At 47.5% G+C, this 45,399-nt stretch carries 41 protein-coding genes (1 of these 41 only partly in view); 32 read left to right on the top strand and 9 right to left on the bottom strand.

Features of this window, described 5'->3' with window-relative positions:
• The 4 genes from OCV96_RS06995 to murC form a co-directional block, all read right to left on the bottom strand.
• On the bottom strand, positions 1–1,167 hold a 1,167-nt coding region (locus tag OCV96_RS06995), incomplete at its 3' end, for a ribose-phosphate pyrophosphokinase (protein ID WP_262594008.1).
• Between the two features lie 53 nt (positions 1,168–1,220).
• A complete protein-coding gene (locus tag OCV96_RS06990) occupies positions 1,221–2,213 on the bottom strand; it encodes an ATP-binding protein (protein WP_117467500.1) in 993 nt (330 codons plus the stop codon).
• A gap of 48 nt (positions 2,214–2,261) precedes the next feature.
• Complete coding sequence (locus OCV96_RS06985) at positions 2,262–3,377, bottom strand: DnaD domain protein (protein ID WP_119623994.1); 1,116 nt, start codon at positions 3,375–3,377, stop codon at positions 2,262–2,264.
• 306 nt (positions 3,378–3,683) lie between these two features.
• On the bottom strand, positions 3,684–5,081 hold the full coding sequence (gene murC / locus OCV96_RS06980) for a UDP-N-acetylmuramate--L-alanine ligase (protein WP_022312398.1): 1,398 nt from the start codon (positions 5,079–5,081) through the stop codon (positions 3,684–3,686).
• 414 nt (positions 5,082–5,495) lie between these two features.
• On the opposite strand from murC, the gene OCV96_RS06975 reads away from it, so the two are divergent.
• From OCV96_RS06975 to spoVG, 3 genes are all read left to right on the top strand, one after another.
• Entirely contained in the window at positions 5,496–6,764 is a 1,269-nt protein-coding gene (locus OCV96_RS06975) for a glucose-1-phosphate adenylyltransferase (RefSeq protein WP_262594007.1), read from the top strand.
• 2 nt (positions 6,765–6,766) lie between these two features.
• Positions 6,767–7,885 (top strand): glucose-1-phosphate adenylyltransferase subunit GlgD, encoded by a 1,119-nt coding sequence (gene glgD / locus OCV96_RS06970; protein ID WP_022312400.1) that lies wholly within the window; start codon positions 6,767–6,769, stop codon positions 7,883–7,885.
• A gap of 185 nt (positions 7,886–8,070) precedes the next feature.
• The gene (gene spoVG / locus OCV96_RS06965) at positions 8,071–8,346 is read left to right on the top strand and encodes a septation regulator SpoVG (protein WP_022312401.1); all 276 of its coding nucleotides are present in this window, start codon (positions 8,071–8,073) and stop codon (positions 8,344–8,346) included.
• 96 nt (positions 8,347–8,442) lie between these two features.
• Here spoVG and OCV96_RS06960 read toward each other — a convergent pair whose 3' ends face one another.
• Both OCV96_RS06960 and OCV96_RS06955 read right to left on the bottom strand, forming a co-directional pair.
• Entirely contained in the window at positions 8,443–9,570 is a 1,128-nt protein-coding gene (locus tag OCV96_RS06960) for a hypothetical protein (RefSeq protein ID WP_262594006.1), read from the bottom strand.
• Positions 9,571–9,677: 107 nt separating this feature from the next.
• Positions 9,678–10,697: a LacI family DNA-binding transcriptional regulator gene (locus OCV96_RS06955; RefSeq protein ID WP_227064753.1), complete on the bottom strand. Its 1,020-nt coding sequence runs from the start codon at positions 10,695–10,697 to the stop codon at positions 9,678–9,680.
• Positions 10,698–10,975: 278 nt separating this feature from the next.
• Between OCV96_RS06955 and xylB the strand changes: the two genes are divergently transcribed.
• The 3 genes from xylB to OCV96_RS06940 all read left to right on the top strand — a co-directional run bounded on the left by xylB (position 10,976) and on the right by OCV96_RS06940 (position 14,768).
• A complete protein-coding gene (xylB, locus tag OCV96_RS06950) occupies positions 10,976–12,445 on the top strand; it encodes a xylulokinase (RefSeq protein ID WP_227064754.1) in 1,470 nt (489 codons plus the stop codon).
• Between the two features lie 87 nt (positions 12,446–12,532).
• Complete coding sequence (locus OCV96_RS06945; RefSeq protein WP_227064755.1) at positions 12,533–13,174, top strand: DUF4867 family protein; 642 nt, start codon at positions 12,533–12,535, stop codon at positions 13,172–13,174.
• A gap of 109 nt (positions 13,175–13,283) precedes the next feature.
• Positions 13,284–14,768, top strand: coding sequence for an L-fucose/L-arabinose isomerase family protein (locus OCV96_RS06940; protein ID WP_117467483.1), 1,485 nt, complete (start codon positions 13,284–13,286; stop codon positions 14,766–14,768).
• Between the two features lie 510 nt (positions 14,769–15,278).
• Here the strand turns inward: OCV96_RS06940 and OCV96_RS06935 are convergent.
• Complete coding sequence (locus tag OCV96_RS06935; protein ID WP_227062793.1) at positions 15,279–15,824, bottom strand: hypothetical protein; 546 nt, start codon at positions 15,822–15,824, stop codon at positions 15,279–15,281.
• A 193-nt stretch (positions 15,825–16,017) separates the two neighbouring features.
• Between OCV96_RS06935 and OCV96_RS06930 the strand changes: the two genes are divergently transcribed.
• Entirely contained in the window at positions 16,018–17,382 is a 1,365-nt protein-coding gene (locus OCV96_RS06930) for an MATE family efflux transporter (protein WP_227062792.1), read from the top strand.
• On the opposite strand, the gene OCV96_RS06925 is transcribed toward OCV96_RS06930, so the two are convergent.
• Positions 17,303–19,291 carry a glycoside hydrolase family 2 protein gene (locus tag OCV96_RS06925; protein ID WP_227062791.1) on the bottom strand — a complete coding sequence of 663 codons (1,989 nt, stop codon included), beginning with the start codon at positions 19,289–19,291 and terminating at the stop codon, positions 17,303–17,305. The two genes, OCV96_RS06930 and OCV96_RS06925, sit on opposite strands and share 80 nt — an antisense overlap.
• A gap of 144 nt (positions 19,292–19,435) precedes the next feature.
• On the opposite strand from OCV96_RS06925, the gene OCV96_RS06920 reads away from it, so the two are divergent.
• The 21 genes from OCV96_RS06920 (at position 19,436) to OCV96_RS06820 (ending at position 42,468) form a co-directional block, all read left to right on the top strand.
• Positions 19,436–21,265: an ABC-F family ATP-binding cassette domain-containing protein gene (locus OCV96_RS06920; RefSeq protein ID WP_262594004.1), complete on the top strand. Its 1,830-nt coding sequence runs from the start codon at positions 19,436–19,438 to the stop codon at positions 21,263–21,265.
• 291 nt (positions 21,266–21,556) lie between these two features.
• Positions 21,557–22,960 carry a putative bifunctional diguanylate cyclase/phosphodiesterase gene (locus OCV96_RS06915; protein WP_227062787.1) on the top strand — a complete coding sequence of 468 codons (1,404 nt, stop codon included), beginning with the start codon at positions 21,557–21,559 and terminating at the stop codon, positions 22,958–22,960.
• Between the two features lie 274 nt (positions 22,961–23,234).
• Positions 23,235–24,386, top strand: a complete 1,152-nt coding sequence (locus OCV96_RS06910; protein ID WP_118538289.1) for an ATPase, T2SS/T4P/T4SS family — start codon at positions 23,235–23,237, stop codon at positions 24,384–24,386.
• Positions 24,387–24,481: 95 nt separating this feature from the next.
• The gene (locus tag OCV96_RS06905; RefSeq protein WP_147355091.1) at positions 24,482–25,348 is read left to right on the top strand and encodes a type II secretion system F family protein; all 867 of its coding nucleotides are present in this window, start codon (positions 24,482–24,484) and stop codon (positions 25,346–25,348) included.
• Positions 25,349–25,365: 17 nt separating this feature from the next.
• Positions 25,366–26,190: a type II secretion system F family protein gene (locus tag OCV96_RS06900; RefSeq protein WP_227062786.1), complete on the top strand. Its 825-nt coding sequence runs from the start codon at positions 25,366–25,368 to the stop codon at positions 26,188–26,190.
• Between the two features lie 35 nt (positions 26,191–26,225).
• A complete protein-coding gene (locus OCV96_RS06895; protein WP_022312159.1) occupies positions 26,226–26,432 on the top strand; it encodes a hypothetical protein in 207 nt (68 codons plus the stop codon).
• Between the two features lie 13 nt (positions 26,433–26,445).
• Positions 26,446–26,811, top strand: a complete 366-nt coding sequence (locus OCV96_RS06890) for a hypothetical protein (RefSeq protein ID WP_117465618.1) — start codon at positions 26,446–26,448, stop codon at positions 26,809–26,811.
• Complete coding sequence (locus OCV96_RS06885) at positions 26,771–27,427, top strand: hypothetical protein (RefSeq protein WP_118503823.1); 657 nt, start codon at positions 26,771–26,773, stop codon at positions 27,425–27,427. The genes OCV96_RS06890 and OCV96_RS06885 overlap by 41 nt, the downstream gene beginning before the upstream one ends.
• Positions 27,390–28,079, top strand: coding sequence for an sAF domain (locus OCV96_RS06880; protein ID WP_022312162.1), 690 nt, complete (start codon positions 27,390–27,392; stop codon positions 28,077–28,079). Before OCV96_RS06885 ends, OCV96_RS06880 begins: the two co-directional genes overlap by 38 nt.
• A 2-nt stretch (positions 28,080–28,081) precedes the next feature.
• The gene (locus tag OCV96_RS06875; RefSeq protein WP_227062784.1) at positions 28,082–32,392 is read left to right on the top strand and encodes an InlB B-repeat-containing protein; all 4,311 of its coding nucleotides are present in this window, start codon (positions 28,082–28,084) and stop codon (positions 32,390–32,392) included.
• A 6-nt stretch (positions 32,393–32,398) separates the two neighbouring features.
• Complete coding sequence (locus OCV96_RS06870; RefSeq protein WP_262593995.1) at positions 32,399–33,145, top strand: hypothetical protein; 747 nt, start codon at positions 32,399–32,401, stop codon at positions 33,143–33,145.
• A gap of 88 nt (positions 33,146–33,233) precedes the next feature.
• Positions 33,234–34,079, top strand: a complete 846-nt coding sequence (locus OCV96_RS06865) for a basic amino acid ABC transporter substrate-binding protein (RefSeq protein ID WP_262593990.1) — start codon at positions 33,234–33,236, stop codon at positions 34,077–34,079.
• A gap of 137 nt (positions 34,080–34,216) precedes the next feature.
• On the top strand, positions 34,217–34,906 hold the full coding sequence (locus OCV96_RS06860) for an amino acid ABC transporter permease (RefSeq protein ID WP_022153726.1): 690 nt from the start codon (positions 34,217–34,219) through the stop codon (positions 34,904–34,906).
• Positions 34,893–35,615, top strand: coding sequence for an amino acid ABC transporter ATP-binding protein (locus OCV96_RS06855; protein ID WP_022312165.1), 723 nt, complete (start codon positions 34,893–34,895; stop codon positions 35,613–35,615). Before OCV96_RS06860 ends, OCV96_RS06855 begins: the two co-directional genes overlap by 14 nt.
• A 42-nt stretch (positions 35,616–35,657) precedes the next feature.
• Positions 35,658–36,686, top strand: a complete 1,029-nt coding sequence (locus OCV96_RS06850; RefSeq protein ID WP_262593980.1) for a glycosyltransferase family 2 protein — start codon at positions 35,658–35,660, stop codon at positions 36,684–36,686.
• A 90-nt stretch (positions 36,687–36,776) separates the two neighbouring features.
• Positions 36,777–37,838 (top strand): histidinol-phosphate transaminase, encoded by a 1,062-nt coding sequence (gene hisC / locus OCV96_RS06845; RefSeq protein WP_262593974.1) that lies wholly within the window; start codon positions 36,777–36,779, stop codon positions 37,836–37,838.
• Between the two features lie 27 nt (positions 37,839–37,865).
• Positions 37,866–38,342: a COG2426 family protein gene (locus OCV96_RS06840; protein ID WP_022312168.1), complete on the top strand. Its 477-nt coding sequence runs from the start codon at positions 37,866–37,868 to the stop codon at positions 38,340–38,342.
• A gap of 22 nt (positions 38,343–38,364) precedes the next feature.
• Entirely contained in the window at positions 38,365–39,174 is an 810-nt protein-coding gene (locus OCV96_RS06835) for a class I SAM-dependent DNA methyltransferase (RefSeq protein ID WP_118669223.1), read from the top strand.
• 21 nt (positions 39,175–39,195) lie between these two features.
• Positions 39,196–40,065, top strand: coding sequence for an Hsp33 family molecular chaperone HslO (hslO, locus tag OCV96_RS06830; protein WP_262593971.1), 870 nt, complete (start codon positions 39,196–39,198; stop codon positions 40,063–40,065).
• 25 nt (positions 40,066–40,090) lie between these two features.
• Positions 40,091–42,001: an NAD(+) synthase gene (locus OCV96_RS06825; protein ID WP_262593968.1), complete on the top strand. Its 1,911-nt coding sequence runs from the start codon at positions 40,091–40,093 to the stop codon at positions 41,999–42,001.
• Between the two features lie 116 nt (positions 42,002–42,117).
• Positions 42,118–42,468 (top strand): transcriptional regulator, encoded by a 351-nt coding sequence (locus OCV96_RS06820; RefSeq protein WP_022312172.1) that lies wholly within the window; start codon positions 42,118–42,120, stop codon positions 42,466–42,468.
• A gap of 54 nt (positions 42,469–42,522) precedes the next feature.
• On the opposite strand, the gene fliD is transcribed toward OCV96_RS06820, so the two are convergent.
• Positions 42,523–43,818, bottom strand: coding sequence for a flagellar filament capping protein FliD (gene fliD / locus OCV96_RS06815; RefSeq protein ID WP_262593964.1), 1,296 nt, complete (start codon positions 43,816–43,818; stop codon positions 42,523–42,525).
• 230 nt (positions 43,819–44,048) lie between these two features.
• Between fliD and rpmG the strand changes: the two genes are divergently transcribed.
• The 4 genes from rpmG to rplK all read left to right on the top strand — a co-directional run.
• Positions 44,049–44,198, top strand: coding sequence for a 50S ribosomal protein L33 (rpmG, locus tag OCV96_RS06810; RefSeq protein ID WP_022153716.1), 150 nt, complete (start codon positions 44,049–44,051; stop codon positions 44,196–44,198).
• A 27-nt stretch (positions 44,199–44,225) separates the two neighbouring features.
• Complete coding sequence (gene secE, locus OCV96_RS06805; RefSeq protein ID WP_022153715.1) at positions 44,226–44,429, top strand: preprotein translocase subunit SecE; 204 nt, start codon at positions 44,226–44,228, stop codon at positions 44,427–44,429.
• A gap of 15 nt (positions 44,430–44,444) precedes the next feature.
• A complete protein-coding gene (gene nusG, locus OCV96_RS06800; RefSeq protein WP_262593962.1) occupies positions 44,445–44,963 on the top strand; it encodes a transcription termination/antitermination protein NusG in 519 nt (172 codons plus the stop codon).
• Positions 44,964–45,141: 178 nt separating this feature from the next.
• Positions 45,142–45,399, top strand: the 5' portion of a protein-coding gene (gene rplK / locus OCV96_RS06795) for a 50S ribosomal protein L11 (RefSeq protein ID WP_022153713.1). It continues 168 nt past the right edge of the window; only the first 258 of its 426 coding nucleotides appear in the window; its start codon is at positions 45,142–45,144; the stop codon falls past the right edge of the window.

The raw sequence follows: 45,399 nt of genomic DNA, 5'->3' as shown, positions 1-45,399 counted from the left end.
ATATTTTGCAACGATATTCTGAATTCTCTCATTTGGATTCAACAGATCGCTGATGGAAGAATCGTGGTTCAAAGTATCAATGATGTAAGCAATGTACTTACTCATATCACAGTTGATGTACCATTCTCTCTGAAGTAATTCCGGAGTCTGGTAGATGAGGTTGGTGGTCAGTACCTTATCGATGATGCCGTTCTCATAAGCCTTGTCGAACTTGTCCAGACCGTTGGTGAAGAGGCCGAAGGTGGAGAAGACGAAGATCTTGTTGGCTTTACGCTCCTTCAGAGCAGCGGCAACTTCCAACATGCTTTCACCGGAGGAGATCATATCATCGATAATGATCATATCCTTGCCCTCTACGCTGGTACCCAGGAATTCATGAGCTACGATGGGGTTACGACCGTTGACGATGCGGGTGTAATCTCTTCTCTTGTAGAACATACCCATATCCAGACCGAGAACGTTGGCAATGTAGATGGCACGTCCCATACCACCTTCATCCGGGCTGATGACCATCATGTGGCTGGAATCCAGCTGCAGATCTTTTACATTGCGTAACAGACCTTTGATAAACTGATATGCAGGCTGTACGGTCTCAAAGCCGTGCAGAGGAATGGCATTCTGTACACGGGGATCATGTGCATCGAAAGTGATAATGTTGTCTACACCCATGCTTACCAGCTCCTGCAGTGCCAGTGCACAGTCCAGAGACTCGCGGGAAGTTCTCTTGTGCTGACGGCTCTCATACAGGAAGGGCATGATCACAGTGATACGACGGGCCTTACCGCCGACAGCTGCGATGATACGCTTCAGATCCTGATAGTGATCATCGGGAGACATATGGTTCTCGTTGCCACACAGGGAATAGGTCATGGAGTAGTTCAGGACATCTACTAACAGATAGAGATCAGTACCGCGGACGGATTCCAGAATCTGTCCCTTTGCCTCACCGGAACCGAAACGGGGTACTTTGGCATCCAGAAGATAGGATTCTCTCTGATAGCCTGCAAATGCCAGAGACTCTTTGTGTTCGCTTTCTCTCTCTGCTCTCCATTTTACAAGATACTGGTCTACCTTCTCACCTAAAGGCTTGCAGCCGGGCAGGGAAATAATGCCCAGAGAGCCGACGGGGATAGTCTCCAGATTTCTTTTTTCTTCACGATTCGCCATTGGGGTGATCCTCACTTTCTGATTCTGTATACTGTTCTGTTACAAACAAATGATTAATTGTCAGATGTATTCTGCATACGCTTTTTGCACATACGAATATCGGGGCCGGTCAGCTTACACAGATCGTAATGACTGGTGATACGGGAAAATACCCGGTCTGAATACCGGTCGCGCAGTTCCTCCAGACTCAAATTTGTGGAGATGATCGTAGCGTTTTTCCGCAGATGTCTCTCATTCAGACAGGAGAACAGCTGGGAGGCTACAAAAGTATTGGTCATCTCTGTGCCGAGGTCATCAATGATCAGCAGATCGCAGTTATACAGATCCTCGTAGAATCCGGAGAGAGCTTCTTTTGCCCTGCTGTCGAAGGCATAACGGGCAAGAGTATCAAACAGCCCGGAAGCACTGAAATAGATCACGGAATGACCGGTTTGCAATAATTCACTGGCGATACATCCCGACAAAAAGCTTTTGCCAGTACCTACTGTACCATAAAAGAATAAATTGTGGTAGTCTTGTTTGAAGTTTTGTACAAAATTGCGACAGACATCCACGCATTTTCGGAAATGCGTAAGATCATCGCCCTGATAGTATTCGTAAGAAAGGTTGGAAAAATTCTCAGAAGCGATCATATCCCGGATATGGGACTGCTCATAGAGAATATCCAGTTCCTGCTGGTGAAAACAGTGACATTTTTTGCGAAGACCATCTTCACTGTCAATATAACCTGTATCTTTGCAATCGGGGCAGTCATAGACGGGTTCCAGATAGTCTGCTGGGTATCCGGCGGACGTGAGCAATTCTCTTTTCTGACGGGAGATTTCCTTTAGAGAAGAACGCAGTCTGGTAAGCGCCTCGTCATCACCGTTCAATAAAAGCTTTGCCTGCGCCACGGAAAGTTCACCGACAGACTCATCCAGTCTTCCGTATTCCGGAAGCTTTGTATAAATTTCCCGGCGGCGCTGCTCTGCCAGGTGACGGTTGCGGTCTCTGGTCTGCTCATAGCCCTTCATAATAGAATTGTATTGTGCGTTAGTCAGTGACACGGTCGGTTCCCCTTATCTGCTCATTGCTGGTTGTTCAATATCTGAATATTAGTTACTTAAAATTTCCTTTTCCAGAGCGGCGAAATCGTAGCTGTTCTGGGTAAACTGTGTAAAGCGGTTGGAGGACCCGGAAGAAGCGGGCTTCGCAGTCTTTTTCTTCTGGAAAGAGTCATCCATCTGCTGAATATCGGCCTTGTGGCGTACATTAGCCTGTCTCCAGCTGTTCAGGATTCCTTCCGCATATTCAAAGCGATGCTTGTCCGTAGCCAGAGAGCTGCGCTCACAGGCTTCCAGTATAATATCTGTGCTGAAACCGTAATCTCTGGTCCAACGGTTGATGAATTCCAGTTCTTTCGCTGTGGGAGAGGTACTGCGTCCTAAGCTGTTCATAATGGAATATACGCTTCTGTCGTAGCGGGTGGAGAATTTCTGCGCCTGCTTCGGGGTGGTGATTCCTTCTTCCGCCCAGTTGACAGCAACTTTTTCTATGTATTTGAAATCTTTCTTGCCGCGCTCCACACAGTACTGTAGCAGATAATCGATCAGATCCTCTGAAAAATGCAGTACATCGGTGAAAAACAGGATCGTCTTGATCTCGGAAGGAGTCAGAGGCTTGCCAATATAAGCTTCTGCAATAAAGAGAAGCTGGGAGGTCTCTTCCCGTTCCTTGAATTCCCGTAACTGATCCAGAGAATAAGCCGGCTTTGCGTAAGGGTTGACAGTTTCCTGGGGTGTTGTCGGTACAACTGCAGCCGAAACCTGCGGAATAGCAGCGGCAGGAATCACAGAGACTCCGGCGGGAGTATTCTGCATCTGCGAAGGACCGGAGGTCAGCAGGACATTATGCTGGGGGGCAGGAGCAGCCTGCGTGCTCAGATCACGAAGATGAATCCCTACCAGTGTTTTATTATCATCGAAGTCCAGATCCAGGATCTGCTGCTTTTCCCAGTATTTCAGTGCACGGATCACATCCTTTTCCGTGTGGTTGAACTTGTCCGCAATTCCGGACACACTGATAGCCTGTTCCGCATTCAGCATGCGCAGCAGATAGAAATAGACCTTCAGCTGTGCGTCGTTGGCATCTTTCATATATTCATCAATAAACAGATTGGATACTACCGTAGAATCTGCATAATTATCTTTATAGAGTGCTATCCGTGCCATAACACACAATACCTTCTTTCACAAATCGTTCCTTTTTCAAAGTAAGACCAAGTATAGCATAAGACCTGTGAAAAAGAAATAGTCAATTTGCCGGAAAACCTTGTAAACACTGGACTTTCGGACTCCTGGATAAAAATGTGGAAACGGTGGATATTGTGGATGCCAAAAGACGGTGTATCGAGAAAACCCTATATATCGGCAGATTATCGCCAAAATCCGACAGAAAATTATCCACAGGAAAACAACAAAATATCCACAGGGAAAACGGGGATAATCCCCGGTGTTTCCTGTGGATAATGTGGACAACTATTTGCCAAGCAGGTTTTCACCGATTTTTACTACATCTCCGGCACCCATAGTTATCAACAGGTCACCGTTTATGCAATTTTCTAATAAAAAGTTTTCAATCTCATCAAAAGAAGGAAAATAGTAACATTCATGGCCCAGTGCCCGGATCTCTGTCTGGAGCGTCTCAGAACTGATTCCCAGGGTATCGGTCTCACGGGCAGCATAAATATCTGCCAGGACGACTTTGTCTGCCAGACTTAAGGCTTTGGCAAAATCTTTCATGAATGCCTTGGTTCTGGTGTAAGTATGTGGCTGGAAGACACACCAGAGGGTCTTGTGGGGATAATTCGCTGCCGCATGCAGGGTGGCTGCAATCTCGGTGGGATGATGTGCATAATCATCCACAATGGTGACACCGCCGATGGTGCCCTTGTATTCGAATCTGCGGTCTGTACCGGTGAAACCGTGCAGGGCAGAAGCGGTAACCTCGCGATCGATCTTCAGCAAATCGGCCAGGGCAATGGAAGCAATGGCATTGCATACGTTATGCTCTCCGGGAACCTGCAGAGAAAAACTGCCGGACACTTCTCCATGCCGGTGAAGAGTAAAGGAAGGATGACCGAACTCGTCAAAAGTAATATCCGAGGGATAATAATCGGCAGCGGACCCGTCACTGTTGACCGCTTCTTTATTAAAAGTGATCACGCGACAGTCCAGATCTCCTGTGATCTCCTGTAATCTGTCAATGGCACCGTTGATGATCAGACAGCCGTCAGCGGGCAGAAGCTTTGCAAATTTATGGAAGGAATTCCGGATATCCTCCAGATCCTTGAAAAAGTCCAGGTGATCTTCTTCGATATTCAGGATCATACCGATCCTGGGGAAAAAGCTTAAGAAGCTGTTGGTGTATTCGCAGGCTTCTGTAACGAACAGATCGGTACTGCCGACACGGATGTTGCCACCGATGCTTTTTAACATTCCGCCGATGGACAGAGTGGGATCCGTACCGGCATGCAGCAGAATCTCACTGACCATGGAGGTCGTGGTGGTCTTGCCGTGAGTACCGCTGATGGCAATAGGGGTCTTGTAATTCTGCATGATCTCTCCTAAAAGCTGCGCTCTGGTGAGATGCGGGATCCCTTTTTCCATAGTAGCGACATATTCGGGATTGTCTTTGTGAATCGCGCTGGTAAATACGACACAATCGATATCATCGGTAATATTCCCGGCACGTTGTCCATAAAATACATTGATCCCCTTTCTTTCCAGAGTTTCGGTGAGGGGGCTTTTGGAACGGTCGGAACCGGACACACGGAAGCCGGCATCCTTCAGAATCTCTGCGAGACCGCTCATGCTGATACCGCCGATACCTACAAAATAAATGGACGAGGGGTGATTAAAGTCTATCTGATACATATTGGCACTTCCTTAATATAGTGTAGTTGCATTGCTTATTATGTAACTATTCAGAGCAGTTACCTTATTATTAACATTATATACATAGGAACGAAAAAAAACAATCCATAGGTACGATTTTGAAAAAATGTGTAAGTTTACTATTTTTTGCAAAACCAATCCAGACGGGATTGGCATAAATTGACAAAAAGCTTACAAAAGATAAGCTAATTATGTAAAAAATGGATATGAAAATCGTAAAATGACAAAAAAACCTAGTAATAAATATTCACTTTCCTTTGGCAATGTGTTATAATCAGATTATCACATCCGAAGGAAAGAGCAGGCACTTTTTCGAGACAGATGGATACATCGGATAATAGCCGCAAGCGACTATTTATTACAACAGGTGGAAGGCTAGATAGAGGTGAGGATATGATTAAGAAAGAAATGATAGCCATGCTATTGGCTGGAGGACAGGGAAGCCGTCTGGGTGTTTTGACATCCAAGGTTGCTAAACCTGCCGTTGCATTTGGAGGCAAGTACCGCATTATCGATTTTCCCCTTTCTAATTGTATTAATTCGGGAGTGGATACGGTAGGCGTACTGACACAGTACCAGCCCCTCAGACTGAATACCCATATCGGAATCGGTATTCCCTGGGATCTGGATCGTAATATCGGAGGAGTGACCGTGCTGCCTCCCTATGAGAAGAGTACCAACAGTGAATGGTATACCGGTACTGCGAATGCGATCTATCAGAACCTGGAGTATATGGAGAGCTATAATCCAGAGTATGTGCTGATCCTTTCCGGAGATCATATTTATAAGATGGATTATGAAGTGATGTTGGATTTCCACAAGGCCAACAATGCAGAAGTTACTATTGCGGTAATGCCTGTTCCCATGGAGGAGGCCAGCCGTTTCGGTATCATGATCGCAGATGAGAACCATCGCATCACCGAATTTGAAGAGAAGCCGGAACATCCCAGAAGCAATCTTGCAAGTATGGGTATTTACATATTTAACTGGAAGACATTGAAGGAAGCACTGATCGCTATGGCAGATCAGCCGGCACTGGATTTTGGTAAGCATGTCATTCCTTACTGCCATGAAAAGGGGGCTCCGCTGTATGCGTATGAGTTCACCGGTTATTGGAAGGATGTAGGTACTTTGAGTTCCTATTGGGAAGCCAACATGGAACTGATCGATATCGTACCGGAATTCAACCTGTATGAGGAATACTGGAAGATCTATACCAAGAGCGAGATCCAGCCCCCTGATTATATTGCTGCCGACAGTGTGGTAGAGCGCAGTATCATCGGTGAAGGCTCCGAGGTCTATGGAGAAGTATATAATTCCGTCATCGGTTGTGGTGTTACGATCGGTAAGGGAACCGTGATCCGGGATTCCATTATCATGAACCAGACCCAGATCGGTGAAGAATGTGAGATCAACAAGGCGATTATCGCAGAGAATGTTGTGGTAGGTAATCAGGTAAAATTAGGTGTCGGTGAAGAAGCAGAGAACGATACGGCACCTCATATTTACAACCACGGACTTGTAACCATCGGTGAGAAGAGCGTGATTCCTGACGGTATCAGCGTAGGCAAAAACTCAGTGATATCCGGAGTGACAGCTGCTGCAGATTATGAGGATTCCCAGCTCGCAAGCGGCAAAACATTAATTAAGGCAGGTGAATAGCAGTGAGAGCGATTGGAATTATTTTAGCAGGCGGTAACAATCACAGGATGCGGGAACTTTCCCAGAAGAGAGCTATATGTGCGATGCCGATTGCAGGCAGCTACCGCAGTATTGACTTTACACTGAGTAATATGACCAACTCTCATATTCAGAAGGTGGCAGTGTTTACCCAATACAATGCAAGAAGTCTGAACGAGCATCTGAATTCTTCCAAATGGTGGGATTTCGGACGTAAACAGGGTGGATTATATGTATTCACTCCCGCTGTAACAGCAGAGAACAGCAACTGGTACAGAGGAACCGCAGATGCAATTTACCAGAATCTGCAGTTTTTGAAGGACAGCCATGAGCCTTATGTAGTTATCGCATCCGGCGACTGTGTATACAAGCTGGATTATAATAAGGTGCTGGAATACCATATCGAGAAAAAAGCAGATATCACTGTAGTCTGCCGCGATATGGAAGCTGGTACGAATGTAGAGCGTTTCGGTACGATTCGCATGAACGAGGAAAGTCGTATCGAAGAGTTCGAGGAGAAGCCCTTACAGGCGAAGACCAATACCATTTCCTGTGGTATTTATGTGGTTCGACGCAGACTGCTGATCGAGATGATCGAGAAGTGTGCTGAGGAAGACCGCTACGATTTCGTAAGAGATATCCTGATCCGTTACAAGGATCTGAAGAGAATCTATGGATACAAGATCAAGGATTACTGGAGAAATATCGCATCTGTGGATGATTACTACAGCACCAATATGGACTTCTTGAAAGCAGATGTGAGAAACTATTTCTTCAAGCAGTATCCGGACGTATATTCCAAGGTGGATGACCTGCCTCCCGCAAAATATAATCCCGGTTCCCAGGTGCGTAACAGCCTGGTATCCAGTGGATGTATCGTCAACGGTGTGGTAGAGAATTCCGTGATCTTTAAGAAGAGCTATATCGGCAATAATTGTGTGATCAAGAATTCCATTATCCTCAATGATGTGTATATTGGAGATAACACGCATATTGAAAACTGTATTGTAGAGAGCCGTGACACGATCCGTGCAAATTCGTACTTTGTGGGAGAAGGCGAAGTTAAGATCGTAGTTGAGAGGAATGAACGATACGTGATCTAAGTGATCCGGATTCTCAATGACTACATTGCGAGACTGCTTGCAGGCAGGGCAATGTGGTCATTAGGGAATCTAACAGATATGAGTAAGTAGGGCGATAGCCCGGAATACGAATATCTGTAGCGTTTCGAGAGCCTGCAGGGCGGAGAAATGCGTAGGGATCACGATAACACCAAGGGGGTTAGCAAATGCAGATTACAGATGTACGTGTTCGTAAGATCACCAAGGAAGGCAAGATGAAAGCTATCGTATCCATTACACTGGATGATGAATTCGTCGTACATGATATCAAGGTGATCGAAGGTGAAAAGGGATTGTTCATTGCAATGCCGAGCAAGAAGGCAACGGACGGGGAATACAGGGATATCGCACATCCCATCAATTCTTCCACCAGAGAGAATTTGCAAAGGGTGATCCTGGAGAGTTACGAAAAAGCATTGGAGGAGCCGGAAGAGGCAATCTAAGCTGCATAGGGATAAACAACAAAAGCTGTTGTCAACAGAGTGATCTGTGGCAACAGCTTTTTAAATTGCAGTTATCTTTTATTCCCCGGACGAAAATCAGGAACGCTGATAAGCACATAATCCGTTTTCAAATTGCAGACGATCGATCAATTCCAGGGAACCGCCGATTCTCCGGTATAGTTCTATGGTGCCTGTTGCATTGCCGCCTTCCCAGAGAGGAATGTCGGATACTTTTCCGTCAGGACTTTCATAGAGTAACGGCATCATCTGCTCTTTGCTGCAGCTTCCGGAGATCCGTACAACGGAAGTGCGGTTCTGGGCTTTGAAATGCCAGATAAAACGTTTGTTGGTCTCTTTCACTTTCCACTTGCAGCGGGACAGTGTAAGAGGTCTGCCAAAATGATACTCGAAATCTTCCCCGGTATAGGTCAGCTGCATCAGAATCCTGCGTCGCATGGGGAAAAAGAGAAATTTCGGACAACAGCCGTCGATGGCCAGAGCCGAATGCTTCAATTCCCGCCCGGTTTTCTCACTGATCAGGTGGCCGGAAGCAAATTGCAGCCAGGGCTGGTTGTAACTGCGGCCCCAATGTTTGTCCGCATAGCCGTAGGATGTCTCGGGAGCTACCTCGTAGGTGACACCGTTCAAAATGACGGTCCCACGGAAAAAGGTACGGATACCTTCCCCATGCCAGAAACTTTCCAGGGCATGAACCGCGGTAAAAAAAGCATTGGCAATATAGCCGGTATGACAGGCAACCGCCTTATGCACTTCCAGATCCCAGATAAAACTGCCCGCATCGGTCATAAGAGAGCGATGTCTTGCAACCTCATCGGAGATATCAATCGAACCACTGATCCGGTTTTCGCTGTAGACACAATCCTCAAACTGCATGTAAAAGGGATCCTGGGCCACCTGCAGAGAGGTCAGGGGATAATATGCCCGAAGCTGGAGCCCGCTATCTCCCGGCTCAGGGAATACACCGGCTTTTATGCAGAGATAAGATGGTTTCAGACCATGACGTTTATAGTAGGGATGCTGACCTAAAATAGGCTGGGAAGTACCGAGAGCCGGATTTAAAATGCTGTATTCTACAAAAAAAGTGCGGGTTTCCTGCGTCGTGGGACAAATGCCCTGGAAGGAATGCCACCAGCGCATGTAGCCACGTTTTGCATCGGAACCCCGCAACATATATGCATTTCTTTTCAGATCAGATAAATTCATGGATCAAAGACTCCCCCGCTTTTGTACCCCTCAAAACAACATTTCGTAGATAATATGTATATTATAGTACTATATGTTGTGAATGACAAGAGTGTCGGAAGAATTATTTAGATATTTTCTTTGATCCGGATATCTACCGCTACATAATTGTATTCTTTTTCCGGATTTTCGCCGGTCGTCAGATAGGCAAACAGCAGGGAAAGAGGGTTGCTTCCCTGAATTTTCGGCTGTTGGCAGATGGTGGCGGCAATGGTGTCATTTTCCAGCATTTGGCGTGTGGTGGGGACCAGATCAAAAGCGATGATCCGGATCGCCTTTTTTTTACCCAGAGCCTCTACACTGCGGCAGCCTCCGTAGACACCGCCGGCGGCGAAGAACAGTGCATTGATCTCCGGGTGCTTTGACAGAAGTGTCGTTGTCTTTTCGTAGCTTTCCACTTCGTCATCGTGGATCTCCACGGTATCCACGACGCGGATCCGGTCAGAGAAAGGTTCTAATGTCTTCAGAAATCCCGCAATGCGCTCTGTGTGACAGAGAATGTTGGAGGAACCTGTGACAATACCCACGTTTACCGTGCCGGAGGTCATCAATTGCAGAAGACCGGCGGCGGTGGCACCACTGCGGGTGTAGTTGCTGCCGACATAAGCGATACGTCTGGAATTTTCAATGTCTGTATTCAGCGTGACCACGGGAATCCCCTGCTCGTATAAAGTATTGATGCAGTCGCGGATCCGTTCGTCGTTGTAAGGGGTCATGGCAATGCCGCTCACTTCTTCTGCAAGAAGCTCTTTGACTGCCTGTAACTGGGCCTCCACACCGAAAGAAATCTGTTTGGTGATCACGGTACAGTTGTAACCTGCCAGCTCTTCCGCCTTTTCATTGATTCCGGCCAGAACATCCTGAAAAAAAGGATTCCCGGTGGAAAATAGAATGACACCCAGCTTCAGCCGCTTTTTCTGCGCTGCCAGAACGAGACCGGCGCGGTTGGGTTTATAGTCCAGCTCTTTTGCAATTTTTCTGATCTTTTCGGCGGTCTCCGGGTTTACTGCGCCGCGATCGTTTAAGACGCGATCCACAGTGCCGCGGGATACTCCGGCCAATGCGGCGATTTCTTTGATGGTTGCCATAGAATACTCATGCCTTTCCGTAATATCTGTTCCAAGTATCTGGTTATAAAGGTATCATATTTCCAGAGGGACGTCAACGAAAGTGCAGAATTTGTCCGGGCACGCTGAATGGATGATGAATGATGAAATTCCATCTTCACTTTTTAGTGAAAAAATACTGAAAACATAAAAACTTCTACTTGAAAAATTTTTTCACAACAGTTATGATAAGACTATAACGTGCACGGGCACGAAAAGGAACGAAAATGGATCACAACACAAACGTAGGAGGAAGATTCATGCTATATATTGGAATCGATCTGGGCACTTCGGCGGTAAAACTGCTTTTAATGGACAGTGAAGGGAACATCCGGAATATTGTATCCCGGGAATACCCTTTGTATTTCCCACATCCCGGCTGGTCGGAACAGAAGCCGGAGGACTGGTATGAACAGACTATGGAGGGCATCCGGGAGCTTTTGAAAGATGCGGACAAGAGCCAGGTGGCAGGCATCAGCTTCGGAGGACAGATGCATGGACTGGTCATTCTGGATGAGAAGGATCAGGTGATCCGCCCTGCCATCCTCTGGAACGATGGCAGAACCACAGAGGAATGCGATTATCTGAATAATGTGATCGGCAAAGAGAAGTTGTCTGAGTACACTGCGAATATTTCTTTCACCGGATTTACCGCGCCGAAGATCCTCTGGGTGAAAAAGAATGAGCCAGAGAACTTCGCACGGATCAAAAAGATCATGTTGCCGAAGGATTACATAGCTTATCGTCTGACCGGCGTACATTGTACGGATGTATCAGATGCTTCCGGAATGTTATTGTTTGATGTGAAGAACCGTTGCTGGTCGAAGGAAATGTGTGAGATCTGCGGAGTGAGAGAAGAGCAGTTGGCCACTTGTTATGAGAGTTATGAAAAGGTGGGCTGCGTATTGCCGGAGGTGGCAGACGAACTGGGGATTCCCGCAAATGTTGTGGTAGCGGCGGGAGCCGGGGATAATGCGGCCGCCGCTGTAGGTACCGGAACTGTAGGAGACAATATGTGTAATATTTCCCTGGGTACCAGTGGAACAATCTTTATTTCCTCCAATCATTTCGGAGTAGATCAGCACAATGCCCTGCATTCCTTTGCCCACGCAGACGGACATTACCATCTCATGGGCTGCATGCTGAGTGCCGCTTCCTGTAATAAATGGTGGATGGATGAGATCATCGGAACGAAGAATTATGCCGCAGAACAGGCGCAGATTGAGAAGCTGGGAGAAAATCATGTCTACTTCCTGCCGTATCTCATGGGCGAGCGTTCTCCCCATAATGATCCCAATGCCAGAGGAACTTTTATCGGAATGACCATGGATACCACCAGAGCCGATATGACGCAGGCGGTACTGGAAGGCGTGGCATTTGCACTGCGTGATTCACTGGAGGTGGCAAAATCTCTGGGAATCCATCTGGAGCGGACCAAGATCTGCGGTGGCGGAGCCAAGAGCCCGTTGTGGAAGAAGATGATCGCCAATATCCTGAATCTGAAGGTGGATGTGATAGAAAGCGAAGAAGGACCGGCCATGGGCGGTGCCATGCTGGCGGCAGTAGCCTGTGGGGAATATGCAAGTGTGGAGGAGATCGCGGAGAAGTTCGTCAAAGTCACCGGAACGGTAGAACCGGATCCGGAACTGGTGGCAAAATATGAAGACCGCTATCAGAAATTCCGCCAGATCTATCCGGCATGCAGACCGCTGTTTGAGATCATTAAATAACGCGTAGAAAAATCAAACAACAACATAATAAAATGAACCTCGTAATTTTAAGTTTGAGCTATAATAGAGAAAGGTTGGTAGAGTAGAATGCATATTTTATCTGTAAAAGATCCTGCATTTCGTAAGTATGGCAGAGTGATCACCAATGTGGATTTTACACAGCTGGTGGAAGAAATGAAAAAGACTCCGGTTCCTGACGGCGTGGTGTACGAGCCCGGGATCAATGCTTTGGAAGCATTACCTGTGAAAAAGGAACTGGAGACCATCACATACGGAGAAATGCCTGTACAGATCGGTTACTGCAATGGCCATAATTCCAAACTGAATGCCGTGGAATATCACAGAAGTTCCGAAATTAATGTGGCAGCAACGGATGCTATCCTGATCCTGGGGCTGTTAGCGGATGTGGCAGAAGATTTTACCTACGATACTTCTAAGATGGAAGCATTTTTAGTACCGGCCGGAACCGGTGTAGAGGTCTTCGCAACTTCTCTGCATTATGCTCCCTGTGGAGTAGACGGACAGGGATTCCAGGTAGCCATCGTGTTACCTCAGGGCACTAACTATCCGTTAGAAGGAGCACATCAGAAGGTGGAGCAGGGCAAGGCACCCAGCGAGGATGCGTTGCTTGCCGCTACGAACAAATGGCTGATCGGCCATGCGGAGGGTGGACTTTCAGAGGGAAGCTTCCTCGGGCTTGTTGGAGAGAATCTGGATGTCAGCAAATAATGGTGGCAGAATAAAAAGATTTGAACGCCGGAATCCCCTGCATGGATGTATGACGGCGGTAAAATAAATGGTGTAGAGAAAAAGAAAACGAAAATAGGAGGATTACAAAATGAGTAATTTACCCGAAGTAAAAATTGGCGTTGTGGCTGTCAGCCGTGACTGTTTCCCCGAGAGTCTTTCCGTGAACAGAAGAAAAGCTCTGATGAAGGCTTATACTGAGAAGTATGGAACAGACAGTGTCTATGAGTGCCCGGTATGTATCGTAGAGAGCGAGATCCATATGGTACAGGCTCTGGAAGACATCAAGAAGGCAGGTTGTAATGCACTGTGCGTATATCTGGGCAACTTTGGCCCCGAGATTTCCGAGACCTTACTGGCAAAGCATTTTGACGGTCCTGCAATGTTCATTGCAGCAGCAGAAGAGACCCAGAATGATCTGGTAGGCGGCAGAGGCGATGCTTACTGCGGTATGCTGAATGCAAGCTACAACTTAAAGCTTCGTAATGTAAAAGCTTATATCCCCGAGAATCCCGTAGGAACTGCAGCGGAATGTGCAGATATGCTGCATGAGTTCATTTCTATCGCAAGAGCTATTGTGGGCTTAAGTGATCTGAAGATCATTTCCTTCGGCCCCAGACCTTTGAACTTCTTAGCTTGTAATGCACCCATCAAGCAGTTGTACAATCTGGGGGTAGAGATCGAGGAGAACTCCGAACTGGATTTGTTCGAAGCCTTCAAGAAGCATGATGGAGACGAGAGAATCCCCGCTAAGGTAAAAGAGATGGAAGCAGAACTGGGGGCAGGCAACCATAAGCCCGAAGTACTGCCTAAGCTGGCTCAGTATGAATTGACACTGTTAGACTGGATCGAGGCTCACAGAGGATATCGTAAGTATGTAGCCATTGCCGGAAAGTGCTGGCCTGCATTCCAGACCCAGTTTGGTTTCGTACCCTGCTATGTGAACAGCCGTCTCACCGGTATGGGCATCCCCGTATCCTGTGAAGTAGATATTTACGGCTGCTTAAGTGAGTTCATCGGAACCTGCGTCAGCGCAGATACCGTAACTCTGCTGGATATCAACAACACTGTTCCCGATGATATGTACGAAGAGTCCATCAAGGGTAAATTCAACTATACCCACAATGACACCTTCATGGGATTCCATTGCGGTAACACCAACTCCAAGAAGCTGACCTCCTGCAACATGAAGTACCAGATGATCATGGCAAGAACCCTTCCCGAAGAGGTGACCCAGGGTACTCTGGAAGGAGATATCGTTCCCGGAGACATCACCTTCTATCGTCTGCAGTCTACCGCAGACAACAAGCTGCGCGCATATATTGCACAGGGTGAAGTACTTCCTGTAGCTACCAGATCCTTCGGTGGTATCGGTATTTTCGCTATCCCCGAAATGGGACGTTTCTATCGTCACGTACTGATCGAGAAGAACTTCCCTCACCACGGTGCTGTTGCTTTCGGACACTTCGGCAAGGCTCTGTACGAAGTATTCAAATACATCGGCGTACCTGTAGAGGATCTGAATTTCAATCAGCCGAAGGGAATGCTGTATCCGACCGAGAATCCTTTCGCATAAAAAGAACTTAAGTAACTGGAAAGTTAGTTAAATACATTGGCAAAATCCACGAACTCCCGGAGCATGCGATACACATGTCTCGATGTAAGGTCTCCGGATGTGAATTTTCTACGAAAAGTGATGAGTAGTTCTCGTCATGACGGGGCCGCCTACAGTCGACATCCATGTCGACAATCGGCTGACGCGGACATCGTGTCCGCTTTCCCCCTGCCTTTCAGCACTTTTCTAGAAAATATCAACATCCTCCGACAAACATCTTCGACATGGCACCGCATACGCCGGGAGTTCTGCGTTTTGGAAAGCTTTCAAAAAAACCAGTAGCCCCGGCTGGGTATAAGAATAAGCAGTGCCGTAAGCAGACGTCGGTACCATAGCGTCCCAAGGGACGCATTGCGGTCGTATTGTGACCGCTTATGTACCGCTACGCTCTGCGACAGAGCGCGAGCGTGCCGCGTTTCTTATACCCTGCCAAGGGCTACGGGGATTTGATAGCATTTCTTTACTAACTTTCTATTTAGCAGGAGATTTCTTCCGGGCTTTCACAACATACACAATGGCGATCGCCACATCCGCACAGTAGATAAAACATCCGATCCCCATGAAGATGGCACCCGGCAGGGAGACAAGCCTTTCTTTGCGCATGCGAATACTGCAGCCGATGGAACTGATGCCGGTGAGCAGGATCGTCAAAAGATCAATGAGTACTGCCCACAGGAGAAAGCCGATGCCCCAGACACTCATGGCAAGTCCGATGAAACCCAGGATAAAGTGCATGATATAAGCAGGAATCTGAATTCCTTTGATGATCAGGTTCATCCGGGCAGCCTGCCCTGCAGTCAATTTTCCCCTGGCGGTCTGTACCGCATTGACGATTACGATGACAAAGGAATACAGGTTATAGATGACTGCGATGATAAGCAGGACAAGCAGGGAGATATCCGTGGTATCCTCTGGCAGTACGTCTACAAACAGGAAGAAGACAGCAAGAATCAATACATAAATATAAGGATAGATAATTACAGGTATCATTTTCAGATATTTCAAAAATTCGTTCATGACAATTCCCCTCTCATAATAACAATGCTTGTAAAAAAATGACAAAAAGAGTATAGCAAAAAAACATAAAATGTGCAAAAAAAGATATTGCTTTTTTGGAGCGCCGCGTATATACTCTCAACGATAGAAATAACAGGAAACACTGATAAATTCAGTGCTTGCGGTTGATTTGAAAAATGGAGAGGATATTATCATGACAAAGGATCTGACAAAAGGCAGCCCCATGAAACTTATCATCAGCTTTGCTGTGCCGTTATTATTCGGATTTTTATTCCAGCAGTTCTATAATCTGGTAGATACCATGATCGTAGGACGTTTCTTAGGCGTGGATGATCTGGCAGCAGTGGGTTCCACCGGCTCCATCAACTTCCTGGTCATCGGTTTCTGCATGGGTGTCTGCAATGGATTTGCCATCCCCGTGTCCCATAAATTCGGTGCCGGAGATTATGTGGGCATGCGCAAATATGTGGCCAACTGTGCCTGGCTGGGACTTGCCTTTTCCGTCATCATGACCGTGGTGACGGCGATCCTGTGCCGGGACATTCTGGTATGGATGAAGACACCCGCCAACATCATTGATGGGGCGTATAACTATATTTTCATTATATTTATCGGTATTCCCACGGTATTCCTGTACAACATCGTGGCAGGTGTGATCCGTGCAACCGGCGACAGCAAGACTCCTGTGGTATTCTTAGTGCTGTCTTCCATTATTAATATTGTGCTGGATCTGTATTTTATCATATCCCTGCACATGGGCGTGGCGGGGGCAGCCTGGGCAACGGTGATCTCCCAGGGAGTCTCAGGTGTGGCATGTCTGGTCTATATGGTGAAAAAATTCGAGATCCTGCGAATCCACAGGGAAGAATGGAAAGTGGACGGACATATGATGATGGTGTTGTGCGGCATGGGAGTTCCTATGGGGCTGCAGTATTCCATTACCGCCATTGGCAGCGTAATCTTACAGACTGCAGCCAATACCTTAGGTTCTGCGGCAGTTGCGGCCATGACTGCAGGCGGCAAGATCGGTAACTTCTTAGCCTGTCCTTTTGATGCCATGGGTTCCACTATGGCAACCTACGGTGGACAGAACGTGGGAGCCGGTAAATTGGACCGTCTTGGCAAGGGACTTAAATCCTGTGTACTGTTGGGGGCAGGATACTCTGTGATCGCATTTTTGATTGCAGTATTTTTCGGCGGTCCGCTGGCGCAGCTGTTCGTGGACGGCGGCGAGGCAGAGATCATTGCCAACGTGTGTGCTTTCCTGTTATGGAATACGGCATTCTATATTCCGCTTGCACTGGTGAACATTGTCCGTTTCCTGATCCAGGGTATGGGTTTCCCGAAATTCGCCATTTTAGCAGGTGTCTTCGAAATGATCGCCAGATCCCTGGCAGGCTTTGGACTGGTGCCAATCATCGGCTTCACCGGGGTATGCCTGGGCAGTCCCATTGCCTGGATCATGGCGGATGCATTCCTTATTCCGGCTTATTTCCATGTGAGTAAGGTGCTGCAAAAGAGGATGGTGCCGCAAACGGATGTCCCACAGGCAGTTTGACGATACGCCGGTCGTAAGTCACCAGACCGTTCACCTCTTCTTCCACATCGGAGAGCTGCGTATATACCGCACCGCTCAAGCCCTTTGAGATCAGAGGAAATAATTGTCTGGAAAATAACTGCTTCAAGGCAGCAGCCATCTCCTCCGGGGTGTCATATTTCTGATATCCGTAGACCCGGTCCACACTGGAATGCCCGTCGATGTGACAGGCGTAGCCACCATATTCCGAGATAACGAAAGCCCTTTTTCCATCCAATTTTACCTGTAACGGACGGAAGTAGTTATGAATACTGCGGAAATCCCCGCCTTTCTGGTCGAACCAGCCGCTGGCATGGTCTACCGGACGGGTGGGGTCTTTTTTTGCCACCATTTTCGCAATACGGGCAGCATCGAACTGTCCCCAGCCTTCGTTGAAGGGCACCCATGCGGCGATGGAAGGGACATTATACAGATGATCTATGGTGTCAAGACATTCCTGTTCCCAGCTTTTCCGGCCTTCTTCCGAACCACGGGAGAACAGCTCATAATGATTATCCTTCGTGTGGGCGGACATGTGGGGGAACAGTGTGGGCATATAGCATACCCAGGGCATATGATAGGTAGAGCCGCCGCTGACCATATCCTGCCATACGATCATGCCCAGACGATCGCAGTGATAATACCAGCGCAGAGACTCGAGCTTGATATGTTTCCGGAGCATATTGAAGCCCAGCCCTTTTGCGAGGCTGATATCATAGACAAAAGCCTCATCGCAGGGAGCAGTCATCAGCCCGTCGGACCAGTAGCCCTGATCCAGGATCCCATGGAGAAAATAGGGCTTGTGATTCAGACAAAACCGCAAAATTCCCTTGGAATCCTTTTCGACTGAGAAACATCGCATGGCAAAATAACCATCCACGGTATCCTCATCGGCGTTCAAGGTAAAAGGATACAGCCAGGGGTGTTCCGGGCTCCAAGACTTGAAATTTACCGGCTCCGGTGCATCAGCAGGATCCGTTGCAGAATAGGTGACGCTGGCGGGAAAAGAAAGCACAACCGTGGTATGCGTGAGCCCAAAGGAATCCTGTTGCTCAGAAATTTTACGTACACGCATCTGCGTGAGTGAACCGGTATTTTCCTGTGCGAGGGTTCCGTCGCAGGAGGGGGCACTTATCCGGAATTCCAGATGGTTGAACGGCTTCGGAGAACACAGAACGAAGGTTACGGAAGCCTTGTTGTACTCCGGGGTGATCTTATAATTGATCACATAGTTTTTCGGAACCCATTCGTACCAGACACTCTGCCAGATGCCGCTCTGGGCGGTGTAGAACATGCCGCCGCGGTTCAGGGTCTGCTTTCCCCTGGTGGCGTAACCGGTGTCGGTCAGATCCCGGACTTTTACATAGAGGGATACCGGATCTGCGTTTACATATTCTGTGATGTCTAAGGAAAAAGGAAGGTAGCCGCCACTGTGAGTGCCAAGCTTCTTTGTGCCGAGAAAAACGGTTGCTTCCTGATCTACCGCGTCAAAATGCAGAATGCAACGCATATTTTCCTCTTTTTGGGAAAGCTCTTCCGTGGAAAAAGAAAGTTCCCGGTGGTACCACAGGTACTCCGTGGGTTCCAGCCGTCTGTGAACTCCGGAAAGCAGGGCTTCCGGCGAAAAAGGCACCCGGATGGAACCCTGAGCGGTAAAATACGCAGAATCTTCCGAAGAACTACTCCCATCTGCGGGCGCAAAAGCATATTCCCAGAGACCGTTCAGCGTATGGTAATCCGTTCGTTTCATTTGCGGACGGGGATATTCCGACAGGATATCGTCATAGGAACCGGAGCGCATCATCATTTCACCCCAAGGAGTATAGAGGGGATGAAGGATGTCTTCCGGGTGCGCTTGATTCAGATTCGCAGCAGCATCTTTTAAGTTCATGCGAAAACCTTCTTTCCTAAAATAGATTATTTATAGTATACTACATTTAGAAAGCATAGCACATGAAAAATGATACGATTCTTTGAGAAAAAAGTTTAGATAAGCCATCCAGAGAATTAATTCTGAAAATATGAGGTAGTACAGATGAATATATTGACTGTTGATAATATTAGCAAAAGTTATGGGGTACGCAAGATTTTTGATGGAGCCTCCTTTTTCCTGCAGGAAGGGGAAAAGGCTGGAATCATTGGTATTAACGGAACAGGAAAATCTACTTTGTTAAAAATGATTGCCGGGTTGGAGGAGGCCGATGACGGCACCGTGATCAAGGCAAATCACTGTCTGGTGCGTTATCTGCCGCAGAATCCGGAGTTTGCACCGGAGGAGACGGTGCTGGAGGCAGTGCTGCGGGGCATCCGCGTGGAGGAAAACGCCGGAACCATTGAGACGGATGCCAAAAGCATGCTGACGAAGCTAGGCGTTACGGAATTTGATCAGCCCTGCGGGCAGCTGTCCGGCGGGCAGCGCAAGCGCCTGGCACTGGTATCGGTACTGTTGTCTCCGGCAGAGATTTTATTATTGGATGAGCCTACCAACCATCTGGACAATTCCATGTCCGACTGGCTGGAGGATCAGCTGCGCCGCAGAAAAGGTGCCATGATCATGGTTACTCACGACCGCTATTTTCTGGACAGCGTTACCGACAGAATCCTGGAGTTGGACAAGGGGAAGATCTATTCTTATGATGCCAACTATTCCGGCTATCTGGAACTGAAAATGCAGCGGGAAGAGATGGCACAGGCCAGTGAAAAAAAGCGTCTGAACATTTTACGGAACGAACTTGCCTGGGTGCAGCGTGGTGCCAGAGCCCGTTCTACGAAGCAGAAGGCGAGATTACAGCGTTTTGAGGAATTGAAAAATGTGAAGGGACCCGTGACGGACGGCAAAGTGGAACTGACTTCCGCAGCATCCAGACTGGGCCGTACCACAGTAGAGATCGAGAATGTATCCAAAAGCTATGGCGATAAAGTGTTGATCCGTGATTTTACCTATCTGTTCGGCAAGGACGACCGGGTGGGATTTATCGGCCCTAACGGCAGTGGTAAGACCACGCTGATGAAAATGATCCTGGGTGAAGTGGCTCCGGACAGCGGACATATTGAGATTGGGCAGACCGTGAAGCTGGGATATTATGCCCAGGAGATCGACGACACCATGATGCATCCGGAGCAGAGAGTCATTGATTATATCCGGGATGTGGCAGAATATATCACCACGGAGGACGGGCAGATCACGGCAGCGAGAATGCTGGAGCGGTTCCTGTTTTCCGGAGAAGACCAGTACGGACAGCTGGGAAAACTGTCTGGTGGAGAACGGCGCAGACTGCAATTATGCAAGGTACTGATGGGGGCACCCAATGTCCTGATTCTCGATGAGCCTACCAACGATCTGGATATTGCCACATTGCAGGTGCTGGAGGATTATCTGGACACCTTCCCGGGAATCGTTATCGTAGTGTCCCATGACCGTTATTTTCTGGATCGTGTTGTTCGCAGGATCTTCGCCCTGGAGGATACCCGCATGGTGCAGTATGAGGGCGGTTACACAGATTATGCCAATAGGAAAGCTGCGGAGGGGAACACAGAGAGCACAGGAACGGCGGCAGCATCCCAGCCGAAGAACGCCGATGAGGAAACTACTTCTAAAAACTGGAAAAACGGACAGAAACGCAAATTAAAATTCACTTACCAGGAACAGAAAGACTATGAATCCATTGAAGGCGAAATGGCAGCATTAGAGGATAAAATTGCAACTTTGGAAGCAGATTTTTCAAAATATGCCAGTGATTTTGTGAAACTCAATGAATTAACACAGGAAAAAGAGGCTGTGGAACAGCAGCTGGAAGAAAAAATGGAACGCTGGATGTACTTAGAAGACCTGGCGGCGAGAATCGAACGGGGAGAAGAAAACTGACAGTCCGAAGTCCGGAATGTCAGTCTTCTGCATCGTCGGTAGCTGCCGCAACTGCGGATACCACGGAGGATACTACGGCGATCACTACTGCCAAAAGGATGATCAAAAGTCCGCCGGCTAAAAGTAAAAACATAAAGTACGCTCCTCTCTGAAATAACTTTACAGACACCCATATTATATCATTTTTCCTAAAAAAAACAATAAAAATCGGCATATAGTAGAAAAAATCACCAAAATGAAGTATAATAAAAGCATTCATCGGGACTGATTTATGTTTTGAGGAGGGTGCCTATGACATATCAGAAAGCAAAAGAGGAAATCGTTGAATCTTCTCCGCAGAAAACAGATGCCGGAAAAGAAGAATTATATCTGTATTCTCTTAGAAAAATGGCGGAAGAAAATGTAGAAAATAACAGAACAGGGCTGACAAATCTGCATAATATCAATTCTTTTTTCTATCTGTGCGGTGAAATGATCAAGCAGCAGCCGGATAAAAAATACGGTGTCATAATTATGGATATTGTACAGTTTAAGGCTGTGAATGAGTTCTGCGGCAGAGACGAAGGAGACAGATTGCTAAGATTTATTGCGTCCTGCTTTGACTGGTATGAGAATAACAGGCCGGATAGCTATGCCTGCCATATCAGAGCAGATATCTTTTGCTTATGCACAAGCTATGAGGAAGTAGAGGAACTGGAAATTATTGTGCGGGAGATCAGAAAAAAGATAACTGACTTTCCGTTCGCTTACCGTGTACAACCATCCTTTGGAATCGGAATCTCACCGGAGAGAGCCCCTGCCATCAGCTATCTGAAAGATTGCGCCACGATGGCTATGAACAGTATCAAAGGCAAAGTATATCGGACATATGCAGTATTTGACGAAAAAATGCGTAGTCAGAAGATGCGAGAACGCCAGGTGGAAAATGATATCGTGTCCGCACTGGAGAACGGAGAACTACAGCTGTATGTGCAGCCCAAGGTCGATATGAGGGACGGAAGAGTGATCGGAGGCGAGGCGCTTGTGCGCTGGAAGCATCCGGAAAAGGGGCTGGTGCCACCGGGAGAGTTTATTCCCGTACTGGAGAAAAACGGATTTATCATCAATGTAGATGAATATATCTGGGAGAAAGTGTTTGCTTATCTTGGAAAGCTGCGTAAGGAAGGCCGGACACTTATTCCCGTTTCCATCAATGTATCCCGATTGCATGCGTATGATGAGAAACTGACAGAGACACTGCTCCGTCTCAGGGAGGAATATGATGTTCTGCCGGAGTATGTTCCGCTGGAACTGACAGAGAGCGCATTCCTGGAGGACGAGGTTGGTATGTATCGCCGCATGGAAAGCCTGCGGGAGCGAGGGTTCCTGGTGTCCATGGATGATTTCGGTACCGGATATTCTACTATGAACATGTTAAAGAATCAGACATTGGATGAGATTAAGATCGATCGGGAATTCATCCGGGATCTGGAGAAAGATAAGAGTCAGATCATTATCCGCAATACCATTGCCATGCTGCAGCAGCTGGGAGCACATATCGTCATTGAAGGTGTGGAGACGGAAGAACAGAAGGAGTTCCTGTTAGGCTGTAATTGTACCGATGTACAGGGCTTTTTATTCTACCGGCCGATGCCGGTGGAGGAGTTCGACAAACTGCTTTGGCAGCAGGAACGGGAGCTGGATATGGCAAAATAGACAAAGACAAAATAGACAAATGCGCAGACCGCATTCTGACGGGCTTTTTGAAATTAACCTGACAGAATGCGGTTTTTCTTTGGCCATTCTTCCGAAAATGAGAAAATAGTTCCGGAGGCGTTGACAGATGCCACGGAAGGGAGTAATCTGCATATTACCCGACAGGTCAGTCGAGGTCAAAATTCTAAATATCAGGTCATATTCGACCAGGAATCACATAATGTATTAATTAGTGCAAAATGGATTATTTTGAGAAAAACCAACAGGAGGATGTATGGAGGAAAGAGAAAACAAAAGGGAAGAAACCGCCTCTGATGCAGAATTGCAGAGGCTGGTAGAAGATTTTATCACACAGAAACAGGTGCTTTTGATCCAGGTAAAAAAGGGTGTGTTGGGCAAGGAGGAATTTCTGCAGGAGGCAGGAAAACATATCGATCAATATTATCATTTCCCGGCAACGAAAAGGAAAAGACTTTTAAAATCATTTGAACAATATATTTTCGGTTATTCCAGACTGTCACCGCTCATGGATGACAAAAGCATTTCGGATATCCGGGTGGTGAGTCATGACTGTATCCGGATCAAGAGAGAAGGAAAACGTATGGATGCCGGAATTGCCTTTGCTTCGGAGAAGGAGTACCGGCAGTTTATTGATTATGTGGCAACCAGAAATCAGGTGAATATTTCTAACCTGAATGCGATCCAACGGTTTACGGATACAGAAAGTCATCCGGACTTTATCTTTCGTTTTACCTTATCCATGCCCATTGTCAATACCTACAGCGAACCTTATCTGTGTATCCGGAAGGTGCCGAAGAGTTTTCCCATGATGACAGAACTGGTGGAGAAAGAGATGCTGGACAGGAATACGGCAGAACTGCTGGTGCAGAGGTTCCGACAGGGATCGACCCTGATCTGCGGAGGAAATTCTTCCGGTAAAACCACACTGTTAAATGCGTTGAAGGAGACGCTTCCGGATGATATGGCAATTCTGGTGGCACAGCAGGCGGATGAGCTGACCACACTGTTTCATCCGGATATGATGTTCCTTCATTCGCTTCCGGGAACCTCGGAAAGCAGTGTGAATTATGATTTAAAGCATATCAGCATAGCGGGACTGACGATGGATGTGGATTTTTTTATCATAGGTGAGGTGAAGGGAGGAGAAGCACTGTATCTGTTGAATGCGGCATATACAGGACAGATCTGTGCGGCTACGGTACATGCACCCTCTGCGGACAGGGCACCGGAGAAGATCGTGGACTATGCAATGTATGACAGTCGTTATTCACGCAACGAATTAATGAAAATGATGGACTGCTTTCAGACCCTGGTGTTTATGGAACATTACCGGGTGAAGGAAATCTTTGCCTGCCTGGGGTGGAATGCGGAGAAAGAGAATCTGGAGTATGAGAGATTGTTTTGACCATTACATGAGAGGAGAAACTTATGATCATATACGTATGGATCTTTTGTTTAATATTTATGGGTTTTCTGCTTCTGTTTGGAAGGATACGGTGGGTGGAGACAGCAAAAAGCCTGCTGTCCCGGACGAAAAAAGGGATGGATCAGTCGGCAAGACTGCGGGTGTTGGAAAACCGGCACAAGCTGCAGGAGCTACAGCGTAACAATACCTGGATCTGCCGGGTGGAAGAATTTCTCTGTTATTGCGGTATGCGGCGCAGATTTCCGGCGTGCACCCCGGAGAAATGGATCGCAGGAAATCTTCTGGGAATGACGGTGATCTTTGGAGTATTGCTTGGGAGCAGTGGAAAATTCCTGATAGCTTTATCGGGGATAATGATAAGCGGAGCAGTGGAATATCTGTTCCTGAGCACGCTGCGGGCAGAAGAATTGCGGATGACCAATGAAAATCTGCTGAAATGTCTGAATTTCCTGGGAAATTACAGCCTGACAGCGGGAGAGATCACCATGGTTCTGGGTCAGGTGAGCCGTTATGTGGAGGAACCGTTAAAGGGAGCACTGGAGGAATGTGCCTATGAAGCACAGACGACCGGAGATAGTTCACTGGCACTTTTGTCCATGGCAGAACGAATAGAACATCCCAAGATAAAGGAACTGGCCAGAAATCTGGAAATCAGTATCCGCTATATGGCAGATCTGACCACACTGGTAGACAGCAGCAGACGTTCCGCAAGGGAGTATCTGCGTATGGAAGAGGAACGTAAAGGGATGCTTCGAGAGGCAGGTATCAATATGGCATTGCTTCTGGGAATGTCGGTATTTGCCCTGCTGACGGTGGACCGGCTGATCGATGTGTCGGTCTGGAAAATAGTGTCCGGGACTTTACCGGGGCATCTTGCAGTGGGTGTCTATGGACTGATATTGTTTCTGTTTTTGCGGAAACTGTATGGTTTTCGCCGCTAGTCAGGGAGGTGTGGAGAATGAGCTGGAGAGTTATCTGGATTCCCGAACTGTTGGGAGCGGTGCTGGGAGGAATTTTTGTGTTCCGGCTGGGTATGGGAACAATGCCGAAAACGGTGTTGCATGCCTGCGAGGAATTTACCGGAATGCTGCGGGAGAGCCGAAGGTATGAAAACTGGGTCACCGGAACAGAAAAGAAATTAAGGAAAAACGGTGCAAAATTTCACTATGGGAAGAAAATTACACCGGTAAAATACCTGCTGATGCGCCTGTTTCTTTCTCTTGGCGCAGTACTGACACTGGAATCTATCGGCTGGGGATATGCACTGCTTGCGGCAATGGGACTGTATTATGTGCCGGAACTGTTATTGCTGTACCTGAACCGACAGGACAATCATAAGATGATGCCGGATCTGCAGCTGATCTATCAGGCACTGGAGGTACAGACCTGTGCCGGAGTCTATGTAACGGATGCCTTGACGGAATGCTGCCAGAGCGTACGGACGCAGAGATTACAGCAGGCTTTGATGGAACTGTCCGGAGATCTGGTCATACAGTCGGATCTGGTTACGGCTTTGTCTGACTTCCAACAGAAATTTGACAACCGTCAGATCGATGCATTGTGCATTACCCTGATCCAGGCAGGAGAGTCGGGGCAGGCGGTAGATCTGTTGAAGGACATGGGAGAGCAGTTGAAGGATATGGAACTTACGGTGCTTCAACAGCAAAAAAGTGCTCTGGACCGTAGTATTACTTTTTATCAGCTGGGAATGCTGGGGGCGGTACTGGGAATCATTTTATATGCCTGTGTGGGATATATGTTCCGGGCAGTGGTGCAATTCTGAAATACCAATAAAACAAAACAAGAAAGGGACAAAACATGAAGAATTTACAGAGAATCTGGGGAAAAGTAAAAGAACATGCCTTACGGCAGGAGCAGGGGATCGACGGGATCCTGGTCACTGTAGGTCTGTGTATTATTGCACTGTTATTGTGCGTGGTCATGAAGGACAGTCTGACAACGTTTATACAGACCATTGTAACAGCGATGCAGACCAAAGCGGCAGATATCCTGACAGGGGTATAGGATAGGAGAGAAGATGACGGAACGAGGGAAACAGCCAGGGAACATAGGAGAGCTGCTGACGATGGGCATGTGTGTGCTGGCACTGACGGTAGTGATGCTGAACTACCTGCAGAATGTGCAGCTGCTCCAGGCAAAAGAGAATGTAGGACAGCTGGCGAGGGCCTATCTGCTGAAAATGGAAACGGTAGGATATCTGGAACCGGCGGAGCAGGCACACCTCACGGCAGAACTGGAGACGGCAGGACTGACAGAGATCGATTATGAGGGAAGTACTTTGGAACCTGCAGGATATGGGGAACGCATTATCCTGCAGATTCACGGAAAGCTGGGCGGACATTATGAAATACGGGAAAAGAGAGTATCGACTGCCAAAAACTGAGAACCGGCAGGAGACAGGAAAAGCAGAAAGCGGACAGGTTTCCTGGGTGCTGGGATTGTTTCTGATACTGTTTCTGGCAATTTTGTTGTATATGCAGCTGCAACTGGCAATGTACAAGGCATCCGCACGGTATCTGGAAGATGCATTGGCACTGTCCAATCTGGCATCGGCAGTCATTGACATCCGGGAGTATGGCAGCACACATAAGGTACATATCACAGATCAGGAACAGGCGTATGCGGGATATTGTTCTGCTGTCCGTGAAAATCTGGGGTTAAATGAAAATTATGAAGCAGTAGGTCACAAGCTGATTTCCGGAAAGGTAGAGATACGAAATTACATTATCTATAATGTCACGGGAACAAAAGTGCAGGTGTGGGAACGAAACGGTGACGGAAGGATCCTGGAATGGGAAGGAACCCTGGGAGAAGTGAGGACTCCGGGGGGACAGACCATTGAGAATACCGGTGTGTACAGTGAGATCACATATCCGGTGGAAGGTTTTCTGGGAATTACAGTAACTGCTGAAAAAAGTAAGCTGGTAGATGTGGTCAGTGAATATATGGGAGAGGAAACGAATGAAAAAACGGAAGATGAGTCAGGCGTGGAAGAATAGAATCTGGAACGGAAGTATCCTGGCAGCGTTTGTGGCGGCTATGGCAGTATTTGTTTTTTTGCTGCAGACAGAAAAGAGAGTGCTTACGGAATACGAAAAAGAACAGGTATGCGTGGTAACGGCGGCAATTCCCAGGGGAGAAAAAATCTCCGCGGAAAATGCAGAGCAGTATATTACAGTCATGGAAATCGACAAAAGAATTGTGCCGGAGACTGCACTGAAAAGCACAGAGGCGGCAAGCGGAAGAATAGCGGCATATGGAGTGGAACAGGGGATGGTACTGACTACAGGCATGCTGCGGGAACTGTCGGAGATCACAGAGCAGATGCGGGAACCTGTTATAGCCGGATTCCGCGCCGAAGATCTGTACCAGGTAGTGGGAGGTGTCCTGCGTGCCGGAGACAGGATCCATATTTATTGTGTGGAACAGGAGGAAGAGGAACAAAACGGGAAACTGTTGTGGGAAAATGTGTTTGTCCAACAGGTGTTTGACCGGAATGGAGCTGCAATCGGCGGTGATGATGGGACAACTCCGGCACAGAGAGTAAATATCTATATGGAAAAAGAAAGGGTGGCGGACTTTTATGCTGCACTGGCACAGGGCTCCTTGCGTGTGGTCAAGGCAGAGGATACGGATAGGCAGGAGGAATGAGAATGCGGTATGGGAGATATCTGGCAGGATTACTCGTGCTGGGAATTGCGCTCCTGTTTTCGATACAGTCGGAAGCAGCAGCGAAAAAGACCATTTACAACAGTCCTTATGTTTCTTTCAGTCCGGATGGACGTGCATTTACAACCTGCGCAGGAGACCGGAATTATGTGTGGTATGCCCGGGATGACAGCACCACTGTGTATACGCAGATTCCTTCTTCGCTGAGAGATCCGGCAGTGGGAGAACATATTTATACAGAGAAACGGTATGGAGAAATCCCAGTGAGATATTGGAAAGTGGTCCACCGGCCGGGACAGTGTATTCATAATGGATATACCGGAAAAAACTGGCACGGGGTATCTTTTGGCAGACAAAAATGCATGCAGTATTATTATTCCGGCTGGAAAGCCTATTGTGCGGATTGTGGAGAAGCCATTGAAGAGTACAATATCTATATGAGCAGAGAAGCGGCGGCCTCGATACAGTACCTGGATCTGGGCAACGAAAGAAAACCGATGAGCTACTATTATCTCTGTCCGTTCTGCGACAATCTGGAGCAGGGGGTGGATCTGCCGGCACATAAATGTAAAAATATTTCCTGGAATCAGTATAAGGTCTGTTATCAGGCCAATACGGGAGGTGCATCTTATAACGGTTATATGGATGACAGTATCCATATGTACAACGATGCCATAGTCTACGAAGGCAAGACGGTCACTCCGGTGACACACCTGACAGAGAACAATTACAGCAGGACCGGATATTTGTTCGCGGGCTGGAACACAGAGCCAGATGGTTCAGGAACCGCTTATGCGGATAAAGCTGCAATCGAAAATCTCAGGCAGGCGGATTGGAGAGACCGGACAACCTGGACAGATAACGATCATGGTGTAGTCAATTTATATGCACAATGGGTGCGGAGTGAAAGCACCCTTGTGCTTTATGCCAATGGAGGAAAGTATGATGACCGGGAGATATTTTCTGTAACGCAGCCATATCTTGAAAGATATCTGTTGCAGGAAGAACTGGTCTGCGCACCAGATGGGTATACAGTCTGTTTTCGTGCCAATGGCGGATCGGAGATCACTCCGGTGCAAGGGAAAAATCGGTTTGTCGAATGGAAAAAGGTGCATCCGTTCAGGGGGAGTCTGGATGGAAAGCAATATATCTTTGATGCTCCGGACGGTAATGTGGACAGGCTGACGGCAGTCTATCAGCCGGAACCTGTCACATTACCGGAGACCACCAGACCCGGGTGGTCCTTTGGAGGCTGGTATTATGACTCGGAATTCCGACGGCCGGCAGGAGGAGCGGGCGACAGCATCATACCGTCCGAAAATACGACATTGTACGCGCAATGGGTGGATCTTACCCTGCTGGCGAAAGATAACTACAAGGAAAACGAAGGAAAAGGAGCGGTGGATCTGTCCTGGGAGCAGACGGATCACAACAACAAAACGTACCTTATTTATCAGAGACTGGAAGACGGTGCCTGGATGCGGATTAATAGTGCAACGGATATCAACAGCGGAGCGGCCGTTGAACTGACCGGTATTTATGAAGCAAAGACGAGGACATATAACGTGCCGTATACCGGACTCTACGTCATAAAGGCGATGGGGGCGCAGGGACAGTGCTACGGTTCCTTTCGGGGAGGATGTGGGGGAAGTGCCTCCGGAACATTCTGGCTGCAGAGGGGGGAACAACTGACCTATGCCGTGGGTGGTCAAAACGGGTATAACAAAGGCGGCAGAGCTTCAAATTATGGAAACGGAGGAGGAATGACATCCGTGGTATCCGACCGGAAGGGAATCCTGCTGATCGCAGGAGGAGGCGGTGGAGCATCACCGGGCGGTGCAGGCGGCAAGGGTGGCAGCATGGAAAGTGTCCTCGGGCAGCAGGAAGGAGAAGCGGGTATGGCCGGAGGCGGAGCCGGATATTATGGAGGAACCGCCGGAGAGAAGATCGTGCATCACCATACGAATGACTGCTATAGAAATGCTTCTTATACACCAACATTCGGAGATTGGGAATATTTTATGTGGGGATCGAATTGCTTTGATTCCTCAGGCACAAATTCTTATCAGTATAACGGACATACCACAAGTACGGACGATGATGAGTGGAGCCGTGCCATAGTCCGGGTCGGATGGGCCAGAAACGGGAATTATCCTAAGGAACAGATGTGGAATGTTTCCGGTTATCGGGGGATTCCCACCAATGGCAATACGACATTGAATCTTTCATATTTTTGCGATGGATGGGGATCTCTGGGTGGAAATATTGTGAATACCGACTGGCTGCCGGATGAGAAGCAGCCGTCGGAATTTGTAATCCTGGATCAGAAAGGAACAAAAATTGCACAGGGAAAATTTCGGGATTATCCTTTTTATGATAAACATGGCGGCGGAGACCCGGCAGCCAGTGATTTCCGGCAGTCCCTGCATATCTCATTACCGGAAGGAACGACACATATCTACGTGCATCTGAATTTTCATTTAAGAGGAAATGTCTGGTTTACCGCGGGAATCAGCTCACTTAGTTTCAGTGGTGGGAGAACTCTTGTATGCGGTTATACGGAAGGCCAGGTCCTATTCTCGAAGCCGGCATATGGCGGAAGCAATTATGTAAATCCGGAATGTGCACTGCTATATGAAAGTGAAAGTGGAGTACGGAGTGGAGACGGGCTGTTGTGTCTGCAGTCAAAAGCAATAGGTTACCAGGAGACTTTACAGCTGAAGGGAGTCAGGGCAACTGATCTTGCGGCTCCCGGGAAAATTCCGGAGAACGTCGTAAGAGAAGCACTGGACAGAGAAAGAATAAGAATCTCGTGGACAGAGCCGGAGGATTACGGGACGGTATATTATCATAGAGCGGAATCTTATCTGACGGGCAGTACTTCCAAACTATGTGACTCCAATATCACAAAAAACACATTGCTTAGCGGTATCAGGGGATATTATTATCTTGTGGATCAAAACAGGGATACCGTCGTAACGGACGATGCCGGTTATTGTAAAGAACCCCATATGGAACTGGAGGTAAAGGATGGGGTGCAGTATCTGCATGTTGCCGCTGTGGATGTGGCGGGAAATGTAAGCGAGACCACACATATTTGTGTGGATGGAAAACAGATTCTGTGGAAGCTTCATACAAAACAGCTTAAGATAAACGAGGCAGAGGGCAATGTATATCCGGCGGCAGCGGACAAAACCTGGTATGTCCGGGCGGACGGAAAGACACCGTTCACGTTAACGAATGCATCTTATATGGAAGGTACAGCCAGACCGGACTATCAACTGAATGGGACAATATATGAAACGGTGACGGAGGACGGTGGCAGGGCGAGAAATATCATTGTCACACCGTCTGCGGAGATAACGGATGATGTGATCCGGACAGATGCGGAGGGACTGTCTTATGCGACTGAGGGGACCAATGTGCTGCAGCAACATTCCTATTCCTATACTTTGCGGTCACACCGGAATCAGGAACTTACCGGAGTACAGCAATTTGTCATAAGTGGAGACCGGAACGGACAAACGATTCGGGTGATTCCGGTAGCGGAAGCGGATCACGGAACAGATAAAATATATTCTGTATCTACGCAGGATCAGAAAAACGGGATCGCTCTGATCGCTGACGGAGAAGCTCCGGTCATCCGGGGGATGGAAATACTGGAGAACCGGGCACTGATCGATCGCAGAGACGGAGCTGTTACCATACGTGTTACTGCCACAGATGCTCTAAGTGGTGTGGATCATTTTACAATTGTTATCAGTAATACGGACAATGCTGTTTCTAAGACCTACCTTCCCGGAGAAGATGGCTGTATCGTGATTACAATCACAGAGGACGAACCGCTGTTCAGCGGGGATTTTACGGTACTGGGATATGCTTCGGATCATGTGGGGAATGAGAGCCGTATCTGTTACGGTACGACGGAATTTGCACTGGAAAGCAGTGTGAAACGTATTTTGGAGCCGCAGGAGCCGGTCTTCAAATGCGGCGAAAGCGGAATTCTTACCTTTACCACATGGGGATATGCGGACCGGGTGGAAGTCATTTTCCCGGAATGTATGACAGCACTGGATCCGACATTGAATAAAGTCTATGATTATACCGAAAGTCAGGGGTATCGTAAGACGGAAGAACTGGAATTTATGGTGCCTTTATATACTCCGGAGAACCAGACACAGGAAATCACAGTGCGGGCCTATAAAGGTGACAAGAGGCTGGAAGATCATCCGACGATCAGCGTGATCGGAGTGTCGGGAAATGTGTTGGATGAACTGCGTACCCGGTTACGGTAAGGAGGTATGAGAGCCTTGGAAATCGTGTTCCGGATACTGTGGTCGGTGGTTCTGGGAGGCCTTATCTATGGTAGTGCAATCTGGCTGCTGCGTGTGGAACTATCGGGAGACATCGAGAGGATGGAACCCGGAAAAGCGTGGCTTCTCGGGGGACTGGCCTGGATCAATGCAGTTGTGATTCTTGTTATAGGGGGAATGGATGGAAGACTTCCGGAAGAAAACAGACTGGTGATCCTGGGGGCACAGGAGATCCTGTGCTCCCTGCTGGCGGGAGGTTTGTTAGCGGCGGCCTGCATGGATGCTGTACACAGTTATGTGTATAATTATGTATGGTGGTGGTGCCTGCCATGGACAGGAATACTGCTGGGTCTTCCGGTGTCGGAAGCTTATATGAAGGATGGAGTGTGCAGGATTACTGACAGGTTTAGCATACAGCAGGCGGCAGCAGTGGCATTGTTTGTACTCCTGCAGCAGATATTGTTTGCCCAAATGTACGGAAGAGCTGACTGTCATGCATTTTCTGTATGTGCGTTGGCAGGCTGCGCCTGGCAGGGGAATCTGTTGTGGTTTCTGATCCATATGTTATCGGCGTTGACATTGCTGGCTACAGTACAGTTTTGCAGAAGAAATGTGACACCGGATGGAAAACTTCGTGTACCGAAGCCGTTTATTCCATATATAGTGGTAACCTTCTGGGTGCAGATCCCGGTAATGTTGTATTTGCAGAGTAAAGCTGCGTATATTTATGCATAAACAGTTGCGCAATTTTCAAAAAGGTGCTATAGTAATCAACGTTTAAGGACGGCTGTCGTCCGTAGAAAACAGACAGGAGGATAATATTATGAAAAAAGCAATCGCAATGTTACTTGCAACTGTAATGTGTACAGCAATGTTGACCGGCTGTGGTTCTGATTCCGCAGCAAACGAGAGCTCTCAGGCTTCCGGGAGCAGTGTGGCAGAGACTGCTGCAGCAACCACTACAGAAGTAGCAGCTACTACTGAGGCCGCTGATAAGACCGAGGGTGGCGTACTGGTATTCGGTACCAACGCAGAATTCCCTCCCTTTGAGTATGTAGGAGATGACGGAGAACCCGACGGGTTCGATGTAGCTCTGATCAAGGCTGTAGGCGAGAAACTGGGTATGGAAGTACAGGTAGAGAATATGGAGTTTGACTCTCTGGTTAGTTCCATTGGCAACAGAATCGACGGTGCTATCGCAGGAATGACCGTTACTGATGATCGTAAGGAGCAGGTAGATTTCTCCGATGCGTATTATGAAGCTGTACAGTTTGTGATCGTACCGGCAGATTCCGAGATCGCAGCTGCAGATGATCTGAAGAACAAGACCATCGGCTGTCAGCTGGGTACCACCGGTATGTTCCTGGCAGAGGATATCGAAGGTGCTACCGCACAGACTTACAACAGAGCTGTAGATGCTGTAAATGATCTGGTAAACGGCAGAGTAGACGCTGTTATCATTGATAAGAACCCTGCAGAAGTATTTAATACCAAATTCGAGGGTAAGGTTAAGATCATCGACGGTGCTGATTTCGGCTTCGAAGCTGAGGAATACGCTATCGCACTGCCTAAGGGAAGCGAGTTGGTAGAGCAGGTAAATCAGGCACTGGCTGATCTGAAGGCTGACGGTACTTTTGATGCACTGGTAGCTGAGTACATCGGTGAATAATTTTTATACAAAATATACATGAAAAAGAAGAGAATGGCTTGTGCCATTCTCTTCTTTTTGCTATATTAAGGTAGGCAACATATACAGTTTGACCAATCGTACACTTATATTTTCACAAGAAAGGCATAGGAAATAACATGCAAAATATCTGGCAACATATTTATGCAGCCTTCATTGAAGCGGACAGATGGAAGCTTTATCTGAAAGGACTGGGAGTAACCTTAGAGGTTTCTTTTTTTGCGGCACTGCTTGGTATCCTGATCGGAACCATAGCGGCATTTTTGAAATTATCCACGAGAAAGAACGGATCGAAGACCATAGCGTCCCGGATTGCAAGTGCTTATATTGATATTATCCGCGGAACTCCTACTACGGTACAGTTGTTGATTATGTGGTCCGGCATTCTGGCTACCTGTAAGAACAGTGTGCTGATCGCCAGTCTGACATTCGGTATCAATTCCGGTGCTTATGTGGCGGAGATCGTCAGAGCAGGCATCCTGGCTGTGGACAAGGGACAAATGGAAGCGGGCAGATCACTGGGACTGAACAAATTCCAGACGATGCGATACATTATCATTCCGCAGGCATTCAAGAGCATCCTGCCGCCTCTGGGCAATGAATTTATCGTGCTGATCAAGGAGACCTCTATTGTAGGTTACGTAGGAATGAGTGACCTTACCCGTGTGGCCAACCAGATGACCTCCAAGTTGTTTGATGTATTTACACCGCTGCTTGGTATTGCCTTCATCTATTTTGTACTGACCAAGGTATTGTCCATTCTGCTTGCAAAACTGGAAAGGAGACTGCGTAAGAGTGATAATCGTTAAAGATCTGCATAAAAGCTTTGAAGATAATCAGGTATTAAAAGGGGTAAATTATCATATTCACCCCGGTGAGAAGATCGTGGTGGTAGGACCTTCCGGCTCCGGTAAGAGTACATTTTTACGCTGCCTGAATCTTTTAGAGAGACCTACCAGCGGTGAGATCTGGTTCGATGGACAGAACATCACGGATCCCAGGATCGACATCAACAAAGTTCGTCAGCATATGGGTATGGTATTTCAGCATTTTAACCTGTTCAACAATCTGACGATCATGAACAATATTACCCTTGCCCCCGTGAAATTGAAACTGATGGGTGAGGAAGAAGCAAAAGAGAATGCCCTGAAGCTGTTAAAGAGAGTTGGACTGGAGGAAAAGGCAGATGCTTATCCGGCATCTTTAAGCGGCGGTCAGAAGCAGAGAATTGCAATTGTCAGATCTCTGGCAATGAATCCCAGAGTAATGCTGTTTGATGAGCCTACTTCCGCACTGGATCCCGAAATGGTGGGAGAGGTACTTGAAGTTATGAAAGAACTGGCAGAGAGCGGTATGACCATGGTGGTCGTGACACATGAGATGGGATTTGCCAGAGAAGTGGGTACGAAGGTGCTTTTCATGGACGGTGGTAATATCGTGGAGGAGAATACTCCCCAGGAGTTCTTCACCAATCCTAAGAGCCCAAGATTACAGGAATTCTTATCCAAAGTGCTGTAGGAACAGCATCGCATGCAAAAAATGCGGGAACGGAGATCCGGAATGATCACAATATCTTTGTGTATGATTGTAAAAAATGAAGAGCGGATCCTGAAAAGGTGTCTGGACAGTGTCAGGGATCTGGTGGATGAGATCATTATTGTGGATACAGGATCCACGGATGCCACAAAGTGGATTGCAGCCGGATACACCGATAAAATATATGATTTCACATGGAACGATGATTTCAGTGCGGCGAGAAATTTTGCATTTTCCAAAGCTACGAAGGAATATATTTACTCCGCAGATGCGGATGAGGTGCTTTCGGAAGAGAACCGGAGAAGGTTCCGACTGTTAAAGGAGACACTGCTTCCGGAGATCGAGATCGTCCAGATGAAATACGGCAATCAGCTACAGAACGGCACAGTGTATAATTTTGATGAAGAATATCGTCCCAAATTATTCCGCAGACTGCGAAACTTTGTGTGGGAAGAACCAATCCATGAAACCGTACGGCTGGAACCGGTAGTCTATGACAGCGATATTGTTATCACCCACATGCCGGAACAGAACCATGCGGGCAGAGATCTGGCAAATTTCCGCAAACAGATCGCGCAGGGAAGACGACTTTCCAGAAGATTGTACGGAATGTATGCGAGAGAACTGTTCCTGGCGGGAGAGGCAAGGAATTTTCTGGAAGCGGAAGATTATTTCCGGGCAGAAGTTTCATCCCCGGACAGAAGTGCGGATGAGATTACGGAAGGCTGTTGTGTGGTGGCCAGAGCCGCCAGACTGCGGGGAGCTGCCGTGACATTTTTCAAGTATACTTCCAAGGTGATCGCGGGGGACGGCTGTTCGGAAATCTGCTGTGAACTGGGGTATTTCTATGAAGAGACGGGAGACTTTGAGGAAGCGGCTGTCTGGTATTATAATGCAGCTTATGAAACACAGCCGGTACTGGCGCTGCGGAGTTCGGAAGAAGAACCTTTACAGGGATTGATCCGTTGTTATGAGCAGCTGGGACTTCCTGCACAGGCCCGGAGCTATGCGGAAGAATTAAAACATCGACAGAATGAACAAACAGATAACTGAAAATAAATTTTTCACACGCAAATTTGTGCCTGCACAAGGGACGAAAGTCTCTGAAAGCTTGCAGGTTTTGAGAAAGGCATGGTTATTAACATGAAGTGGGAAGAAAACGTACGTAAGGTGGTTCCTTATGTGGCAGGAGAGCAGCCGAACCGCCCGAACATGATCAAGCTGAATACGAATGAGTGTCCTTATCCTCCTGCCCCGGGAGTGCGGAAGGCAGCAGAAAACATGGAGAGTGCGGCACTGCGCTTATATCCGAATTCAAATGCGCAGCCCCTGGTGGACGAGTTGGCAGCATATTATGGTGTGAAACCGGAACAGGTATTTGTAGGTGTGGGATCCGATGATGTATTATCCATGGCATTTCTGACATTTTTCAACAGCGGAAAGCCGGTTCTGTTCCCGGATGTGACTTATTCCTTCTATGATGTATGGGCGGATCTGTATCGCATTCCGTATCATACCTGTGCGCTGGATGAGAACTGGCACATGAACCCTGAAGATTACAAACAGCCCAACGGCGGTGTGATCTTCCCGAATCCCAATGCACCTACCGGTGTGGAAGAGCCCCAGGCAATGATCGAAGAAATCTTACAGGCCAATCCGGACGTGGTAGTGATCGTGGATGAGGCTTATGTGGACTTCGGTGGCACAAGTGCACTGCCCTTGCTTAAAAAATATGAGAATCTTCTGGTAGTACAGACTTTTTCCAAATCCAGAGCCATGGCGGGAATGCGTATCGGCTTCTGTATCGGTAATGAGAAGCTGATACACTATCTGAATGATGTAAAATTCTCCTTTAACTCCTATACCATGAACCTGCCTTCCCAGGTCATGGGCGTGGAAGCGGTAAAGGATGATGCTTATTTCAAGGCCACCACGGCAAAGATCGCAGCTACCAGAGAGCGGATCAAGAAGGAACTGAACGAGCTGGGCTTTACTTTCCCGGATTCGAAAGCAAACTTTATATTTGCTTCTCATAAGGAAGTTCCCGCGGAAGAACTGTTCCGGGCTCTCCGTGAGGCTGACATCTATGTCAGACACTGGAATAAACCGAGAATTGCCAACTCCCTGCGTATTACAGTCGGCACGGATGAGGAAATGGACCGATTGATCGCTTTTTTGAAAAATTATCTGGAAAAGCGGGCATAAATAAATTAAAAGAATTGGAGTAAACACATGTTAAAAAAATATTTGATGATTTTCCTGGTATCTATGGTTCCTCTGATCGAGCTGAGAGGTGCTGTCCCTATTGCGGTTGGAATGAATCTTCCTTTGCTTCCCAGCTATATTATCTGTATTCTGGGAAATATGCTGCCGGTACCTATTATCTTCTTTTTTGCAAGAAAAGTACTGGAATGGGGTGCGGACAAGCCGGTCATCGGCAAGTTCTTTACCTTCTGCCTGGAAAAAGGACATAAAGGCGGACAAAAGCTGCAGGAAAAAGCGGGCAGAGGTCTGTTCGTGGCGCTGTTGTTGTTCGTGGGTATTCCCCTTCCCGGAACCGGTGCGTGGACCGGAACACTGGCAGCAAGTCTGTTAGACATGGATTTCAAGTCCAGTGTCATTGCAGTAATGTGCGGTGTGGTTCTGGCAGGCGTGATCATGGGATTGCTCAGCATGGGAGTATTCGGCGCATTGGGGACTATTTTCTAAAAAAACTGGAGATGCTGCAATTATGGAGAATACGGAAGAAATCTATACAGACTTTGCAAGAGTATATGACGAACTGATGGATAATACACCCTATGAAATGTGGTGCAATCGTCTGGATCAGCTGATTGCGTCCTATGGTGTATCCAGACCTACGCGGGACGCGGAAGGAATTCTGGATTCCGAGCGGAATCTGGTGGTGGATCTGGGCTGCGGCACCGGCACTTTGACAGAACTGTTATACCAAAAAGGGTATGATTGCATCGGCGTGGACAATTCTGAAGAGATGCTGGGCATTGCCATGGAGAAAAAGGTGGAGAGCGGTTCGGAGATCCTCTATCTGCATCAGGATATGCGGGAACTGGATCTGTATTCTACTGTTGGTACGGTGATCAGCGTCTGTGATTCCGTCAATTATATTTTGGAAGAAGAGGAACTTTTGCAGGTATTCCGGCTGGTGAACAATTATCTCTACCCCGGTGGCATTTTTATCTTTGATTTTAATACAGATTATAAATACCGGGAAGTCATCGGCAATACGACGATTGCGGAGAACCGGGAGGATTGCAGTTTTATCTGGGAAAATTATTATGATCCGGAAGAAGAGATCAACGAGTATGATCTGACAATCTTCGTCCAGGAAGAGGGTGATACCTTCCACAGATTTACCGAGACCCATTTGCAGAGGGGTTATACCGTAGGACAGATGAGGACACTGGTGGAACAGGCCGGACTGAAGATTCTGGAGATCATGGATTCCGATACCGGTGAGGCGGTAACGGAGACCAGTGAAAGAGTATATATCGTAGCAAAAGAGCAGCAGAAAGAGCTGTAGACAGAAAGGTACGTGGAATAAATGAAAGATTATATGGTACGTGCAACCGCGGCAAATGCGCAGATCCGAGCGTTCGCCTGCACGACAAGAGAGACGGTGGAGACCGCAAGAGCGTCTCACAATACCAGCCCTGTGGTAACGGCGGCACTGGGAAGATTACTCAGCGCGGGCGCCATGATGGGAAGCATGTTAAAGGGTGACGATGAACTGATCACACTGCAGATCAAAGGAGATGGTCCCATTGGGGGCCTGACAGTTACAGCAGATATGAACGGTCATGTAAAGGGCTATGCCAATGTGCCCGATGTGATCCTGTCAGCCAATGCCCAGGGAAAACTGGATGTGGGCGGTGCCGTAGGTGCAGGTGTTTTAAGCGTGATCCGCGATATGGGACTGAAGGATCCCTATGTGGGACAGATAGAGCTGCAGACCGGCGAGATTGCAGAGGATCTGACCTATTATTTTGCGGTATCCGAACAGGTACCTTCCGTGGTAGGACTTGGGGTATTGATGAACAGAGACAATACCGTGAGACAGGCAGGCGGTTTCATTGTACAGCTGATGCCCTTTGCGGAAGAGGAAATGATCAGCAAACTGGAGGAGAATATCAAGAATCTCTCTTCCGTTACTACTATGCTGGATGCCGGCAAGACTCCGGAGGGAATGCTGGAAGTACTGCTTTCCGAAATGGATCTGGAGATCACCGATACACTTCCTGTGGAATTTGCCTGCAATTGCAGCAAGGACAGAGTGAGAAAAGCACTGATCAGCATTGGCAGGGAAGAATTGCAGTCCATGATCGATGATGGAGAGACCATCGAAGTGAACTGCCACTTCTGTAATAAAAACTATAATTTTACCGTGGATGAATTGAAACAGATGATCCAGTAATGTATACAGTAAAGCGAGGAAGCTTATGAAACAGGGATTTGTCAAGGTAGCATCCGCCACACCCAGGATCCGGGTGGCGGATCCGGTCTATAATGCGCAGGTAATCTGTGAACAGGCAAAAGAAGCGGCGGAGCATGGAGCAAAGATCGTAGTGTTTCCGGAATTATGTATTACCGGATACACCTGTAACGATCTTTTTTTGCAAGAACTTTTGTTGGAAAAAGCAAAAGAAGCATTGCTTACGATTGCAGAAGAGACCGGACAGTTGGAAACGTTATTTCTGGTGGGACTTCCCGTGGACAAGGACGGCCGTCTGTACAATGTGGCTGCGGTATTGTACCGGGGTAGGATACTGGGAATGATTCCTAAGAAAAATATCCCTATGTATGCGGAGTTCTATGAAGGCAGACATTTCACACCGGGAGAGGAAACGGTGACGGAGTATCGTCTGGGAAAACAGGTGATTCCTTTCGGATCCAACCTGTTGTTCCGGTGTGAGGAACTTCCGGAGCTGATATTGGGATGTGAGCTCTGCGAAGATCTGTGGGTGGCAGAGCCGCCTTCTACCTCGCATGCACTGATGGGAGCTACAGTCATTGCGAATCTGTCGGCCTCCAATGAGACGGTTTCCAAGGATGATTATCGTACCCTTCTGATAAAAGCTTCCAGTGCAAGACTTCTGTGCGGTTATATCTATACCTCTGCCGGAGAAGGGGAATCCACGCAGGATCTGGTATTCGGAGGACATGATCTGATCGCAGAGAACGGAACACTGTTGGTACAGTCCGCTCGTTTTACTACGGGAATTCTTTACACAGATCTGGATGTATTAAAAATAAGCAGTGAGCGCAGGCGAATGGGTACCTTCGGAAAGAGACCGATGAAGCCCTATCTTACAGTTCCTTTTTCCATGCAGCTGACTGGGACAAAACTGGATCGGAAGTTCGCTGCACACCCGTTTGTACCGGAGGACATGGTAGAACGCAACCGCAGATGTGAAGATATTTTATCCATTCAGGCTTTCGGCCTGAAAAAGAGATATGAGCATATCGGATGTAAGACAGCGGTCCTGGGTATTTCAGGAGGACTGGATTCCACACTGGCACTTTTAGTGACAGTGCGCACTTTTGATCTGTTGGGACTTCCGAGGTCGGGGATCATTGCAGTGACTATGCCCTGTTTCGGAACAACAGACCGGACTTATGAGAATGCCTGTCTGCTGGCGAAGACGCTGGGAACTACATTGCGGGAGGTGGATATCCGGGAATCGGTCACCAGACATTTTACGGATATCGGTCAGGATATGGAGTGCCATGATGTCACCTATGAGAACGGACAGGCCAGAGAGCGTACTCAGGTGCTCATGGATATTGCCAACAAGGAAAATGCTCTGGTCATCGGCACGGGAGATATGTCGGAACTGGCCTTAGGGTGGGCTACCTATAACGGAGATCATATGTCCATGTATGGCGTCAATGCCGGAGTGCCCAAAACACTGGTGAGACATCTGGTGGCCTATTATGCCGATACCTGTAATAATGCAGAGCTTACCGCAGTCCTAAAGGACGTGCTGGATACGCCGGTGAGCCCGGAACTGCTTCCACCGGTGGAGGGGAACATTGCACAGAAGACGGAAGATCTGGTAGGCCCTTACGAACTGCATGATTTTTTCCTGTATTATATGCTGCGGTGCGGTTATGCACCGGACAAGGTCTACCGGATTGCGAGAGAGACCTTTGAAGGAAAATATGACGATCCGACGATCCGCAAGTGGCTGAAGAATTTTTACCGGAGATTTTTCACACAGCAGTTTAAGCGTTCCTGCCTGCCGGACGGACCGAAAGTGGGAAGTGTGGCATTGTCACCCAGAGGTGATTTGCGGATGCCGTCCGATGCCTGTGCCAGGATCTGGCTGGATCAATTGAAAGAAATATAAAAATATTGTTAAAAATTCGTCGAAATTCTTAATTTTCTGTTTTTTACTTGAAATGGAAAACGGGAAATCGTATATTATAGCTGTACCAATTTTGGAGGACACGTGGAGGAATAAATATGACTAAGGCGGAGATTTTAAAGAAAGAAATTTTGAGACAGTATCGTAGTGTCAGACAGTTTGCCATGGAGATGAACATTCCCTACAGCACACTGGTGACTGCATTGGAGCGCGGGATTGAAGGGATGGCGTACGGAACAGTGATCAAGATGTGTGACAAGCTGAGCCTGAACCCGGTGGATTTCTCTTCTCTGGAGAGAGATGCTTCTCTGGGAGCACAGCTTCTGGAAAACCGTGTTATGCAGAACTACGTGAAGCTGAACCAGACAGGTAGAGACAAGATTCTGGAGCTGATGGATGATTTTGTACAGATTGATAAGTACAAGGCCAAATCCAAAAAGGCAAAATAAGAAAACAGAAGCAGAAAATGAAATAACAGCTACTGTTAATTCCCCGGAAGGGAATCAACAGTAGCTGTTAAACATCATACCGCTGTAAGCGCTGGTAATGTAAGGACTGGCAAAATTGTGACCGGGATTTTTGTAGGCCACAATTTTTTTGTCTACATAATTCATAGGATTCAGAGCAACCTGATCACTCTTGTGTAAAAGCGAACTGCTGAATTCTTTTAGTACATTGAAGCCGGACAGGTCATTCCCAGATTCCGCGGCGGTCTGCCGCAGCTTTTCATCATTGACAGATAGAATACCATCCTCCTGCAGGTGCATTCCCATGTTTTCCAGAGAAGTACCGTAGTGGGAAGCTATGGAGGAGAATTCGTGAATCAGTTGTTTGCTTCTGGACTGTGTCTCCAGGTAGGAGGAAGCTGTTTTAATAAATTCATTATAACTGCCTACCAGCTGGATGATATTGTCTGTGATGGATTCGGTATCTGTTTTCAGACCGACATGTGTGGGCTGATCCTCCGGACTGACGGCTTTTAACTGTACATCGAACAGTTTTCCTATTGTAAAGTGGTTGGAAGAAGCGGTTCGTTCTTCACCATTGAGAAAAAATCTTGCGTTGCCGGCAGGACGACTGACATAATTCAGTCCGAGGTAATCCACAACACCGGAGGTCTTGCTGGTATGATCATCGCTGACCTGAAAATGATAGGCCTTGCCGTTCGGTACACCGGTAGCATCCGAGGTCAGACGAAGTGCGTAACGGGAATCGGATTCCATCACATCTGCTGTGATACCGATATCCGCGTTGTTGATCAGACGGGACAGACGTTCCGTGATCTGCCGGTTCGTATCACCCTCGCCAATATTGAACTGGAATTCATAGTTCATATCGTTGATCGCAATATCAAAAGAATAGGTGGCAGGAGCAAGCGTGGCTGCCAGATCCGGAAGAAAATAACCCAGATTCTCCTGCGGCGTGGCCAGCTGTTTTACTTCGATATCAAATTCCGGAGAAGCTCCTGTGGTGGTATCGGAGCCTATGTAGGAAGCCTCCACGATATCATCGTCTGTGGAGTAGGCACTCTTTTTCCGGAACAGTCCATCCGTCTCCAGTCCGCCGATCTGTGCGATGGTGTTGTGCAGTTCGCGGGCGTTTTCCTTCAGATCCACGGCATAATGCTGTGTGTCTTTACTGGTGGTGGGAAGATACCAGGGAGTGTCCTTGTTCAGCTTTACGATAGAGTTGTATACACTGCGAAGCTCACTCTTTTTATGGGTGTCATATTTTGTAATCTGTCTTGATGCATAGGCAGTCAGGTAGTTATTATAGACAGTGTTCATGATAGCACTCATAGGCATCTCCTTTCTTCCCTGCGGATGAATTGGGACGGGAAAATCCAATACCCCACTTTTATGCGATCATTATAGCATAATAAATAAGAAGAAACAAGAAAAATAGTGGGATTTTTGGGAAAACAGTTGACGAAGACCGCAGATTATGTTATAGTATCCAAGCGAGATGAGATTTAGGTCTTTTTTTTATGCTTAAATTTAGAGATCAGAAAACACGTGGAGGTAGAAAAATGCGTACAAAAATTACTTTAGCATGTACCGAGTGCAAGCAGCGTAACTACAATACTACCAAGGATAAGAAGACTCATCCTGATAGAATGGAAACCAAGAAGTATTGTAGATTCTGTAAGACACATACATTGCACAAAGAAACCAAATAATCAGCCGTTCTAGTATGGGAGGTCGAAATGGGAGATTCCGCAGAAAAACAGAAGCGCCCCAGTTTCTTTAAAGGCGCAAAAGCTGAATTTAAGAAAATTTCATGGCCGGACAGACAATCAACATTGAAGCAATCCGTAGCGGTTGTTGCAATATCAGTTGTAGTGGGTGTGATTATTGCGGTTCTGGATTATTTTATCCAGTACGGCGTAAACTTCTTAACATCATTATAGAGCGAGGGTGATTGTATGGCAGAGGCAAAATGGTATGTAGTCCATACCTATTCAGGATATGAGAACAAGGTCAAAGCCAATATTGAGAAGACCATAGAGAACAACAAGAGTCTGGCAGAACAGATCCTTGAAGTAAGAGTTCCCATGCAGGATGTCGTAGAACTGAAAGACGGCACCCGCAAGACGGTCTCCAAGAAAATGTTCCCCGGTTATGTGCTTCTCAACATGGAGATGAACGATGATACCTGGTATGTCGTTCGTAATACCCGTGGCGTGACCGGTTTCGTAGGTCCCGGAAGTAAACCTGTACCTCTTACAGAAGCTGAGATGAAGCCTTTGGGCATTAAGACCGAGAATGTATCCATCGACTTTGGTGAAGGCGACAGCATTGCTGTTGTGGCCGGAGTATGGAAGGATACCGTCGGCGTGGTGCAGAAACTGGACTATGGCAAACAGACAGCTACGATCAATGTAGAAATGTTTGGAAGAGAGACCCCTGTGGAAATCAGCTTTGCAGAGGTCAGAAAGCTTTAATAAGCTTACAAGGATATTTTTTCTCACGGGCAATTCCGGAGATAAAATATAAAACTCTCAGAAACCGCAAGGTGAAGAGAGTGGCAGCATGAAAGGAACGAGAAGTCGTTCCAGTGGGAGCAGGAGGCGAGCAACAAGGCAGCCTGCGCCGAATTACCACATTATAGGAGGTGCCACAATGGCAAAGAAAGTAGAAGGATATATCAAGTTACAGATCCCTGCCGGAAAAGCAACACCGGCTCCCCCTGTTGGTCCTGCACTTGGACAGCACGGGGTTAACATCGTTGAATTTACCAAGCAGTTCAACGCAAGAACAGCAGACAAGGGAGATCTTATCATCCCCGTAGTTATTACTGTATATGCAGACAGAAGCTTTAGTTTCGTTACAAAGACTCCCCCTGCAGCAGTACTGTTAAAGAAAGCCTGCAACATCAAG

The organism is Waltera acetigignens, assembly GCF_025567015.1.
Taxonomy (GTDB): domain Bacteria; phylum Bacillota; class Clostridia; order Lachnospirales; family Lachnospiraceae; genus Acetatifactor; species Acetatifactor acetigignens.
This window is presented reverse-complemented; position numbering and strand designations above follow the sequence as displayed.

What these genes read in the sequence shown, in the direction of transcription:
- OCV96_RS06850 (WP_262593980.1), top strand. Translation starts at nt 35,658, where the DNA reads ATGATCACAATATCTTTGTGTATGATTGTAAAAAATGAAGAGCGGATC.
- OCV96_RS06985 (WP_119623994.1), bottom strand. Translation starts at nt 3,377, where the DNA reads ATGGCACGGATAGCACTCTATAAAGATAATTATGCAGATTCTACGGTA.
- OCV96_RS06825 (WP_262593968.1), top strand. Translation starts at nt 40,091, where the DNA reads ATGAAACAGGGATTTGTCAAGGTAGCATCCGCCACACCCAGGATCCGG.
- OCV96_RS06930 (WP_227062792.1), top strand. Translation starts at nt 16,018, where the DNA reads ATGACAAAGGATCTGACAAAAGGCAGCCCCATGAAACTTATCATCAGC.
- OCV96_RS06960 (WP_262594006.1), bottom strand. Translation starts at nt 9,570, where the DNA reads ATGAATTTATCTGATCTGAAAAGAAATGCATATATGTTGCGGGGTTCC.
- OCV96_RS06975 (WP_262594007.1), top strand. Translation starts at nt 5,496, where the DNA reads ATGATTAAGAAAGAAATGATAGCCATGCTATTGGCTGGAGGACAGGGA.
- OCV96_RS06820 (WP_022312172.1), top strand. Translation starts at nt 42,118, where the DNA reads ATGACTAAGGCGGAGATTTTAAAGAAAGAAATTTTGAGACAGTATCGT.
- OCV96_RS06895 (WP_022312159.1), top strand. Translation starts at nt 26,226, where the DNA reads ATGAAGAATTTACAGAGAATCTGGGGAAAAGTAAAAGAACATGCCTTA.
- OCV96_RS06935 (WP_227062793.1), bottom strand. Translation starts at nt 15,824, where the DNA reads ATGAACGAATTTTTGAAATATCTGAAAATGATACCTGTAATTATCTAT.
- OCV96_RS06920 (WP_262594004.1), top strand. Translation starts at nt 19,436, where the DNA reads ATGAATATATTGACTGTTGATAATATTAGCAAAAGTTATGGGGTACGC.
- OCV96_RS06955 (WP_227064753.1), bottom strand. Translation starts at nt 10,697, where the DNA reads ATGGCAACCATCAAAGAAATCGCCGCATTGGCCGGAGTATCCCGCGGC.
- OCV96_RS06835 (WP_118669223.1), top strand. Translation starts at nt 38,365, where the DNA reads ATGGAGAATACGGAAGAAATCTATACAGACTTTGCAAGAGTATATGAC.
- OCV96_RS06870 (WP_262593995.1), top strand. Translation starts at nt 32,399, where the DNA reads ATGAGAGCCTTGGAAATCGTGTTCCGGATACTGTGGTCGGTGGTTCTG.
- OCV96_RS06860 (WP_022153726.1), top strand. Translation starts at nt 34,217, where the DNA reads ATGCAAAATATCTGGCAACATATTTATGCAGCCTTCATTGAAGCGGAC.
- OCV96_RS06890 (WP_117465618.1), top strand. Translation starts at nt 26,446, where the DNA reads ATGACGGAACGAGGGAAACAGCCAGGGAACATAGGAGAGCTGCTGACG.
- OCV96_RS06910 (WP_118538289.1), top strand. Translation starts at nt 23,235, where the DNA reads ATGGAGGAAAGAGAAAACAAAAGGGAAGAAACCGCCTCTGATGCAGAA.
- OCV96_RS06925 (WP_227062791.1), bottom strand. Translation starts at nt 19,291, where the DNA reads ATGAACTTAAAAGATGCTGCTGCGAATCTGAATCAAGCGCACCCGGAA.
- rpmG (WP_022153716.1), top strand. Translation starts at nt 44,049, where the DNA reads ATGCGTACAAAAATTACTTTAGCATGTACCGAGTGCAAGCAGCGTAAC.
- spoVG (WP_022312401.1), top strand. Translation starts at nt 8,071, where the DNA reads ATGCAGATTACAGATGTACGTGTTCGTAAGATCACCAAGGAAGGCAAG.
- OCV96_RS06940 (WP_117467483.1), top strand. Translation starts at nt 13,284, where the DNA reads ATGAGTAATTTACCCGAAGTAAAAATTGGCGTTGTGGCTGTCAGCCGT.
- OCV96_RS06880 (WP_022312162.1), top strand. Translation starts at nt 27,390, where the DNA reads ATGAAAAAACGGAAGATGAGTCAGGCGTGGAAGAATAGAATCTGGAAC.
- secE (WP_022153715.1), top strand. Translation starts at nt 44,226, where the DNA reads ATGGGAGATTCCGCAGAAAAACAGAAGCGCCCCAGTTTCTTTAAAGGC.
- nusG (WP_262593962.1), top strand. Translation starts at nt 44,445, where the DNA reads ATGGCAGAGGCAAAATGGTATGTAGTCCATACCTATTCAGGATATGAG.
- OCV96_RS06885 (WP_118503823.1), top strand. Translation starts at nt 26,771, where the DNA reads ATGAAATACGGGAAAAGAGAGTATCGACTGCCAAAAACTGAGAACCGG.
- fliD (WP_262593964.1), bottom strand. Translation starts at nt 43,818, where the DNA reads ATGAGTGCTATCATGAACACTGTCTATAATAACTACCTGACTGCCTAT.
- hisC (WP_262593974.1), top strand. Translation starts at nt 36,777, where the DNA reads ATGAAGTGGGAAGAAAACGTACGTAAGGTGGTTCCTTATGTGGCAGGA.
- OCV96_RS06840 (WP_022312168.1), top strand. Translation starts at nt 37,866, where the DNA reads ATGTTAAAAAAATATTTGATGATTTTCCTGGTATCTATGGTTCCTCTG.
- OCV96_RS06865 (WP_262593990.1), top strand. Translation starts at nt 33,234, where the DNA reads ATGAAAAAAGCAATCGCAATGTTACTTGCAACTGTAATGTGTACAGCA.
- hslO (WP_262593971.1), top strand. Translation starts at nt 39,196, where the DNA reads ATGAAAGATTATATGGTACGTGCAACCGCGGCAAATGCGCAGATCCGA.
- OCV96_RS06900 (WP_227062786.1), top strand. Translation starts at nt 25,366, where the DNA reads ATGAGCTGGAGAGTTATCTGGATTCCCGAACTGTTGGGAGCGGTGCTG.
- xylB (WP_227064754.1), top strand. Translation starts at nt 10,976, where the DNA reads ATGCTATATATTGGAATCGATCTGGGCACTTCGGCGGTAAAACTGCTT.
- OCV96_RS06945 (WP_227064755.1), top strand. Translation starts at nt 12,533, where the DNA reads ATGCATATTTTATCTGTAAAAGATCCTGCATTTCGTAAGTATGGCAGA.
- OCV96_RS06875 (WP_227062784.1), top strand. Translation starts at nt 28,082, where the DNA reads ATGCGGTATGGGAGATATCTGGCAGGATTACTCGTGCTGGGAATTGCG.
- murC (WP_022312398.1), bottom strand. Translation starts at nt 5,081, where the DNA reads ATGTATCAGATAGACTTTAATCACCCCTCGTCCATTTATTTTGTAGGT.
- OCV96_RS06915 (WP_227062787.1), top strand. Translation starts at nt 21,557, where the DNA reads ATGACATATCAGAAAGCAAAAGAGGAAATCGTTGAATCTTCTCCGCAG.